General features: G+C 65.6%; 50 protein-coding genes and 1 tRNA gene (1 of these 51 only partly in view). 29 read left to right on the top strand and 22 right to left on the bottom strand.

Annotated features, from left to right (window positions below; genetic code table 11):
- Window positions 1-417 precede the first annotated feature (417 nt).
- Window positions 418-2,643, top strand: coding sequence for an FUSC family membrane protein (locus HG262_RS08485; protein WP_169270580.1), 2,226 nt, complete (start codon window positions 418-420; stop codon window positions 2,641-2,643).
- A gap of 78 nt (window positions 2,644-2,721) precedes the next feature.
- On the opposite strand, the gene yaaA is transcribed toward HG262_RS08485, so the two are convergent.
- From yaaA to HG262_RS08470, 3 genes are all read right to left on the bottom strand, one after another.
- On the bottom strand, window positions 2,722-3,495 hold the full coding sequence (yaaA, locus tag HG262_RS08480; RefSeq protein ID WP_169270579.1) for a peroxide stress protein YaaA: 774 nt from the start codon (window positions 3,493-3,495) through the stop codon (window positions 2,722-2,724).
- 16 nt (window positions 3,496-3,511) lie between these two features.
- Window positions 3,512-4,294: a 3-hydroxybutyrate dehydrogenase gene (locus tag HG262_RS08475; RefSeq protein WP_169270578.1), complete on the bottom strand. Its 783-nt coding sequence runs from the start codon at window positions 4,292-4,294 to the stop codon at window positions 3,512-3,514.
- A gap of 104 nt (window positions 4,295-4,398) precedes the next feature.
- A complete protein-coding gene (locus HG262_RS08470; protein ID WP_169270577.1) occupies window positions 4,399-5,616 on the bottom strand; it encodes a cation:proton antiporter in 1,218 nt (405 codons plus the stop codon).
- Between the two features lie 317 nt (window positions 5,617-5,933).
- On the opposite strand from HG262_RS08470, the gene HG262_RS08465 reads away from it, so the two are divergent.
- A tRNA-Ser gene (locus HG262_RS08465) sits at window positions 5,934-6,024 on the top strand.
- Window positions 6,025-6,176: 152 nt separating this feature from the next.
- Here the strand turns inward: HG262_RS08465 and HG262_RS08460 are convergent.
- From HG262_RS08460 to HG262_RS08440, 5 genes are all read right to left on the bottom strand, one after another.
- Window positions 6,177-7,799 (bottom strand): methyl-accepting chemotaxis protein, encoded by a 1,623-nt coding sequence (locus tag HG262_RS08460; protein ID WP_248293287.1) that lies wholly within the window; start codon window positions 7,797-7,799, stop codon window positions 6,177-6,179.
- A gap of 335 nt (window positions 7,800-8,134) precedes the next feature.
- The gene (locus HG262_RS08455; protein WP_248293286.1) at window positions 8,135-9,415 is read right to left on the bottom strand and encodes a DUF2254 domain-containing protein; all 1,281 of its coding nucleotides are present in this window, start codon (window positions 9,413-9,415) and stop codon (window positions 8,135-8,137) included.
- Between the two features lie 20 nt (window positions 9,416-9,435).
- Window positions 9,436-10,050 (bottom strand): flavin reductase family protein, encoded by a 615-nt coding sequence (locus HG262_RS08450; RefSeq protein WP_169270576.1) that lies wholly within the window; start codon window positions 10,048-10,050, stop codon window positions 9,436-9,438.
- A gap of 3 nt (window positions 10,051-10,053) precedes the next feature.
- Complete coding sequence (locus tag HG262_RS08445; RefSeq protein ID WP_169270575.1) at window positions 10,054-11,013, bottom strand: carbon-nitrogen hydrolase family protein; 960 nt, start codon at window positions 11,011-11,013, stop codon at window positions 10,054-10,056.
- Window positions 11,014-11,029: 16 nt separating this feature from the next.
- Entirely contained in the window at window positions 11,030-12,682 is a 1,653-nt protein-coding gene (locus HG262_RS08440; protein ID WP_169270574.1) for an MFS transporter, read from the bottom strand.
- A gap of 172 nt (window positions 12,683-12,854) precedes the next feature.
- On the opposite strand from HG262_RS08440, the gene HG262_RS08435 reads away from it, so the two are divergent.
- Window positions 12,855-13,703, top strand: a complete 849-nt coding sequence (locus HG262_RS08435; protein WP_169270573.1) for an IclR family transcriptional regulator — start codon at window positions 12,855-12,857, stop codon at window positions 13,701-13,703.
- A 30-nt stretch (window positions 13,704-13,733) separates the two neighbouring features.
- Here the strand turns inward: HG262_RS08435 and HG262_RS08430 are convergent, their stop codons facing one another.
- Both HG262_RS08430 and HG262_RS08425 read right to left on the bottom strand, forming a co-directional pair.
- Window positions 13,734-14,720, bottom strand: a complete 987-nt coding sequence (locus tag HG262_RS08430) for a tripartite tricarboxylate transporter substrate binding protein (protein WP_169270572.1) — start codon at window positions 14,718-14,720, stop codon at window positions 13,734-13,736.
- 73 nt (window positions 14,721-14,793) lie between these two features.
- Entirely contained in the window at window positions 14,794-15,921 is a 1,128-nt protein-coding gene (locus HG262_RS08425; protein WP_169270571.1) for a mandelate racemase/muconate lactonizing enzyme family protein, read from the bottom strand.
- Window positions 15,922-16,082: 161 nt separating this feature from the next.
- Here HG262_RS08425 and HG262_RS08420 point away from each other — a divergent pair, with 161 nt between their 5' ends.
- On the top strand, window positions 16,083-16,967 hold the full coding sequence (locus HG262_RS08420; RefSeq protein ID WP_169270570.1) for a LysR family transcriptional regulator: 885 nt from the start codon (window positions 16,083-16,085) through the stop codon (window positions 16,965-16,967).
- A 28-nt stretch (window positions 16,968-16,995) separates the two neighbouring features.
- Here HG262_RS08420 and HG262_RS08415 read toward each other — a convergent pair whose 3' ends face one another.
- Window positions 16,996-18,186: an amidohydrolase family protein gene (locus HG262_RS08415; protein WP_169270569.1), complete on the bottom strand. Its 1,191-nt coding sequence runs from the start codon at window positions 18,184-18,186 to the stop codon at window positions 16,996-16,998.
- Window positions 18,187-18,249: 63 nt separating this feature from the next.
- A complete protein-coding gene (locus HG262_RS08410) occupies window positions 18,250-18,447 on the bottom strand; it encodes a hypothetical protein (protein WP_169270568.1) in 198 nt (65 codons plus the stop codon).
- A 189-nt stretch (window positions 18,448-18,636) separates the two neighbouring features.
- On the opposite strand from HG262_RS08410, the gene HG262_RS08405 reads away from it, so the two are divergent.
- Together HG262_RS08405 and HG262_RS08400 are read left to right on the top strand one after the other, a co-directional pair.
- A complete protein-coding gene (locus HG262_RS08405) occupies window positions 18,637-19,134 on the top strand; it encodes an ASCH domain-containing protein (protein WP_169270567.1) in 498 nt (165 codons plus the stop codon).
- A 290-nt stretch (window positions 19,135-19,424) separates the two neighbouring features.
- Window positions 19,425-19,760, top strand: coding sequence for a virulence factor (locus HG262_RS08400; RefSeq protein ID WP_169270566.1), 336 nt, complete (start codon window positions 19,425-19,427; stop codon window positions 19,758-19,760).
- Between the two features lie 278 nt (window positions 19,761-20,038).
- On the opposite strand, the gene HG262_RS08395 is transcribed toward HG262_RS08400, so the two are convergent.
- From HG262_RS08395 to HG262_RS08380, 4 genes are all read right to left on the bottom strand, one after another.
- A complete protein-coding gene (locus tag HG262_RS08395; RefSeq protein WP_169270565.1) occupies window positions 20,039-20,287 on the bottom strand; it encodes a hypothetical protein in 249 nt (82 codons plus the stop codon).
- A gap of 230 nt (window positions 20,288-20,517) precedes the next feature.
- Window positions 20,518-21,864, bottom strand: a complete 1,347-nt coding sequence (serS, locus tag HG262_RS08390) for a serine--tRNA ligase (protein ID WP_169270564.1) — start codon at window positions 21,862-21,864, stop codon at window positions 20,518-20,520.
- A gap of 42 nt (window positions 21,865-21,906) precedes the next feature.
- Window positions 21,907-23,247 (bottom strand): replication-associated recombination protein A, encoded by a 1,341-nt coding sequence (locus HG262_RS08385; RefSeq protein WP_169270563.1) that lies wholly within the window; start codon window positions 23,245-23,247, stop codon window positions 21,907-21,909.
- Between the two features lie 91 nt (window positions 23,248-23,338).
- Entirely contained in the window at window positions 23,339-24,130 is a 792-nt protein-coding gene (locus HG262_RS08380; protein ID WP_169270562.1) for a deaminated glutathione amidase, read from the bottom strand.
- Between the two features lie 176 nt (window positions 24,131-24,306).
- Between HG262_RS08380 and HG262_RS08375 the strand changes: the two genes are divergently transcribed.
- From HG262_RS08375 to HG262_RS08335, 9 genes are all read left to right on the top strand, one after another.
- Window positions 24,307-25,575 carry an amino acid deaminase gene (locus tag HG262_RS08375; RefSeq protein ID WP_169270561.1) on the top strand — a complete coding sequence of 423 codons (1,269 nt, stop codon included), beginning with the start codon at window positions 24,307-24,309 and terminating at the stop codon, window positions 25,573-25,575.
- A gap of 113 nt (window positions 25,576-25,688) precedes the next feature.
- Entirely contained in the window at window positions 25,689-27,248 is a 1,560-nt protein-coding gene (locus tag HG262_RS08370; protein WP_169270560.1) for an ABC transporter substrate-binding protein, read from the top strand.
- 148 nt (window positions 27,249-27,396) lie between these two features.
- On the top strand, window positions 27,397-28,338 hold the full coding sequence (locus tag HG262_RS08365; RefSeq protein WP_006223586.1) for an ABC transporter permease: 942 nt from the start codon (window positions 27,397-27,399) through the stop codon (window positions 28,336-28,338).
- A gap of 120 nt (window positions 28,339-28,458) precedes the next feature.
- On the top strand, window positions 28,459-29,328 hold the full coding sequence (locus tag HG262_RS08360; RefSeq protein WP_006223585.1) for an ABC transporter permease: 870 nt from the start codon (window positions 28,459-28,461) through the stop codon (window positions 29,326-29,328).
- A gap of 2 nt (window positions 29,329-29,330) precedes the next feature.
- Window positions 29,331-30,338: an ABC transporter ATP-binding protein gene (locus HG262_RS08355; RefSeq protein WP_169270559.1), complete on the top strand. Its 1,008-nt coding sequence runs from the start codon at window positions 29,331-29,333 to the stop codon at window positions 30,336-30,338.
- The gene (locus tag HG262_RS08350; RefSeq protein WP_169270558.1) at window positions 30,335-31,333 is read left to right on the top strand and encodes an ABC transporter ATP-binding protein; all 999 of its coding nucleotides are present in this window, start codon (window positions 30,335-30,337) and stop codon (window positions 31,331-31,333) included. Before HG262_RS08355 ends, HG262_RS08350 begins: the two co-directional genes overlap by 4 nt.
- A gap of 36 nt (window positions 31,334-31,369) precedes the next feature.
- Entirely contained in the window at window positions 31,370-32,242 is an 873-nt protein-coding gene (locus tag HG262_RS08345; protein WP_169270557.1) for a MurR/RpiR family transcriptional regulator, read from the top strand.
- A gap of 14 nt (window positions 32,243-32,256) precedes the next feature.
- Complete coding sequence (locus HG262_RS08340) at window positions 32,257-33,750, top strand: D-aminoacylase (RefSeq protein ID WP_169270556.1); 1,494 nt, start codon at window positions 32,257-32,259, stop codon at window positions 33,748-33,750.
- Between the two features lie 10 nt (window positions 33,751-33,760).
- The gene (locus tag HG262_RS08335; RefSeq protein WP_169270555.1) at window positions 33,761-34,174 is read left to right on the top strand and encodes a RidA family protein; all 414 of its coding nucleotides are present in this window, start codon (window positions 33,761-33,763) and stop codon (window positions 34,172-34,174) included.
- A gap of 137 nt (window positions 34,175-34,311) precedes the next feature.
- Here HG262_RS08335 and lolA read toward each other — a convergent pair whose 3' ends face one another.
- Window positions 34,312-34,935 (bottom strand): outer membrane lipoprotein chaperone LolA, encoded by a 624-nt coding sequence (gene lolA, locus HG262_RS08330; RefSeq protein ID WP_169270613.1) that lies wholly within the window; start codon window positions 34,933-34,935, stop codon window positions 34,312-34,314.
- Window positions 34,935-37,319, bottom strand: coding sequence for a DNA translocase FtsK (locus HG262_RS08325; RefSeq protein WP_211187017.1), 2,385 nt, complete (start codon window positions 37,317-37,319; stop codon window positions 34,935-34,937). Before HG262_RS08325 ends, lolA begins: the two co-directional genes overlap by 1 nt.
- A gap of 42 nt (window positions 37,320-37,361) precedes the next feature.
- Between HG262_RS08325 and trxB the strand changes: the two genes are divergently transcribed.
- The 5 genes from trxB to HG262_RS08300 are packed head-to-tail and all read left to right on the top strand — an operon-like array spanning window position 37,362 to window position 41,072.
- A complete protein-coding gene (gene trxB / locus HG262_RS08320; protein WP_006223577.1) occupies window positions 37,362-38,321 on the top strand; it encodes a thioredoxin-disulfide reductase in 960 nt (319 codons plus the stop codon).
- Window positions 38,308-38,976: a Smr/MutS family protein gene (locus HG262_RS08315; protein WP_169270553.1), complete on the top strand. Its 669-nt coding sequence runs from the start codon at window positions 38,308-38,310 to the stop codon at window positions 38,974-38,976. The genes trxB and HG262_RS08315 overlap by 14 nt, the downstream gene beginning before the upstream one ends.
- Window positions 38,973-39,302: a multidrug efflux SMR transporter gene (locus HG262_RS08310; protein ID WP_006223575.1), complete on the top strand. Its 330-nt coding sequence runs from the start codon at window positions 38,973-38,975 to the stop codon at window positions 39,300-39,302. Before HG262_RS08315 ends, HG262_RS08310 begins: the two co-directional genes overlap by 4 nt.
- The gene (locus HG262_RS08305; RefSeq protein ID WP_169270552.1) at window positions 39,299-39,946 is read left to right on the top strand and encodes a hypothetical protein; all 648 of its coding nucleotides are present in this window, start codon (window positions 39,299-39,301) and stop codon (window positions 39,944-39,946) included. The genes HG262_RS08310 and HG262_RS08305 overlap by 4 nt, the downstream gene beginning before the upstream one ends.
- On the top strand, window positions 39,933-41,072 hold the full coding sequence (locus HG262_RS08300; RefSeq protein ID WP_169270551.1) for a hypothetical protein: 1,140 nt from the start codon (window positions 39,933-39,935) through the stop codon (window positions 41,070-41,072). Before HG262_RS08305 ends, HG262_RS08300 begins: the two co-directional genes overlap by 14 nt.
- On the opposite strand, the gene HG262_RS08295 is transcribed toward HG262_RS08300, so the two are convergent.
- On the bottom strand, window positions 41,069-43,159 hold the full coding sequence (locus HG262_RS08295) for a sodium:solute symporter family protein (RefSeq protein WP_169270550.1): 2,091 nt from the start codon (window positions 43,157-43,159) through the stop codon (window positions 41,069-41,071). The genes HG262_RS08300 and HG262_RS08295 overlap by 4 nt on opposite strands.
- Window positions 43,159-43,443, bottom strand: a complete 285-nt coding sequence (locus tag HG262_RS08290; RefSeq protein WP_169270549.1) for a sodium/substrate symporter small subunit — start codon at window positions 43,441-43,443, stop codon at window positions 43,159-43,161. The genes HG262_RS08295 and HG262_RS08290 overlap by 1 nt, the downstream gene beginning before the upstream one ends.
- Window positions 43,444-44,292: 849 nt before the next feature.
- Here HG262_RS08290 and kdpF point away from each other — a divergent pair.
- From kdpF to HG262_RS08245, 9 genes are all read left to right on the top strand, one after another.
- Window positions 44,293-44,382 (top strand): K(+)-transporting ATPase subunit F, encoded by a 90-nt coding sequence (gene kdpF / locus HG262_RS08285; RefSeq protein ID WP_006223569.1) that lies wholly within the window; start codon window positions 44,293-44,295, stop codon window positions 44,380-44,382.
- On the top strand, window positions 44,382-46,178 hold the full coding sequence (gene kdpA / locus HG262_RS08280; protein ID WP_169270548.1) for a potassium-transporting ATPase subunit KdpA: 1,797 nt from the start codon (window positions 44,382-44,384) through the stop codon (window positions 46,176-46,178). Before kdpF ends, kdpA begins: the two co-directional genes overlap by 1 nt.
- A 22-nt stretch (window positions 46,179-46,200) precedes the next feature.
- Window positions 46,201-48,360, top strand: a complete 2,160-nt coding sequence (kdpB, locus tag HG262_RS08275) for a potassium-transporting ATPase subunit KdpB (RefSeq protein ID WP_169270547.1) — start codon at window positions 46,201-46,203, stop codon at window positions 48,358-48,360.
- A 42-nt stretch (window positions 48,361-48,402) separates the two neighbouring features.
- Window positions 48,403-49,023, top strand: coding sequence for a potassium-transporting ATPase subunit KdpC (gene kdpC / locus HG262_RS08270; RefSeq protein WP_169270546.1), 621 nt, complete (start codon window positions 48,403-48,405; stop codon window positions 49,021-49,023).
- Between the two features lie 51 nt (window positions 49,024-49,074).
- The gene (locus tag HG262_RS08265) at window positions 49,075-51,861 is read left to right on the top strand and encodes a sensor histidine kinase KdpD (protein WP_169270545.1); all 2,787 of its coding nucleotides are present in this window, start codon (window positions 49,075-49,077) and stop codon (window positions 51,859-51,861) included.
- Between the two features lie 12 nt (window positions 51,862-51,873).
- Window positions 51,874-52,566, top strand: a complete 693-nt coding sequence (gene kdpE / locus HG262_RS08260) for a two-component system response regulator KdpE (protein WP_169270544.1) — start codon at window positions 51,874-51,876, stop codon at window positions 52,564-52,566.
- Window positions 52,567-52,682: 116 nt separating this feature from the next.
- Window positions 52,683-53,450 (top strand): TorF family putative porin, encoded by a 768-nt coding sequence (locus HG262_RS08255; RefSeq protein WP_169270543.1) that lies wholly within the window; start codon window positions 52,683-52,685, stop codon window positions 53,448-53,450.
- Window positions 53,451-53,594: 144 nt separating this feature from the next.
- A complete protein-coding gene (locus HG262_RS08250) occupies window positions 53,595-53,924 on the top strand; it encodes a hypothetical protein (RefSeq protein ID WP_248293285.1) in 330 nt (109 codons plus the stop codon).
- Window positions 53,925-53,927: 3 nt separating this feature from the next.
- The gene (locus HG262_RS08245) at window positions 53,928-54,827 is read left to right on the top strand and encodes a 4-hydroxy-tetrahydrodipicolinate synthase (RefSeq protein WP_169270542.1); all 900 of its coding nucleotides are present in this window, start codon (window positions 53,928-53,930) and stop codon (window positions 54,825-54,827) included.
- On the opposite strand, the gene HG262_RS08240 is transcribed toward HG262_RS08245, so the two are convergent.
- The gene (locus HG262_RS08240) at window positions 54,805-56,346 is read right to left on the bottom strand and encodes a methyl-accepting chemotaxis protein (protein ID WP_169270541.1); all 1,542 of its coding nucleotides are present in this window, start codon (window positions 56,344-56,346) and stop codon (window positions 54,805-54,807) included. The genes HG262_RS08245 and HG262_RS08240 overlap by 23 nt on opposite strands.
- Window positions 56,347-56,564: 218 nt before the next feature.
- Window positions 56,565-57,671, bottom strand: partial view of an O-antigen ligase family protein gene (locus HG262_RS08235; RefSeq protein WP_169270611.1) — the 3' portion only. 108 nt of this gene lie beyond the right edge of the window; 1,107 of the gene's 1,215 nt are visible here — the last part of the coding sequence; its start codon lies beyond the right edge, outside the window; it ends in the stop codon at window positions 56,565-56,567.

Below are 57,671 nucleotides of genomic sequence, written 5' to 3'. Positions count from 1 at the left end.
CCGGCTACGACAACATGATCCGGCGCTTAGCGGCTCACGGAGCCACGCCACCCGGACACCCTGCCGACCCGGCACACGCTCGACAGAACGCAGTGCAAACGCCCCTTGGGGACGCTGGAGGTCGAAATGGAAGCTTTGGCAACACACGCTTGTGGCGCGGCCAACAGCAAGTATCACTGCGGCAGGATGGCTGGGAGGTGACCCTGACCATCCGCCTCAACGCGCCGGTTTCGGATAGGCAGACCGACGCAAGAGATGGAATTTACCGCGTTGCGTCAAAGGTAGCAAATCAAGGTTTGACAACCGTTGCATGGGCGACGCAACCCCGACGCAGGGAAACTCCGGTAACGATCTGACCCCAAAAATCCGAACGACGTCTCTATACTTATCCGGTCGCCCACAGCCCGCCGCCTTCCCATGGATTTGCGCATTGCCAGCATCCGCCGCTTCCTCTACAGCCACTACTTCTTCGGAGGGGTGCGCCAGGGGGTCGGCATGCTGTTGCCCGTGCTGGTGCTGGGCGGCCTCTTCGGCAACTACACCACGGGGCTGGTCGCGACCTTCGGCGCGCAGTGCCTGGCCATCATCGACCAGCCGGGCGGCCCGCAGCGCCACCGCACCAACGAGATGCTGGGCGGCGCCGCGCTGGGCACGCTGACCGTCATCATCACCGGGCTGGCGTCCACACATCCGGTGATGATCTGGCTGGTCGTTATCGCGCAGTGCTTTGTCTATTCGATGTTCACCGTGTTCGGCAAGCGAGGCGGGCTGATCGGCTTTGCCGGCCTGCTGCTGATGACCCTGACCATGCATTCGCCGCTGGAACCGCACGAGGTGCTGGCGCACGCCGCCGCCACCCTGGGCGGCGCCCTGTTCTACGTCGTGTTCAGCCTGGGCTTTTCGCGCCTGTTCTGGCTGCGCGAGGAACAGCAGGCCATGTCGGTGGCGCTGTTCGCCACCGGCGACTACGTGGCGGCCCGCGCCGCCTTCTACGACGCGACCGCCGATTTGGACGAGGCCTACCGCACGCTGATCCAGCGCCAGTCCGTCATGACGGAAAAGCACCAGGCGGCCCGCGACATGGTGCTGCGCGCCCTGCCCCGCGGCAAAGGCCTGGGCGACCGCCAGCGCGTGATGATCTGGAACATGTTCGTCGACATGCTCCAGCTGCTGGATACGCTGGTGGCCACGCACACCGACTATGCCGCGCTGCGCCGCACCCTGGCCGGCAACGACTGCCTGATGTTCATGCGCGACGCCCTGGTCAAGATGTCGCTGGAGCTGAACCGCATCGCGCTGGACGTCTCGCGCGGACGCCAGGTGCAGTACCGCAGCAGCGCCCGCGCCGAATTGCGCGCCATCGAATACGAGATCGAGCAGCTCAAGCAGCAGGGCCTGGGCGAACGCGAACCCGAAATGCTTGCACTGATCATCCAGGTGCTGCGTCGCCTGCGCAATTCCGCCCGGATCGTCGACCGGCTGGCGGACCACACGGCGGCCTCGCCGGACGCCAAACCGACTGACGTGCTGCGTATCAACAAGTCGCTGACCCGCTTCATCTCGCGACAGGAATTCCGTTTTGGCCTGCTGACCAGCAACCTGCGGCTGGATTCGCCGCATTTCCGTTATGCGCTGCGCGTGACGGCGGCCGCCGCCATCGCGATGACGCTGGCCAGCCGCTGGCTGTCGCCGGCGTTCTCGGCACACAACTACTGGATCATGCTGACCATCGTGATCATCATGAAGCCCGGTTTCGCGCTGACGCGGCAGCGCAACGGCTGGCGGTTGGGCGGCACGCTGATCGGCTGCATCTGCGCGTTGCTGCTGTTCAACGTGACCGACCGGCCAGAAATCCTGTTCGCGGTGCTGCTGGGCGCCTGCGTCATGGGCAATAGCCTGGTGCAGTTGAACTACATGGCCAGCGCCATCTTCAACACGCTCTTCGTGGTGCTGGTGTTCCACTTCGTCTCGCCCGGCACGGTGTCCATGGCCGTGATCGGCGAACGTGCCATCGACACGCTGCTGGGCTGCACGCTGGCGCTGGTGTGCAGCTACATCCTGCCTTGGTGGGAAGCGCGCTACCTGAAACCCCTGGCTGCTGCCGCCACCCGCGCCAACCGCGAATACTTGATCGCCGGCCTGCGCTATGCCGACGCCATGCAGGCGCATGGCGCGCCGGTGGGCGGCGCCGCGGCCGAAACGCCGGCGGTGATCGACGCCGACCTGGCCTGGCGCCTGGCGCGCAAGAATGTGCACATCGCGTTCAGCAATTTCGCCGAAGCTTTCTACCGCATGATGAGCGAACCGAAATCGCACCAGGTCAGCGTGCCCGAGCTGAACAACCTGCTGATCCAGAACCACGTGCTGGCCTCGCAGATCACGGCGGCGATCCCCATTCTGGCGGCCTTGCCAAAGACGCCCGAGGCGGTGCAACTGGCCATGAATGGCATGGTCGACCTGCTGGACGAACGCCGCCCCGAGATCGCCGCGAACCTGCCCACGCAGTTCGACACCGAAGGCGAGCAAGCCGCGCTGGTCTACCCCGTCAAGCAGATGCTGAAAGCGTCCCACATGATTCGCCAAGAATTGCAGGCTTTGGCAGACCCGACGCACGCACCGCCGGTAGCGGCGGTGGCATCTTGAACGCGGGAGCGTAACGCCAGAAGCGAAAACCGGCCTGTTTCCAGGCCGGTTTACATTTGGGCAATGCGGTCAGGCGGGTCAGTCCAGCTTGCGGCGGAACACCAGCTTGTCTTCCGACGAGGCCGACGCGTCATACGCGTACCCTTCCAGGTCGAAGCCATGCAGGCCTTCGGGCTTGGCGACCTTGTGCTGGATCGCATAGCGGGCCATCAGGCCGCGCGCGCGCTTGGCGTGGAAGCTGATGATCTTCCAGGCGCCGTTCTTCCAGTCCTGGAACACGCACTGCACCACGCGTGCCTTCAGCGTCTTCAGGTCGACCGACTTGAAATACTCTTCGGACGCCAGATTGACGATCACCGGCGCCTTCTTGCCTTCCTGGCGCTCGTTCAGGTAGTCGGCAATGGTCGACCCCCAGTACTCGTACAGGTTCTTGCCCTTGGGCGTCTGCAACCGCGTGCCCATTTCCAGACGGTAAGGCTGCATCAGATCCAACGGGCGCAGCACGCCATACAGGCCACTGAGGATAGCCACGTGCTCTTGCGCCCAATCCAGCTGCTTGGCGGACAAGGTCGACGCGTCCAGCCCTTCGTACACGTCGCCGTTGAAGGCCAGCACGGCCTGGCGCGAATTTGCCTGCGTGAAGGTGCGCTTCCAGTGGGCATAGCGCTGTGCGTTCAGCTCGGACAAGGCCGGGCTCAGGCTCATCAGTTCGGAGATTTCATCCGCGGACTTGGTCTTCAGCACCTTGATCAGGCCGGCGGCCTGGTCCACGAACAGCGGCTGGGTGTGCGTCTCGATGTGCAGAGGCGAGTCGTAGTCCAGCTTCTTGGCGGGGGAAAGCAGAAACAGCATTCGGGAATTCCTTAAATTAGCGCGCCGTCCAGCCGCCATCGACGGAGACGGACGTTCCAGTGATTTGCGCCGCGGCGTCCGACGCCAGGAACACGGCGGTGCCGCCCAATTGCTCCGGCGTCACGAATTGCAGCGACGGCTGCTTTTCGCTGAGCAGTTCGCGCGCAGCGGTTTCCTGGTCGACGCCGTTCTTTTCGGCCAGTGCGGTGATCTGCTTTTCCACCAGCGGGGTGCGGACCCAGCCCGGGCAGATGGAATTGGCGGTGATGCCCTGGCCGGCGGTTTCCAGCGCGGTGACCTTGGTGAAGCCCACCACGCCATGCTTGGCGGCCACATAGGCCGACTTGTTGGCCGACGCCACCAGGCCGTGCGCCGACGCGATGTTGATGATGCGGCCGAAGCCCTGCTTCTTCATGTATGGCAGGGCGGCGGCAGTGCCATGGAACACGGCCGACAGGTTCAGCGCCAGGATGGCGTCCCACTTTTCAGCCGGGAAGTCTTCGATCAGGGCGGTGTGCTGGATGCCGGCGTTATTGACCAGGATGTCGATGCGGCCGAGTTGGCGCACCGTGTTCTCGACCAACCCGCGCACTGCATCGCCCTTGGACAGGTCGGCGCCGTCGTAGATCACCTTCACGCCATGCTTGGCGGCCAGGCCGGCACGCACTTTTTCGATCTCGGCGGCATCGCCGAAACCGTTCAGGACGATGTCGGCGCCTTGCTGGGCCAAGGCCGTGGCGATACCCAGGCCGATGCCGCTGGTGGAACCGGTAACAAGGGCGACTTTTCCTTTGAGCATGAGCATTCTCCTGTGATCTGGCGTAGAGCGGGATGCGAAAACGGGGTTCAAGTGTAGCTGCCCGGCATGACGGCAATCATGCCATGCCCCCACACCCTGCGGGGTCAAGCGGCGGGAGGCTTGTCGCGGGGTTCGGCGGACGCTTGCCCGTCGCCCGCAACGGGCTCGGCGGTGGGCAGGTCAGCCATGCCGCCCCGGCTCTCCGGCACGCGTTCCAGCAGTTTGATGAGCACCGGCACGACGCCCATCGACACCGCCACCACCACCGCCAGCACGTCGCGCTGCTCAAGGCTCATCAGGTGGTTGTCCCAGGCCTCGTTGAAAATCGCGAAGCTGAATTCCCCGCCCTGCGCCAGCACCATGGCAAACAGTAGCCGGTGATAGCGCGGCAACCCCAAAAAGCGCGCAAATCCGTACAAGACCAGGGCCTTGATTGCCAGCAGGGCAGCCACGCCGGCGAAGATGAGTTTCCAGTGGACCGCCACCACCGCCAGATTGATGGACATGCCGATGGCCAGGAAGAACAAGCCCAGCAGCAGGCCCTTGAAAGGGTCGATCGCCTTTTCCAGGTCGTGCCGGTAGCGCGATTCCGCCATCAGCACCCCCACCAGGAAACCGCCCAGGCCGGCCGACAGGCCCGCGTAGTCGAACAGCTGCGCCGCTCCCACCACCATCAGCAGCGCCGCCGCCGTGAACAGTTCGTTCAACTGCGCTTTGGCGGCCCAGCCCAGCAGTCGAAGGCGGTAGGCCAGCGCTACCACTGCCACGGCGATCAGCGCTTCCTTGAATGACGGGGCCGACGTGCCGTCGGAACCCAGCAGCCCGGCCGCCACCAGCATCGGAATGGCCGCCATGTCCTGGAACAGCAGGACGCCCAGCGCCGACCGCCCCAGCGGCGTGCGCGTCAGTGCGCGCTCGTCCAGCAGCCGCAGCGCCACCGCCGTCGACGACAACGCCAAAGACAGCCCGCACAGCACCGCCGCCTGCCATTCCATGCCTGCCAGATGCCGCAATGCCGCCCCGAACACCACGCCCAGCAGCAGGCCGCACGCCATCATCTGCAGGGATCCGAGCAAGAAGACCTCGTTGCGCATGGCCCAAAGCCGCTTGGGCGACAGTTCCAGCCCGATGATGAACAGCATCATCACCACGCCCCATTGGGACACGTTGATCATGGTGTCCACATTGGTCACCAGCTTCAGGCAGGACGGCCCGATCAGCACGCCCGCGATCAAATAGCCGGGGATGGCGCCCAGCCCCAGCCGTTGGGTAATGGGCACGCACAGGACAGCGGCAAGCAGGAGGATGAGGATCAGATCCATGGAGCGGGGATGTCGCCTGTTGGGTGCGGGCCAAGGATCAAGATGCCCGCGTCGGACGAATTCTGGGCAAAGATCGCCGGCGCCGGAAGCCCGGGATAAGCCCCTGTAGAGATTTTTTCCCGCCCTCTTTACACAAACAAAAAAAATCCTGTAGAATTGCGGGCTTCGCTGCTCCGACAACGAAGATCCTTCCGACCAGGGATCTTGGAGTGAGAAACCCGCCTTACTGTTTTAGTCGTCAAGTCGACGGTGTTTTAGTCGTCTAGTCAGACGGCAAAAGCGAAGGCAGGAATTTCACCGTTACGGAACCCAGCAACGGAGAGGTGGCAGAGTGGTCGAATGTACCTGACTCGAAATCAGGCGTACGGTATCCCCGTACCGTGGGTTCGAATCCCACCCTCTCCGCCAGTATTCAAGAACGAAGCCCCTGAGAAATCAGGGGCTTTTTTCTTTGGGTCCGATATTTGCGTCTGATATTTGGGCCTGTGACACCAAAGAAACTGCGTCGGGCGGGACTCCCCGCCCGACGCCCGCCCGGATCCTTGCTCGCAGCGCTTCGCCTAAATCAATACGCCGCGATCTGTCGCATGGGCGCGGCCAATCGCGCGTCCTGCGCCCGCCCGCCCGCCGCCCGCATGCCCTGCCCCCGGCAGCTTGAATGCGCTGACCGCTCGCGTCAGGTCGGCCGCCTGATCCTGCATCGAACCTGCCGCCGCCGCAGCCTCTTCCACCAGCGCGGCGTTCTGCTGCGTGACTTCGTCCATCTGGGACACGGCCCGGTTGACCTGCTCGATGCCGTCGGCCTGTTCGGCGGACGCCGCGGCGATTTCACCCATGATGTCCGTCACTCGCTGTACCGAACTGACGATTTCCTGCATCGTCGAGCCCGCGCGTTCGGCGCTGACCGACCCCTGACTGATCTTCTGCACCGTATCTTCGATCAACGTCTTGATCTCTTTGGCGGCCTGCGCGCTGCGCTGCGCCAGTGTGCGGACTTCGGCGGCGACCACCGCGAAACCCTTGCCCTGCTCGCCCGCCCGCGCGGCTTCCACCGCAGCGTTCAACGCCAGGATGTTGGTCTGGAACGCAATGCCGTCGATGACCGACACGATGTCGGCGATCTTGACCGAGCTGGACGAGATCGCGTTCATCGTGCTGACGACTTCGGACACGGTCGCGCCGCCCCGGGATGCCGTGTCGGAGGCGGCGGCGGCCAGCTGGTTCGCCTGGCGCGCACTGTCGGCGTTCTGCTTCACGGTGGAGGACAGCTGCTCCATGGATGCCGCAGTCTCTTCCAGCGATGCGGCCTGCTGCTCGGTGCGGGACGACAGGTCGGTGTTGCCGGCCGCGATCTCGCCCGAGGCGGACGCCATGCTGTCCACGCCGGTCCGGATGCTTGCGATGGTGCCGGCCAGGTTGGTGTTCATGGATTCCAGAGCCTGCATCAACTGGCCGATCTCGTCGCGTGATTTCACGATGACGGTACTGCTCAGGTCATTGGCGGCAACGGTACGCGCCACGCGCACGGCGTCCGACAGCGGACGAGTAATCCCGCGCGTCAGCAGCACGGCCAGCAACAAACCGCTGATCAGGGCAATGGAACCAATGACGATCATCCAGAAATTGGCCGCGCGATAGGCGCTTTGGATGTCGGCCGCCCGCGCATCGATTTCGGCGCGCTGCAAGGCGGACAACTTGGTGATCTGGTCGATGAACTGGCGTGTGGCCGGCAGGAATTCGTCGTTGAAGACGCGGTTGGCTGCGTCCACGTCGCCGCTCTGCTTGGCCTTGAAGATGGCGTCGCGCGTGCGCAGATAGTCGCCTCGGGACTTGCCGATGCCTTGCCACAACTGTGTCTCTTCGGGGGTGTGTATCAGCGGCTCGATCTGCTTTTGCAGCGCCGAAGAATTCCGCGTGGATGCGGCGGCTTCTTCAGTGAAGAACGCCGCCAGGCTGGTGTCGGTACTCTTTGCAATGGCGGTGGTACGAGTGACACCGGCCTGGATGTTGCGGGCCCAATCGCTGATCCAGCGCTCCTTGATCAGTGACCGCTGGGTCACCGTTTCAACCGATGCGTTGATGTTGGCCAGGCTGACCAGCCCGACCAGGCACATGATGATGATCATGGCCAGCAAAATGCCGAATCCACCCGCCAGGCGGGTTCCAAGTTTCAGATTGTTCATGCCGCATCCAGCCATCCAGACAGGCGCGCGAATGCAGTTTCGGCAATCGCGCGCGGCTGCAAACACGCCGCTAACGCAAGCCAGACGCCCGCCAGCCCCTGGATGGATCTGCCCCCAATATGGTGTTCAAAGATGATGAGAATTGCCAGCGGAGAAGTCGTGAACCGAGGGTTCTCGCAGTGGTCGGGCAGATGCTAGCAGCGGCGATTTGTGCCGCAATCAAGGAACTGGAGAACGAATTGGCACAAGCTCGTCCCTTTGCAAAATCGGGTTCGGACCGCCGCTTTATGTGCGGTGTTTCGCTCGCCCGCTCCAACAAGCGCCGCCCCCTCTCCTCAACGCAACAGGGGCAGAGCCAGCTCGCGAAGTCGGCGCTTGTCTTCATCCAGCCCCAGCGCATTCTCTGCGTACTCGAGCAAGCGCGCGGCATGCCGGGAAGCGGCCGCCTTGAACAGAGGCGGATTGATTTCGGCCAGGCTCAACAACGCCTTTGTCATGCGCATATCCACTTCCAGCAGACCCGCGCCGTCTCGGGCGATGGGGCCGAAAAAGTCGTCGAACAGATCATCCACGTCCAGGCTATGCACGTAGATCCGCTGGCAGTCAGGCTCGGCCTCCACCTGCGAAGATGGTGGCTGGCCCCAACTGGTCAGGCTTCTGACGCCCCTGCCGATGACGTCAATGGCCGTTCCGGGGTCATTGACGGCTGGCGACAAGGCACGGGATGCAATTTCGGACAGCACCGACAAGCCAAAGCGCGGGTCATGTTCGAATGTGCGATGCGTTCCCACGGTGATGGCGCCCAGAATTTCCTCATTCGGCGCCTCGCGCGTGGTCAGCGCATTGCTTGTTTCGGGCACGATCCACGCTAGCACCATGCCGACATGGGCAAAGGCGCCGGGCAAAACATCCAGGTAAATCCAGGCCTGATGTTCCCGTGCGATCTGGCCCAGCGCCTGCACGTCGATGTGCTGGACGTAGCCCGTCTGATCGCTTGCCACGGCCAGTGCAGGCTCGGGAGGCACGCCGGCCGCCGGATACGGGGATCCGCCCAGGCAAGGCCATTGAACGCGGTGCCGGATAGCGTCGATCGTAGCGGTTTCAACGCGGTCGATGGTTTCGCCGACCCGCCCCAGCTTTGACAGGTGATCGATCCAGCGCAGCAGTGTGTAGATGATCAGGATCACCACCGCGATCGTCACTGCGAACAGCAAGACCCGCCCCTGCGCGCCATAGGCCCCCGTGCTTAGCGCGATGATGCCCACGAGGCTGAACAGAAACGAGCCGATGAACGTGGCCAGGGCGTTCTGCGTGGTGGTGTCCTGCATCACAAGAGTGGTTGCGCGCGGCGTCACGCCGCTGCTTGCCGCGCCGTAGGCCGCCACCATGGTGCTGAGCGAAAAAGTGGTCACCGCCAGCATGCTGGACGCAATGATGCCCAGAATCTTGTCCACCGCATCGGCGCCGATGCGGGCAGGCAAGGTTTCAGGAATGGCGCCCTTGAATATGACGGCTAGCAAGGCGGTCGCCACGCCCAGCAGCGAGAAAAGACTGGCCCTGAACCACAGGCGCCTGGTCAATTGCTTAAACGCCCAGCGCCAACGAGCAACCATCATTTCTCCTTTCCGTGACTTGGCTAGGGCTCCGTGGGCCGCGCCAACTGGAACAAATCCGTGCTGCGAGCGTACCACCCGCTGCCGTGCATGCGGGCCACCAGGCCCATCTCGGCGGTCTTCACGTAGCCGCGCTCAGCATCCTGCACATAGGCGTCATTCACATGCGCGCCCAGCACGCGGCCGATGACCACGACCTGGTGCGGCCCGGTCACGATCGTCGCCTGGCTGACGCATTCCAGCGATACCGGGCTACCCTGGATCAGGGGCGGCCGCACATGCGCGGCCGGCAGCGCCGTCAATCCGGCCTTGGCCAGCTCGTCCACGCCGGGCGGGTAGTCCGCGCAGGTCTGGTTCATCTGCTGCATCATCGACTCGGCCACCAGATTCACCACGAACTCGCCGTTTTCGATGATGTTGGCGCTGGTGTCCTTGAGCTCGCCATTGGCGCGGCGCATCAGGCCGATGGCGACCGTAGGCGGCTGATGCCCCATGACGTTGAAGAAGCTGAACGGCGCCGCGTTGACGCAGCCCTCATCCGATATCGTGGTGACCCACGCGATCGGACGCGGAGTGACGGTCGACGTCAACAGCTTGTAGACCGTCTGCGATGGCAGGGCGCTGAAATCGAAATGCATGGCTCAGGGCTCCTGCGGGCCAGTCGCGCTGATGGCAGATACCGCCCGCTTCTCGCGGGTGTCGACGTGCAGCTGAAACACGTCGGGCCGCGCGTAGTGGCCGGACACGTCGAAGTCGTACTTGCCGCGCAGGATCTGGTTGGGGTTGATGTCGGCGTACAGGATCGTTTCGGCGGAAAAGTCCGGGCCGGCCAGCACTTCGCCCAAGGGGTCGATGATGGCGCTGCCGCCGCGCATCAACACGGTGTCCGGGCTGTCGCCCAAGGCGCATTCGAAGTCTTCCGGATACGCGTCGCGGCGCAGGTGCTGGCAGGCGGTCAGGACATAGCAGCGGCCTTCCAGCGCGATGTGGCGCATGCTGGGGATCCAGCTGTCGCGGTCATCCGCCGTGGGCGCGCAATACAGGGCCACGCCCTGGCTGTACATGTACATGCGCAGCATCGGCATGTAGTTTTCCCAGCAAATGACGGCGCCGATCTTGCCGTAGGGCGTATCGAAGACGGGCATCGTCGAGCCATCGCCGAAGCCCCAGATCAGCCGCTCGCCCGCGGTTGGCATCAGCTTGCGGTGCTTGCCGGCAAGGCCTTCCTGGCCATTGAAATACAGCACGGTGCAATACAGCGTGCCGCCGTCGGCCTCGATGCAGCCCATCACGACGAAACTGCCGGTGTCGGCCGCGGCCTGGGCCACCACCGCGACTTCCTCGCCGTCCAGCCGGATGGCCTGCTGGTGATAGTTGGCGAAGGCATCGCGGCCTTCGGGCTTGCGCATACCGATGGGCGCACCGAAGGAATTGCCCTTGGGGTAGCCGCCCAGGAAGGCTTCGGGGAACACCAGCACCCGGGCGCCCTGCTCCGCCGCCTGGCGGATCAGGGAGGCCGCCTTATGGGCGCAAGCCAGGCTGTCGGTCGGAATGGACGCCGCCTGGATGACGGCGGCCTTGAAGCTCGATTGCACGGACATGTCTCTCCTCGCTCTTTTAATGGATGGGGTCTTCGTCGATGGCCTGGGCGCGCGTGTTCGGCAGGAACAGGCTGCCGATGATGCCCACCACCACCATCACGACCACCGGGTACATCAAACCGCCGAAAATATTGCCCCTGGCCTGCGCCAGATAGGTCGCGGTAAACGGCACGATCCCGCCGAAGATGCCTGCGCCGATGTGGTACGGGAAGGATAGCGCGGTATATCGGATGCGGGGGGGGAACAACTCGACCAGATAGGACGCGACCGGCCCGTAGACCATCGCGACGACCGCCGTCATCAGCACCAGGATCAGGATGATGGTGGCGCGGTCCACGCGCGCGGGGTCGGCGCGGTCGGGGTAGCCGGCCGCCGTCAGCGCGCGGGCGTAGCCTGCGCGGTCGAAACCGTTGACGGTGACGCCGCCCACGGTCAGGGCGATGTCCTGGCCGGGTAACGGGGCTGCGTATTCGAAGTTGATGCCCTTGCCGACCAGGAATTTCTTGGCCTGCACGCACACCTTCTTGTGGTCGGCGTGGCTGCCGATCATCGCGGCCTGCAAGCCGAAGTCGCAGGCCCCGCCGCTGGTGTCGGCATGCACACGCACTGGCGTGCTTTGCATGGCTTGCGCCAGGGCCGGGTTGCCGGCTTTCAGCAGCACGTCGAACATGGAGTGATAGCCGATGGCGGCGATGAACAGGCCCGCCATCATGATCCACTTGCGGCCGATCCGGTCGGACAGCCAGCCGAACAGCACGAAGGTCGGCGCGCCGATGATGAAGCCGATCAGGATCAGCGTGTAGACGCTGGTCTGGTCGATCTGCACCGCCTGCTGCAGGAAGATCATCACGTAGAACTGTCCCGTGAAGTAGGTTGCGCCCTGGCCGGCGGTCACGCCGATCAGCGCCAGCAGCACCAGCCGCAGGCTGGACCATTGGCCGAATGTTTCCTTGATCGGGTTCTTCGACAGGCGGTTCTGCTGCTTCATGCGCGTGAAGACGGGCGATTCATGCAGCTTGGCGCGCACATAGATCGAAATCGCCAGCATCACGATCGACAGGATGAACGGCAGGCGCCAGCCCCATTGGCGGAAATCTTCCGCGCTCATCGCCGCCTGGGTGCACAGGATGACGACCAGCGACAGGATCAGGCCGGCCGACGAGGTGATCTGGATCCAGCCGGTCAACAGGCCGCGGCGCTTGGGTTCGCAATGCTCGGCCACGTAGATCACGGCGCCGCCGTACTCCCCGCCTACCGCCAGGCCCTGGATGACGCGCAACGTCAGCAGCAGGATCCACGACAGGTGGCCCGCCGATTCATAGGTGGGCAGGCAGCCGATCAAGACGGTGGCGCCGCCCATCATCACAACCGTAATCAAGAACGTGTATTTGCGGCCCCACTTGTCGCCCAGGTAGCCGAACATCACCGCGCCCAGCGGACGGATGATGAAGCCCACCGCCAGCGCGCCCAACGCCGCAAGCAGCGCCACGGTAGGGTTGTCCTGCGGAAACAGCACCTGGCTCATGAAAACGGCGAGCGTCCCGTAGATGAAAAAGTCGTACCACTCGAACAACGTGCCCAGGGTCGAGGCCACCACCACCTGGCGTTCCTCTTTCCGGCTGAGCGTCGGCGCGGCGTCTATCCGCGGCATTGCGACATTGGCTTCCATGCTTGCATTCCCCGATCGTTTTTAATTGATACTGCTGTACGCATTAACTATTATCAAACTTGAAGCCAGGCACGACATAGCTGGGGGAAACCCGGAAAACCTGTCCCCGCCATCGGCCGGAACGTGGCGGGGCCGCTGCTACACTGCCGCCAAAGACATCGTGGAGGCAGTCATGGCAAGGCCCGCCGGCAAGGTTGAAAAGAACACGGAACAGGCGCCGACCGCTGCGCGCCGAGGCATCCAGTCGATCGAAGTGGGGTTCCGGATCCTGGACGTGATCCGCAAGACCGGCCGCCCGATGCCCTTGAAGGAAATCGCCGACGCCTGTGAACTGACCGTGCCCAACGTGCACTATTACCTGGTCAGTTTCCAGAAGGTGGGCGTGGTGCAGCAGCATGCTGACACCGGCCATTACGGCCTGGGGCCCTATGCCCTGCGGCTGGGCCTGGCGGCCCTGGAGCAATTCGACGTGTTCACCACGGCTCGCCCCATCATGGCCGAAGTGGCCGCCGTCACCGGGCACACGGTGTTCCTGGGGGTATGGGGCAACAAGGGCCCCACGATCGTCTACCGGGTGGAAGGCAGCCGCAGCCGGCCGTTGCTGGAATTGCGCGTGGGCAGCGTGATGCCGTTGCTGTCGTCCGCGCTAGGCCGCAACTTCCTGGCCCATCTGCCGGACGCCCTGACCCGCGACCTGCTTGCGCAGGAACTGGCCTCGGCGACGCCGGAAAGCCATGGCGGCGCCCCCGGCAATTCCTATACGGAGAAAGACGTGCAGGCGATCCGCGACGAGGTGCAGAAGCACCACATCAGCCGTTGCCGCCACGCGCTGCTGCCGCACTTCACGTCGCTGTCGGCCCCCATCTTCGACATGCTGGGCGAAATGACCGCGGCCATCACCCTGATGGGGCCGGTGGGCGCGATCGATGATGAGCTGGAGTCCGGCACGGCGCGCCTGCTGCGCGAGAAGGCCCGCTCGATCTCGGCGATGGCGGGCTGGGTGGACCCGGACGCGCGCTGAGCCACCGTCCGGCGCGGGCCAATTGCCGCGTCAGCTTTCGACGACGATCTTCGCCTCTTTGATCGTTGTCGCGTACTTCTGCTGTTCCTTCGCCATGAAGTCGGCAAAGCGCTGCACGCTGCCGCCGCCGTCTTCGGCGCCCACCTGCGCCAGCTTCTCCTGCACGTCCGGCATGGCCAGCACGCGGTCGATGTCGCCGTTCATGCGCTGGACCATGGCGCCGGGCATCTTGCCCGGCCCCACCATGCCGAACCAGATGCTGGCCTCGAACCCCGGATAGCCTTGCTCGGCCACCGTCGGCACGTCCGGCTGGCTCTTGGAGCGCTGTTGCAGGGTCTGCGCCAGCGCGATCACCTTGCCCGACTGCAGCAGCGGCGTCGCCGTCGTCATGCCTTCGAAGCAGTACTGAACATGGCCGCCCATCAGATCGTTCATCAGCGGCGCGGACCCTTTATACGGCACATGCAGCACGTCGATGCCGGCGCGCGCCTTGAAGATCTCCAGCGCGAGATGCTGCGCGGAGCCGGCGCCGGCCGACCCGAACACGATCTTGCCGGGTTGCGCGCGGCACAGCTTGACCAGGTCGGGCAAGGTCTTGGCCGGCTGGGACGCGCCACCGATCAGGATGGTGGGCGTCTTGCCCACCAGCGCGATGGGCGAGAAATCGCGGTCCACCGAATAGGCCAGCTTGGGCTGCAGGCCCGGCGCGATGCCGTGACTGTTCACATGCGCCATCAAGAGGGTGTTGCCGTCATTGGGTTGCCGGGCCACCTGCTCGGCGGCGATGATGCCGGCCGCGCCCGCGCGGTTTTCCACGATGACGGGCATGTTCCACATCACGCCCAGCTTCTGCCCCAGCAACCGGGCCAGCACATCGGTGCCCCCGCCTGCCGGAAAGCCCACCACGATCTTCACGGGGCCGGACGGCAGGTCGGGCTGTTGCGCCCGGGCCGCAGCGGGCAGGACAAGCCCCACCCCCAGCGCCGCGGCGCCAGTCATGAATTGCCTGCGTTGCATTCTTGTCTCCTCGCGCCGGTCCCGTAGGCCGGCGGCTGGTTTTAGCGAAGCACTGCCTGCTTGCGGGGTGGCCTCAACGGCCGACCCGGGCCCACTTTCCGTACCGTTCGACCATGCGTTCGTCGAACCCAAAACCCAGACCGGGTTCCTGGTGCAACACCACGCGTCCTTGCTTGTGCGTCAGTTGACGATCGACCAGCTTGCGGAAGTTCAGCACCTGATCATCCCAGAAGAACTCGACGTAGCGCGCATTCGGCGTAGCCGCCACCAGCGGCGCATGCACATCGTGGAACCAATGCGGGCAGACAACCACGCCGTAGCTGGCGGCCGTAGCCGCAATGCGCTTCCACTCGGTGATGCCGCCGCACACGGCGGCGTCCGTCTGCAGAATACCGGCCGCCCCCTTGTCCAGCAATTCCTTGTGGTACCAGCGGCCATAACCGATTTCGGCGGTGGCAATCGGCAGATGCGTCAGGCGCGCCAGCTTGGCATGGCTGTCGATGTCATCCGGGCTGAAGGGTTCTTCGATGAAATAGGGCTCGTACTGCTCGAAGCGGCGAATGTACTGCATGGCCTGGGTCACGTCCTGCCAGGCGTTGTTGCAGTCCATCATCAGTTCGACGTCGGGGCCCACGGCTTCTCGCGCCGCCTTCAAGCGCGCTTCTTCCTCGCGCGGCGACAGGCGGCCGGTCTTCATCTTGACCGCGCGGAAACCCTTGTCCACATAGCTGGCCATTTCTTCGCCCAGATGCTGCGGCGTCTTGCCATCCAGGTAGTAGCCGCCGCTGGCGTACGCGGGTACGGTCTCAAGTTCTACCGCGCCCAGGAACTTGTGCAGCGGCAGGCCGGCCGTCTTGGCGTTCAGGTCCCACAGCGCGATGTCCAGCGCGCTCAACGCACGCATCACGGTGCCCTGGCGGCCTTGCAGCAGCGCCTCCTGATACATGGATTGCCACAGGCCTTCGACGGCATGCGAGTCCTTGCCCAGCAGCACGGGCCCCAGCAGGCTTTGCACCGCCGCTTCGAAGATGGCCCCGCCGGCGCTGCCCACATAGCAAAAGCCGATGCCTTCGACGCCATCGGTGGAACGCACCTTGACCAGGCCATAGTGCCGCGTGGAAACGGTGCGGTTCGAGAATGAAGTGACTTTGTCCAACGGCACCGCAGCGGCGCATACGTCGATGGATTCAATGATGGGCACGGCAGGCTCCTTGATAAAGGGAAATTCCGACAGGCGGCGCCAACGCGTCTTGCGCCGGCTAAATGCTCCGGACGTATTCTTCCCTTCGCCAAAGAAAACAACAATTATCGTCACACATCTTTAGAATATGGATATTCCATCTTCCCAAGAGGCTTGCCGCTGTGGATTCGCGCTTTCTGCAAACCTATGTGCACGTCGTGGAACTGGGTTCCATCGCCCAGGCCGCGCGGCACCAGGGCTTGACGCCGGCCACCGTGCAGCAGCGGCTGCGGGCGCTGGAAGCCGACGTGGGCAGCGCGCTGATCGCCCGTTCCGGGCGCACCGTCAAACCCACGCCCGCCGGCCTGCGCATCCTGGAGCGCGCCCGCCAGATCCTGCGCGACGTGCGGGACCTGCGCTCGGCCGCCAGCGACACCGAACTGCCCGCCGGCCCCTTGCGGCTGGGCGCCACGCCCACCGCACTGACCGGCATCATGCCGCCCGTGCTGCGGACCTGGGTCGCGCGCCACCCGCATATCGAAATCTATATCGAACCCGCTCCCACCACCCTGCTGTACGGCAAGGTGCAGTCAGGCGAACTGGACGGCGCGCTGCTGGTGCACCCGCTGTTTCCGCTGCCCAAGACCTGCGCGTGGCGCGATCTTCGCCACGAGCCCCTGGTGCTGGTCACTCCCGCCAACATGAAGGTGCGCGACCCACTGGCGGTGATCGCGCGCGAACCCTACATCTGCTACGACCGCAGCGTGGTCGGCGGAAAGATGGCGGACGACTATCTGCGGGCGCGCAACCTGCGGCCACAGGTGCGTTTCGAGCTCGATGGAATCGATTCCATCGCCAAGCTGGTCTCTGAGGGGTTGGGGGTGGCGTTGCTGCCCGACTGGGCCGCCTCCGGCACGCCGCCGGCGCGGGTCAAGCGCTGGCCGCTGCCGGCGCCGTGCCCGGTGCGAACCGTGGGCGCCATCTGGCTACGCGCGGGCGTGCGGTCGGAATTGATGCGGGCCTTCGTGGAACTGACCGAGTCGCAGCTCGGCCTGTCCCCGCCCTAGCCGCTTCAAGGCCCAGGCGTCCAAGCGATCAGGCGATGGCGTCCTGGCCGTTGCGCGCGACGATCGCGCCGCCCGCCACGACCAGGCGGCGGGGCTTGCGAGTCACGACGGCTTCGGCCACGCAACTGGCGTCCACCAGGACCAGGTCGGCCCGCGCGCCCGGCGTCAGGCCGTAATCGGCAAACCCGCAGGCGCGGGCAGCGGCCCCGGTCACGCAATCGAAAGCCCAATCGACCTCGTCATCGCGACGCAGATCGTTGCGCAGGCCGATCATCATGGCACGCGCCAGCATGTCCGGGCTGCCATAAGGCGTCCAGGTATCACGGATGCCGTCATTGCCCCCGAAAATCGTCACGCCGGCCTGGCGGCAGGCACGAACGGCCGGCACAGGCCGGGAGGGCGGCGCGGTGGTCAGCACGGCCGTGTCCAGCGCGGCCAGGCGCCCAAGCAAGCCGTCCAGCCGCCTGGCATCGACTCCGCCCAGACAGAAAGCATGGCTGATGACCACCTTGCCCTGCATGCCCAATGCGGCCACTCGATCCAGGATCAGGTCCAGCGTGAACGCGCCCAGCTCGCCAGGCTCGTGCAGATGGATGTCCACCGGCTTGCCATGCCTGTCGGCCAGGCCGAACAGCACGTCCAGGGATTTTGCGGGATCGCGGTCAATGGCTGACGGGTCCAGCCCGCCCAGCACGTCGGCGCCTTGTGCCAGCGCCTGGTCCAGCAATTCGGCGGTGCCGGGGCGAATCAGCAAACCCGATTGCGGGAATGCCACGGTCTGGATCTCGACGCGGCTGGCCAACTCGTCGCGGATGGCATGCACGCCGTGCAGGTGGCGCAAGCCGGCGTCGGTATCGACATCGACGTGGCTGCGGATGCGGGTCGTGCCTTCACGCAGAAAGGCTAGCGCCAGTGCGCGCGCATGGCTGGCGGCGTCGTGGCCGGTGCTGGCTCGCCATGCGCGCTCGTTGTCGATGCGATCCGTCAACGCGGACCCGACCTCGTTCACGTACCAGGGCGACTCCCAGTTGGTCTTGTCCAGATGGGTATGCCCTTCGATCAGGCCGGGCAGCAGCAGGGCGCCGCCGCCATCTTCTACCAAGGCATCTGCCGCGGCATCGATGCCGGGGCCGATCCGGGCGATGTGGCCTGCCCGCACCAACACGTCCACGGCGTCGGCGCGCGAAACGCGGACATTTTTCAATAACAGGTCAGTCATGGCGTGTTCCGCACAAGCGCAAGCAGCCGGCCCCAGCGGCCGGCTACGACACCCCCTCGGGCATCAAACTTGCGGGGGTTCGATCCAGAAGAAGCGTTCGCCCTGGCGAACCATGTCGGCCACGCCTTCGGCGCCGATACGGTAGTCGGTGCCCATGAGCGAAGCGCCACCGTCGTCATGGATGTGGATGACGGCCAGCGGATCGTTGGCCATGGTGTACCAGTAGTAGCCGGGCTTGAGGTCATGCAGGTCGGTATTCATGCCTTGAGTATACAAATAACGACGGCAGTACAAAAAGACAACACTAATACAAACCATGCCTGACATCGCGAACACGACAGGTCATACTTGCCCGCAGCTGGATAAAAATAGCTGGTGCACTCGTCACACATCGATTCGACGCATTGCCGGAAACAATCGGGCGTTAGTCGAGAGGAGAATAGCGAACGCATGAAAAGGCAGTCACTTCAATTCAGCGAACCGCTTAAACAGGCCGTCTTGAACGGCTCCAAAGTGCAGAGCCGCCGCATTTTGAAGCCGCAGCCGACTAAACCCACCACGGTCTGGTATGCGGACGCCGAAGACTCCGGCAGATGGGTTGCCATGGGCCCAAACCGTGATAACCCCACCGAGCTGCGCAAGACGTCCAGCTGGGTCCGGTGCCCCTATGGGAAATCCGGCGAGAGCATCATCCTGACCGATGAAGCCGGCCAGCCGTTCGCCAGCGCCGTGATCGTGGGCGTACGCATACAACGTTTGCAGAACCTGACCGAAGCCGATGCGCGCGCCGAAGGCACGCAGGCGTTATATGAATCGTCGGCGCTGCTGCCGGGCGTGCCGCTTCAAACGGCGTTCGCGCTGACGTGGTGCGAACGCTACGGTTCGCATGCCTGGGCCGCGAATCCGTGGGTCTGGGTCGTGGAATTCCGCCGCCAGCAGACCGAATAAGAGGCGGCGCCCCTCGGCACGCGCCTCGCGGCCCTGCCGGGATGGTGACGGCGTGTAACACCCTACCTCGACTTCATCTCATTCCACCTGATTTCAATCGATTTCAAGTGCGGGTTCACCAGAGCGGGCGCACCACCCTGCAGTGCAGCACCTGCGTGGATTCCTGCAAGGGAGCGGTTGCGGATTGTCGCTATTGAGGCAGCCTCGCTTACGAAAAGCCAGCGGGAAAGCCCGAAAATAGGGCCGTCGAATACTCAACTTTGCTGTGTCATGCAGCAGGCAGGTGCAACATGAAAAAATGGCTTATCGCAGGTGCCGGTGCCGCAGGTCTGCTGATCTCCAGCGTCGCATTGGCTCGTGTGGATGTGGGCATTTCCATCGGCATCCCCGGGGTGGTCTATCCGGCGCCGGTGTATGTCGCGCCCGCGCCGGTCTACGTGGCTCCGCCGCCGCCCGTCTATTACCGCCCGGCTCCCGTCTATGTGGCGCCTCCGGTGGTCTATCCCGCTCCGGTCTATTATCGCGGCGGCCCCTACTGGCGCGGCGGTCCGCCCCCGCGCTATTACGGCCCCGGCCCCGGTCATTACCGCGGCCATGGGCACGGCCACGGCGATTGGCGCCGTTAAATAGGCAAAGGCCACTCGAAAGAGTGGCCTTTTTATCGCCGTGCAGCCCAAGACAGAAGGCGTGCGAAGCCTACGTGGCCTGAAAGCCGTTTTCTATTCCCGTCGGGACATTGTCCGGTGCCCCGCTGGGTCAATATCAGGCTGCGGGAGCCTGTACGGGCTTGCCAGCCAGAGCGGCCGGCTTTTGCAATGCCGCGTTGGCCTTATTGGCCTCTTGCGGCGATTCCTGAACAAGATCAATCCATCTGCGGGGCGCACTCGACGCCCGCCACCAGCCATTATGCGGACGCATGAGCAAACTCCGGTTCACCGTTGAAACGCACGCCATTGATTTCTTGGAACAGTTGGCGGCTTTCCTGTTCTGCCTCGTGCAAGTCCGAGAACGGCGCCTGTCCGGGCACTGTCCAGCATTTTTCCGGTGCGGTACCGCCGACTCGGCGTGTCCATATCTGCACGCGGTAGCCCTGCTCTTCTTCATGAGCGACAGAGCATCTCACACGAAAATCTCCAATCATTCTTGAAGTCATGGACAACTCCTTGTTTTATATGTGAATGAAGCATGTAGAACGCGGGTGTATTGTGCCGTAACTATCCGGCCCTTTTATTAAAAATACACAATTGCTCACATCAAAATCAAGCACACACGCGAGTGAGCATAATCAGGGAAAGCGACAAGAATATGTCGCATGATAAAAAAAAACGGAGCCCGGAGGCTCCGTCTTTTTATCCTCCAAATGGAGGATAGGCGCGATAAGCGTCAGGGTTTCAGTACCGTCACGCCACCCATATAAGGCTGCAAGGCTTCCGGAACCAGCACGCTGCCGTCGGCCTGTTGATGGTTTTCCAGCACGGCCACCAATGCGCGGCCGACCGCCAGGCCAGAACCGTTCAAGGTGTGCACGAATTCCGGTTTGCCTTGTGCATTGCGGAAACGCGCTTGCATGCGGCGGGCCTGGAACGTTTCGCAGTTGGACACCGACGAAATCTCGCGCCAGGTATTTTGCGCCGGCAGCCAGACTTCCAGGTCATAGGTCTTGGCGGAACCAAAGCCCATGTCGCCCGTGCACAACAGCATCACGCGGTACGGCAGGCCCAGCAGTTGCAGCACACGCTCGGCATGGCCAACCATGTCTTCCAACGCCTCGTAAGACTGGTCCGGTTGCGTGATCTGCACCATTTCGACTTTGTCGAACTGGTGTTGGCGAATCATGCCGCGGGTGTCGCGGCCGCCGCTGCCGGCTTCAGAACGGAAGCAAGGCGTGTGGGCGGTGAGCTTGAGCGGCAGGTCGGCGGCGGACTGGATGGTGTCGCGCGCCACGCTGGTCAGCGTGATTTCCGACGTGGAGATCAGGTACTGGTCTTCACGCACATACGGGTTGCCCGCGGCGTCCACCTTGGGATCGTCGTCGCCGCCGCCCTTGGAGACGGCGAACATGTCGTCCTTGAACTTCGGCAACTGCCCGGTGCCGTACAGGGTCGAGGCGTTGACGATATACGGCGTGTAGCACTCGGTGTAGCCGTGCGTGCCCGTTTGCAGGTCCAGCATGAACTGGGACAGCGCGCGGTGCAGGCGGGCGATCGGGCCGCGCATGAACGAGAAGCGCGCGCCCGACAGCTTGGCCGCCATATCGAAATCCAGGCCCAGCGGTTCGCCGATGGCGACGTGGTCGCGCGCGTCGAACGCCAGCGCCGGCGGGTTGCCGTCAGCGCCCGCGGCGCCAGGCAGCCAGCGGCGAACCTCGACGTTGTCGTCGGCGGATTCGCCCAGTGGCACGCTGGCGTGCGGCAGGTTCGGCACCGACATCAGCAGGTCGTTCAGCGGGGCCTGCAAGGCGGCCAGCTCTTCTTCCAGCTGCTTCAAGCGGACCGGCACGGCCTGCGATTCGGCCATGACGGCGCTGGCGTCTTCGCCCTTCGCCTTCAACTGACCGATCTGCTTGGCCAGCGCATTGCGGCGGGCTTGCAGGGACTCGGTTTCGGTCTGGACGGCCTTGCGGCGAGACTCCAGATCGTTGAACCGTTCCGTGTCGAAGGACACGCCACGGCTTTTGAGGCGGTCTACGACGGTTTGCAGGTCTTTGCGCAGCAGTATCGGGTCTAGCATGGTGATGTCAGTGAGGTTGCGGAAAGCAACGGGCGGGGCCCGTCACCGGTTCTTGGCGCGTTCCTGCGCGTCCAACTCACGCAGGAATGCCAACTTCTGCTGGATTTTAGCCTCCAGGCCGCGATCGGTCGGCCGATAGAAAGAAGGCTTCAGTCCATCAGGGAAATATTGTTCGCCCGCGGCATAGCCGTGGGGCTCGTCGTGGGCATAGCGGTAGGCCTTGCCGTGGCCCAATTGCTTCATCAGCTTGGTGGGTGCGTTGCGCAGATGAATGGGCACCGGCGCGCTGCCGTGCTCCGCCGCGAACTGGCGTGCTTGATTGTAGGCTTTGTAGACGGCGTTGGATTTGGCCGCGCAGGCCATGTAGACCACGGCTTGCGCCAGCGCCAGCTCGCCCTCGGGCGAACCCAGCCGTTCATAGATGTCGGCGCCGTTGACCGCCAGGTCGGTGGCGCGGGGATCGGCCAGGCCGATGTCCTCGACCGCCATGCGCACCAGCCGGCGCGACAGGTATTTAGGATCGGCGCCGCCGTCGATCATGCGGCAGAACCAGTAGAGCGCGGCGTCCGGGTTGGAACCGCGCACCGATTTATGCAGCGCGCTGATCTGGTCGTAGAAGGCGTCGCCGCCTTTGTCGAAGCGCCGCAGGTTCTGGGACAGCGAGATCTCCAGCCAGGCCGCGTCCACTGAATCGCGGCCGGCCGACTGCGCGGATTCGGCCACCACTTCCACCGCGCTGATCAGACGCCGGGCGTCGCCATCGGCCCAGGCCGCGAGTTGCTCGCGCGCGTCGGCCTCGACGCGGATGGCGTCGCCCTCTTCCAGCCCGTCGTTCAGCGCGTCGACCGCGCGGTCGACCAGTTGCTGCAATTCTTCGGGCGAGAGCGATTGCAGCACGTACACCCGCGCCCGCGATAGCAAGGCCGAGTTGACCTCGAACGAGGGATTCTCGGTGGTGGCGCCGATGAAAGTGAACAGCCCGCTTTCCACATAGGGCAGGAAGGCGTCCTGCTGCGCCTTGTTGAAGCGGTGCACCTCGTCGACGAAGAGGATCGTGCGCCGTCCCTGGCCTTGCGCCACCTGCGCCACCGTGACGGCTTCGCGGATGTCCTTGACCCCGCCCAGCACGGCCGAAATGGCGATGAACTGCGCGTCGAAGCCATCGGCCATCAGGCGCGCGAGCGTGGTCTTGCCCACGCCCGGCGGGCCCCAGAAGATCATGGAATGCGGACGGCCGGATTCGAAGGCGACGCGCAGGGGCTTATCGGGGCCCAGCAGGTGCGATTGCCCGACCACGTCGGACAAGGTGCGCGGGCGCAGGCGCTCGGCCAGGGGCACATAAGGCCGATGCGCTGGATCGGCCGCGAAGAGATCGTTGCTCATTGGCAGCAGATGAGGGAAGACAGCAAGAAGTTCAAGTCGGTATTACACCATGACCGCCGCCCCCGGGCCGGCCCCTCGGCCCGCCCGCGGCTCAGGACAATTCCGGCGGCGCGAAACGGCGGTTGGCCAACACCGGCAGCACGCGGCGGGCATGCGCCAGGCGTTCCGGGTCAATGTCCGCGAACACCAGCGCCGGCGCCTCGCCCGCGCGCGCCGTCACGACGCCCAACGGGTCCACCACCATGCTGCAACCGATGTTTCGTTCGCCGCATTCGCCGGTGGCCGCCACATAGCAGGTGTTCTCCAGTGCGCGCGCCGTGACCAGCACTTCCCAGTGCATTTCCTTCAAGGGGCCGCGCACCCAGGCGGCCGGCAGCACCAGCAGGTCCGCGCCATCCAGCGCCAGGCGGCGCGCCATTTCGGGGAAGCGCACGTCATAGCAGGTCATCAGACCCACGCGCAGGCCGGCGATGTCCAGCAAGGGCGGGATATCAGTGCCGGGGGTGACGTTGGTGGACTCTTTCATGTTGAAGGCGTCGTACAGGTGCAGCTTGCGGTACTGCGACACGATTTCACCGTCGCGCAAGGTGACCAGCGTGTTCCAGACCCGGCCTTCGCCCGTGGGGATGTGCACGCACATCATGGTCGACAGGGACGAGCCGCGGCTGGCCGCAAGCAGGCGCGTCATGAACGGGCCGTCGAGCGGTTGCGCGGCCTTCAGCACAATCTGCGGGTCAGTGATGTCGCGGGCCAGGATGCCTTCGGGCAGCACCAGCAGATCGGCCCCGTTCGCGCGGGCGCGTTCCATCAAGTCAACGCAGACCTGGGCGTTCTCTTCCCAGACACGGCTGACGGCGAACTGGCCCAAAGCGACTTTCAGCATGGCTTTTCCTTGTGCGGATCGGTTTTTTCCGGATTTTCCCCGGGTTTTCCTATTGTCGCGCCAACCGGCCCGGCGTGCCGACTACGGGAAACTCCTAGCTCCCGCTTGTAAATTTCTTTCACGATAATGAAAAAAACCGAATTTGACGTAAATATTTTCCATAACCGGCGCCCGCCATGACGAACTCATCCTCCCCCGCAGCCCTGTTGGACGTGAACGGCAAAGGCCTGGGCGCCTTCCCCGAGTCCTGTACCACCGCCGACGTGGCGGCCTTGAACTGGAAACTGCTGGACGAAGACGTCAGCCTGCCGGTGGCGGTGCTCTACGAGACCCGCGTCCGCCACAACCTGCAATGGATGCAGCAGTTCATGGAGGCCTACCACGTCAAGCTGGCGCCCCACGGCAAGACCACGATGAGCCCCGCCTTGTTCAAGCGCCAGATCGACAACGGCGCCTGGGGCATCACGCTGGCGACCGCGCCGCAGGTGCTGGCGGCGTACCAGCACGGCATCCGCCGTGTGCTGATGGCCAATCAGCTGGTCGGCCGGGCCAACATGGCCATCATCGCCCGACTGCTGCAAGATCCCGCCTTTACCTATTTCTGCATTGTGGATTCCCCCGCCAATGCCGCCCAGCTGGGCAAGTTCTTCGGCGAACAGGGCCTTACCCTGCCCGTGCTGATCGAACTGGGCCCCACCGGCGGGCGCACAGGCGTGCGCGACGACGCGCAGTTGCAGGCGGTGGTCGAGGAAATCGGCCGCTGGCCCCACCTGGCGCTAGCCGGCATTGAAGTCTATGAAGGCGTGCTGCAGGAAGAAGGCGCCATCCGCGCCTTCCTGCGCCGTGCCACCGACGCCCTGCGCGGCCTGGCCACCGCCGGCCGTCTGCGCAAGAGCGGCCCTGCAGTCATTTCCGGCGCCGGCTCGGCCTGGTTCGACGTGGTGGCCGAAGAATTCTCGCAACTGGATATCGGCACGCCGCTGGAAGTGGTGCTGCGCCCCGGCTGCTACCTATCGCACGACGTGGGCGTCTACCGATCGGCCGCGGAACGCATCAACGCCCACAACCCGGTGGCCAAGAAAATGGAACCGGGCCTGCTGCCGGCCTTGCAGGTCTGGGCTTATGTGCAATCGCTGCCCGAGCCCGGCCGCGCCATCATCGCGATGGGCAAGCGCGACGCCGCGTTCGACGCCGGCCTGCCCACCCCCGCCCTGCGCTTCCGCCCCGGCCAGGAGGCGCCCGCCGCCGCGCCCCAGGCATGGAAGCTGACCGCCATGATGGACCAGCACGCCTTTATGCAGATCGGCGAAGGCGACGACATCCAGGTCGGCGACATGATCGCCTTCGATATCTCCCACCCCTGCCTGACGTTCGACAAGTGGCGCCAGGTGTTGCTGGTGGACGAGCAGTACCGCGTCACCGACGTGGCCGAAACCTTCTTCTGAACGCCCCCTGCCTGCCGCACCGTGCCAGGCCCGAGGGGGCTGAAAGACCTGGGATCCCGGCGCTTACCCAATACCACGCGACAACCTGTTTTTGACCCTCTGGAGAGAGAATCATGAACTTCCGACCCTCCCGGCGAGGCGGTGGGCTGACCAGCCTGCTCGCGGCCGGCGCAATTGGCTTGACCGCATTGTCGTCCCCCGCCCTCTGTGCCGCGCCCGTCAAGGGGGGCACGATATCCGTCGCCACCATCGGTGAGCCGCCGACGCTGGACCCGATGACCAGCACGGCCGACCTGGTGGGCATCCTGACGCAGCATTTCTTCGAAACGCTGTACACGTTCGACGCCAAGTGGAACCTGACCCCGCTCTTGGCCGACAAGATGCCGGACGTCAGCCCCGACGGCCTGGTCTACACGATCCCGTTGCGTCAGGGCATCACGTTCCACGACGGTTCCAAGATGGACTCGTCAGACGTGCTGGCCTCGCTCAAGCGCTGGACCGAGACCGCCACGCGCGGCAAGGGCGCCGCCAAGGTCATCAGCAGCATCGAAGCGCCGGATGCCAACACCATCCGCATCACGCTCAAGCAGCCCTATGCGCCGCTGACCGCGCTGCTGGCCATGAACAATGCCGCGGCCGTCATCATGCCCAAGGGCAAGATCGCGCCGGTGCTGACCGAAATCGTCGGCACGGGCCCCTACCAGTTGAAGGCCCGCGTGCCGGACCAGTACATCCAGCTGGTGCGCTTCGAAGGATACAAGCAGCGTGAAGGCGAGCCCGACGGCTATGGCGGTGCGCGCAAGCAATACCTGGACGAAATCCGCTTCGTGCCGGTCAGCAACGCCAACACCCGCTCGGAAGCCGCCGCCGCCGGCCAGTTCGACTACGTCGACTCGCTGCCCGTGGAAGCGCTGGACAAGCTCAAGGGCGGCCGTTCGGACCCGGTGATGCTCAAGCCCTTCGGCTGGCCGCGCCTGGTTCTCAACACCAAGCAAGGCATCATGTCCAACCTGGCCGTGCGCCAGGCGGTGCAATTGGCGCTGAACGAAGAAGACATGCTGTTCGCCGCCTTCGGCAACAAGGAGTTCTACAAGCTGAACGGCGACCTGTATCCGGAAGGCTACCCGTGGGCCACGTCGCTGGGCGGCAAGGTCTACAACAAGGCCGATTCCGCCGCCGCCAAGAAACTCTTGGACAGCGCCAACGTGGCCGACAAGAAGATCCGCATCCTGACCAGCCAACAGTACGAGTTCCACTACAAGATGGCGCTGGTAGCCGCGGAATACCTGAAAGCCGCCGGCTTCACGGTGGACATGCAGGTGGTGGATTGGGCCACTTTGACGCAGCGCCGCCAGGATCCCGCCGTGTGGGACATCTTCATTACCCACAGCGTATTCCTGCCGGAACCCGCGCTGATCGACTTCCCGTCCAAGGATGCGCCGGGCTGGTGGGACACGCCGCGCCGCGCGCAGGTAATGGACGCCTTCAACCAGGCACGCACGCAGGAAGAACGCGTCAAGCGCTGGGCCGACGTGCAGCAGGCCGTGTATGACGAGATCCCCTTCGTCAAGGTCGGCGACTTCAATGCCCAGGCCGCGCGTTCGCCGTCGCTGCAAGGCACCAAGCCCGCCCCGTGGCCGTTCTTCTGGAACGCCTGGAAGGCCCCCAAGTGACGGCACGCGGTACATAGGATGGGCGTCGCGCGGCAGAACGGTTGAAGCACCCGATTGCCTGCCGTGCGACACCCGTCGTTCGATGGTTGCGATAGAGCGCCCCTGCTCTCCACGCACCGTCCCGAATGACGCTTTTTAGGACCTCATCGTGTTGCGTTATCTTTTAAACCGGCTGGTCGGGCTGGTGGCCGTGATGTTCATCGTCGCGACCATCGTGTTCGTCATCATCCGCGTCACGCCCGGCGATCCGGCCGCGGTGATGCTGGGCCCGCAGGCCAGCCAGCAGGACATCGCCGCCCTGCGCACGCAGCTTGGGCTGGACCAGCCCATGGCGATCCAGTACCTGTCGTGGCTGGGCAAGCTGGCGCAGGGTGACCTGGGCCAGTCCATCTTCATGAACAAGCCCGTGCTGTCGGCGCTGGCAGACCGCGCCGAGCCCACGATCCTGCTGACGCTGATGTCGCTCCTGATCGCCAGCGCGATCGCGCTGCCCGTGGGGATCCTGTCCGCGGTCAAACGCGGCACCACGCTGGACCAGTCGGTGCTGTCGTTCTCGATGTTCACCTCCAGCGTGCCCAGCTTCTGGCTGGGGCTGCTGCTGATGCAGATTTTCTCGGTGAAGCTGGGCTGGCTGCCCGTGTCCGGCTATGGCGGCCCCGACGCATCGCTGGCCACGCGCCTGTCGCACCTGATCCTGCCCGCCGTGGTGTTGGGCCTGGTGAACTCCGCGCTGATCACCCGCTTCATCCGCGCCAGCATGCTCGACGTGCTGCGCGACGACTACGTGCGCACCGCGCGGGCCAAGGGCCTGCCTGAAAGCAAAGTCATCCTGAAGCACGCCGTGCGCAACGCCCTGATCCCCATCCTGACGGTGCTGGGCCTGACGACGGCCCTTCTGATCAGCGGCGCGGTCGTGACGGAAACGGTATTCGGCCTGCCCGGCGTAGGCAGCCTGGTGGTGTCGGCGGTCCTGCGCCGCGACTACCCCGTCATCCAGGGCGCGCTGCTGGTCATCGCCGCCATTTACGTCCTGATCAACCTCCTTATCGACCTGCTGTACCTGGTGGTCGATCCTCGGGTCCGTTACTGATGATGCGCCCCACCCCCGAAGCGCCCGCGGCGCTTCCCCCTCAAGGGGGCGCCGCCTGCGGCCCGGCAAAGCCGGCTCCGCGCGGCCCCGATCCGATGCACTGCAAGTGGAGCCACTGACATGACAACCGGGACTACCGTGAATTCCGGAACCGACCGCTGGCAGGTGCTGCGCCTGCTGGTATCGCGCAAGACGGTCCTGATCAGCCTGATCGTGATCATCGTGCTGGTGGCCGCCGCGCTGCTGGCGCCGTGGGTCAGCCCCTACGATCCGTTCAAGCTGTCCATCATGAACCGGCTGAAAGCGCCGGGCGCCGCGCACTGGTTCGGCACCGACGACTTCGGACGCGACGTATTCAGCCGCGTCATCTACGGCGGCCGGCTGTCGCTGATGGTGGGCTTTTCCGTCGTGATCGTCTCCAGCGTGCTGGGCATCGCGCTGGGCCTTGTCGCCGGCTTCTTCCGGTCGGCCGACAAATTCGTGTCGCGCCTGATCGACGCGATGATGGCGTTCCCCGATATCCTGCTGGCGATCTCGCTGGTGGCCGCGCTGGGGCCGTCGCTGATCAACGTGGTGATCGCGCTGGGCATCGTCTACACGCCGCGCCTGGCCCGCATCGTGCGCGCCTCGACGCTTGTGATCCGCGAGCTGCCCTTCGTGGAAGCCGCCCGCGCGCTGGGCGTGCCCACGTGGCGTATCGTCACGGTGCACGTGCTGCGCAACCTGGTGTCGCCCATTCTGGTGCAGGGCACGTTCATCTTTGCCTACGCGATCCTGGCCGAAGCCGGCCTGTCGTTCCTGGGCGTGGGCGTATCGCCCGACATCCCCACCTGGGGCACCATGATCAACGCCGGCCAGCAATACATGGGCTCGGCCGACTGGATCATGATCTTCCCCGGCATCGCCATTGTCCTGTCCGTGCTGTCGCTGCAACTGGTCGGCGACGGCCTGCGCGACGTACTCGACCCGCGCCTGCGCAAGGAGCTGTAATCATGACGGCAAGCACCCGAGACGTCGTGCTGTCCGTGGAAGGGCTGAAAACCTGGTTCCACAGCCGCGACGGCATCGCCAAGTCCGTGGACGGCGTCACCTTCGACTTGGCCCGCGGCGAAACGCTGGCCATCGTGGGCGAGTCCGGTTCCGGCAAATCCGTGACCAGCCTGTCCATCATGGGCCTGTTGCCCAAGCCGGCCGGCCGCATCGAAGGCGGCAAGATCCTGTACCGAGATCGCCAGGGCACGCAGCACGATCTGGCCCGCGCCACGCCCGCCACCCAGCAGAAGATCCGCGGCGCCGAAATCGCCATGATCTTCCAGGAACCGATGACCAGCCTGAACCCGCTGTACACGGTGGGCGACCAGATCGCCGAAGCCGTGCTGCAGCACGAAGGCGGCTCTTATGCGGCGGCGATCCGGCGCGCCCGTGAAATGCTGGAACGCGTGGAGATCCCCGCCGCCGACCGCCGCGTCAACGAGTACCCGCACCAGATGTCGGGCGGCATGCGCCAACGCGTGATGATCGCGCTGGCGCTGGCCTGCAACCCGGCAGTGCTGATCGCCGACGAGCCCACCACCGCGTTGGACGTGACCGTGCAGGCGCAGATCCTGGACCTGCTGCGCCGGCTGCAGAAAGAGATGAACATGAGCATCCTGTTCATCACGCACAACCTAGGCGTGGTGGCCGAGATCGCGCATCGCGTGGCCGTCATGTATGCCGGGCGCGTGGTCGAGGACGCGGGCGTCTACGACCTGTTCGAAAAGCCCACGCACCCGTACACCCGCGGCCTCCTGTCCTGCCTGCCCACCGCCGCCCTGCTGGCCTCGGGCGAGCGCTTGCGCGCCATCCCCGGCAACGTGCCCAGCGTGCTGTCGCTGCCCGCCGGCTGCACGTTCGCGCCGCGTTGCGAACTGGCCGCCGACGACTGCCGCGCCGCCGTGCCCGAACTGATCGCCGTGCAACCCGACCACCGCGCGCGCTGCATCAAGGTGAACCCGATATGACCACCCCCCAAGTGACCGTACGCGCCGAAGATCCGCTGGTCCGCATCGAAGACCTGAAGGTCCACTTTCCGACCTCGCAAGCGCGTAATGCGCCCGTGGTGCGCGCCGTGGACGGCGTCAGCTTCGATGTGCCGAAGAACACCATCGTGGGCCTGGTCGGCGAATCCGGGTCGGGCAAGACCACGACCGGCCGCGCGCTGTTGCGGCTGTTCGCGCCCACGGCGGGCCGCATTCTGTTCGACGGCCACGACATCACCACGCTGAACGAAAAGCAGATGCTGCCGTGGCGCCGCCGCATGCAGATCGTGTTCCAGGACCCGTACGCCAGCCTCAACCCCCGCATGACGGTGGCCGAGATCCTGGGCGAAGCGCTGGACACGCACCGGCTGGCACAGCACCGCCGTTCGGCCCGCATCGGCGAACTGCTGGAGCGCGTGGGCCTGAACGCCGACCACAGCCGCCGTTACCCGCACGAGTTCTCGGGCGGCCAGCGCCAACGCATCGGCATTGCCCGTGCGCTGGCGGTGGAGCCCGATTTCATCGTGGCGGACGAACCCGTGTCGGCGCTGGACGTCTCGGTGCAGGCGCAGGTGCTGAACCTGCTGCAGGACCTGCAGCGCGACCTGGGGCTGACCATGCTGTTCGTCGCCCACGACCTGGCAGTGGTGGATTACCTGTGCGACGAGGTCGTCGTGATGTACCTGGGCCGCGTCATGGAACGCGGCCCGACCAGCGAAGTCTACGCCCGCCCGCGCCACCCCTATACCCGCGCGCTGCTGTCCGCCGCGCCCGTGCCGGATCCGCGCGCCCCGCGTTCGCGTATTCTGCTTAAAGGCGATATCCCCAGCCCGGTCAACCCGCCATCCGGCTGCGTGTTCCGCACACGCTGCCCGCACGCCATCGACGCCTGCGCGACGATTGACGCGCAGGCCGTCAGCGTGGGCCCGGGCCACTTCGTGGCCTGTTCGCGCATCGGCGCCCCCGAGCTGGCCTAACTTTCGCCCCGACCAGATCTGATCCAGGAACCCCACATGAATATCATCCGCGACATCGTCTTCCAGATACGCAGTCGGCGGGACGCATTGAGCGTGACTGAACGCAAGGTCGCCGACGCCATTCTGGACGACATCATGTGGGGCGCCAGCGCCACGGTCGACCAGTTGGCGACGAAGGCCGGCGTCAGCATCGCCACCATCTCGCGCTTTGCGCGCACGGTGGGCTGCGAAGACACCCGCGACCTGAAGATGAAGCTGGCGCAGGCAAGCACGGTGGGCAGCCGCTTCCTGGATCCCAGCGCGCCTGCCGAGGAAAGCACGTTCTACGCCCGCATCTACGCCGACATCGAAAGCACGCTGCGCGCGCACTTGCCCACCTTCACCGAGCAGTTGTTCGAGCAGGCGTCCGCCATCGTCGACGGCGCGCGCATGATCTACGTATTCGGCATGGGCGGCGCGTCCGCGGTGCTGGCGCAGGAAGTGCAGTCGCGCCTGGTGCGCCTGGGCTACCCCATCGCCGTCTACAGCGACGCGGTGCTGCTGCGCATGGTGGCCGCCACGCTGGACGAGCGCGATGCGGTGCTGATCCTGTCGGCCTCCGGTCTCACCCCCGAGATCGTCGGCGCCGCCCGCATCGTCAAGCAATACCGCGCCCGCATCGTCGCCATCACGGACGCGACGTCCGAACTGGCCAAGCTGGCCGATGTGGTGTTGCCGATCCGCACCGACGAAACCGATTTCATCTACAAACCCTCGGCCTCGCGCTACGCGATGATGCTGGCCATCGATCTGTTGTCGACCGAACTGGCCATGCTGAACCAAGAGGAAAACCGCGAACGCCTGCGCCGCATCAAGCTGGCGCTGGACGAGCACCGCGGCGGCCCGAACCGTTTGCCGCTGGGCGATTGAACCTGGAACACGAGATGTACGACACCCTCATTGGCAACGTCCGCGTCCTGGACGGCACCGGCGGCGCCGAATACCGCGCCAGCGTGGCCTTGGCCGATGGCCGCATCGCCGCCATCGGTGCGCTGCCCGGCGCGCAGGCCCGCCACATCGTCGACGGCACGGACCTGGCGCTGGCGCCGGGCTTCATCGACGTGCACACGCATGACGACACCAACGTGATCCGCACGCCCGGCATGCTGCCCAAGCTGTCTCAAGGCGTGACCACCGTGGTGGTGGGCAATTGCGGCATCAGCGCATCGCCCGTGTCGCTACGTGCCGAGCCCCCCGACCCGATGAACCTGCTGGGCGGCCGCGAAGACTTCAACTACCCCACGTTCGCCGACTACACCCGCGCCATCCAGGCCGCGCAGCCGGCGGTCAACGTCGCCGCGCTGGTGGGCCACACCGCCCTGCGCAGCAACCACATGGACCGCCTGGACCGTGCTGCCACGCGGCCTGAAGTGCTGGCCATGCGCGACCAATTGCGCGATGCGCTGGCGCATGGCGCGATCGGCCTGAGCACGGGCCTGGCCTACGCGTCCGCCATCGAGGCCGACACGGCCGAAGTCAAATTGCTGGCCGAAGCGCTGGACGAATTCGGTGCGTTGTACACGACGCACCTGCGTTCGGAGTTCGCAGCCATCCTGGAAGCCATGCAGGAAGCGTTCGACATCGCCTTGCACGCGCGCGTGCCGGTGGTGGTGTCACACTTGAAATGCGCGGGCGCCGGCAACTGGGGCCGCACGAAGGAAGTGCTGTTCAGCCTTGAGAGCGCGGGCCGCCTGCAGCATGTGGGTTGCGACTGCTATCCCTATTCGGCCAGTTCTTCCACGCTGGACTTGAAGCAGGTCACCGACGAATTCGACATCGACATCACCTGGTCCGTGCCGCATCCCGAAGCGGCGCGCCGCAAGCTGGCGGCCATTGCCGCCGACTGGGGCGTGACGTTGCTGGAGGCCGCGCGCCGCCTGCAACCGGCCGGCGCGGTGTATCACAACATGCATGAGGACGACGTGCGCCGCGTCCTGTCGCACCCGCTGACGATGGTGGGGTCGGACGGCCTGCCCAACGACCCAATGCCGCATCCGCGCCTGTGGGGCGCGTTCCCGCGCGTGCTGGGCCATTACAGCCGCGATGTGGGGCTGTTCCCGCTGATCCAGGCCGTGCACAAGATGACCGGCCTGTCCGCCGCCCGCTTTGGCCTGGCCGACCGCGGCCTGGTGCGGGAGGGCTATCACGCCGATCTGGTGCTGTTCAATCCGGACACCGTCATCGACCGCGCCACCTTCGCCGCGCCGGTGCAAACCGCGGCCGGCATCGAAGCCGTCTGGGTCAACGGCGCCCTGTCGTACCACCAGGGGCAACCCACCGGCGACCGCGCCGGGCGCTGGCTACCGCGCAACGGCGACCTGCGCGCGAGCTTCGCGGCGGCGTCCTCCCTCTCTCCGGCCTCAACCCCATCCCAATAAGGAACCCTCCATGAGCAATGCCCCGACTCCCGACAAGAACGGCATCACCCGCTACGGCGTCGCCGGCGGCACCGGCCAAGGCGGTTCACACATGCCGTTTGCGCGCGCCGTCGCCGCCGACGGCTGGCTGCACGTGTCCGGCCAGGTGCCGATGGAAAACGGCGAAGTGATCGAAGGCGGCACCGTCGCGCAATGCCACAAGGCCATCCAGCAACTGCTGGCCATCCTGAAGGAAGCCGGGTATGGCCCGGAACACGTGGTGCGCTGCGGAGTGTGGTTGGACGACGCCCGCGACTTCCCGTCGTTCAACAAGGTGTTCAAGGAGTACTTCGGCGACAACCCGCCCGCCCGTGCCTGCGTGCAGTCCAGCCTGATGGTGGACGCCAAGGTCGAGATCGATTGCGTGGCATACAAGCGGCCTTGATGGGGCGCTTGCAGTAAAAAGGCCCGGTTCGCAGGAACCGGGCCTTTTTTTGCAGCGCTGCTGGATGGGCTGCGCGCGCTGGGCGGCGGGTGTCTTCGCGCACGAGTCTTCACGCTTCACCCATCCTACGGCCCATCCTACATTTTCACGACGTCTACGCCCTTGGGTGCCGTGAATTGGAATTCCTTGGCGGACAGCGACGGGTTTGCCGCGATCGCCGACAGATCGACGCGGGTTGTCTGGCCGAACGAATCGAGCAGTTCGACGCGCACCGGCAGGTTGTCCTTCATGCCGATGTCCACGCGCGAAAAGCCGGCGTCGGCCGTGCGCGGCTTGGCGCGCAGCCACTCCACGCCGTCCTTGGACGGCAGCGCCGACACGTCGAACGATTGCTCAAGCGAACCAGAACCGAACAGGATCGCGGCGGGCGACGTGCCGATGGCGGCATCCACTTTGCGTTCGGTCACCTGGGCCAGGTCAGGATCGAACTGGAACACCGTGCGGCCGTCGGAGATGACGAGCTGCTCGTACGGCTTTTGCACCGCCCACTTGAACTTGCCCGGGCGCTGGAACGAAAACACCCCAGTCTGCGCGGGCTGCGTACGGCCCTGGTTGTTCACCGTGTATTGCGAGAACGAACCGGTGGCCGCCGTGACCGTCGAGACAAAGGCCTTCAACTGCTCTTGCGCGCTGGCGGCGAACGCCAGGGCGGGCGCCAGGCTTAAGGCGGTGGCGATGGCCAGGCGGCGAAACGTCTTCATCATGCTTCCTCTCGGGCGGCAGCGGCGGCGGGGACCAGGATTTCCCGGTTGCCATTGGATTGCATCGCCGACACCATACCCGATTGCTCCATTTGCTCGAGTAACCGGGCCGCGCGGTTGTAACCAATGCGCAGGTGGCGCTGCACCAGCGAGATCGAGGCGCGGCGGTGCTTGAGCACCACTTCGCATGCCTGGTCGTACATCGGGTCGGATTCGGCGTCGCCGCCGATGCCGGTGACGCTGCTGGCGCCTTCGCCGTTATCGCCCTCGAGGCCGCCTTCCAGCAGGCCTTCGATGTAGTTCGGTTCCCCCTGCGCCTTCAGGCTTTCCACCACGCGGTGCACTTCATCGTCGCTGCAGAACGCGCCGTGCACGCGCACCGGCAGGCCGGTGCCCGGCGGCATGTAGAGCATGTCGCCCTGGCCCAGCAGGGTTTCGGCGCCCATCTGGTCAAGAATGGTGCGCGAATCGATCTTGGACGACACCTGGAACGCGATGCGCGTCGGGATGTTGGCCTTGATCAGGCCCGTGATGACGTCCACGCTGGGACGTTGTGTGGCCAGGATCAGGTGGATGCCGGCGGCGCGTGCCTTCTGCGCCAGGCGGGCGATCAGTTCTTCGATCTTCTTGCCCACCACCATCATCAGATCGGCCAGTTCGTCGATCACCACCACGATGGTGGGCAGCGGCGACAGCGGCTCGGGCGCATCGGGCGTCAGCGAGAACGGGTTCGGGATGGGTTCTTCGCGCTTGATGGCGTCGCGGATCTTGGTGTTGTAGCCCGCCAGGTTGCGCACCCCCATCTTGCTCATCAGGCGGTAGCGCTTTTCCATTTCGCCCACGCACCAGTTCAATGCGTTGGCCGCGTGGCGCATGTCGGTGACGACCGGAGCCAGCAGGTGCGGGATGCCCTCGTAGACGCTCATTTCCAGCATCTTCGGGTCGATCAGGATCAGGCGGGTATGGGACGCGTCGGCCTTGTACAGCAAGGACAGGATCATGGCGTTGATCCCCACGGACTTACCCGACCCGGTGGTGCCCGCCACCAGCAGGTGGGGCATCTTGGCCAGATCGGCCACGACGGGGTTGCCGGCAATATCCTTGCCCAGCGCCATCGTCACCACCGAATGGCTGGCGTGATAGGTCTGCGAGCCCAGGATTTCAGACAGGCGCACCATCTGGCGGCGCGGGTTGGGCAGTTCAAGACCCATCAGGTTCTTGCCCGGGATGGTTTCCACTACCCGAATGCTGACCAGACTGAGGGCTCGCGCCAGGTCCTTGGCCAGGTTCACGATCTGGCTGCCCTTCACGCCGGTGGCCGGCTCGATTTCATAGCGCGTGATGACCGGGCCGGCCTGCGCCGCCACCACGGTGACGGACACGCCGAAGTCGGCCAGCTTCTTTTCGATCAGGCGCGAGGTGAATTCGATGGTCTCGGCCGAGACTGTTTCCTGGTTCGCCAGCGGCGGATCCAGCAGGCTGATGGCCGGCAGGTCGCCTTCGGCGCCGCCCGAAGGCGCAAAGAACAGCGATTGCTGCTTTTCCTTTTCGACGCGTTCGGACTTGGGCACGACGGTAATGGCGGGCTCGATGCGCACCGGCTGCTCGTGCACCAGCTTTTCCTGCTTGGCCTCGACCTGCTCGGTGCGCACGGCCTTGGCGACCTGGCCGACCTTGCGGTCTTCGCGGGCGGCGTAGGAATTGCGGATGCGGCGGACGATGCCCTCCATCCAGGATCCCACGCGTTCGGCCACGGCCAGCCACGAGAACGAGAAGAACAGGCTCAGGCCGATGGCCAGCATGACCAGGAAGGCCAGCGTACTGCCGGTAAAGCCGATGCTGCGGCTGATCAGGTCGGCCAGCATGTGGCCGATGACGCCGCCGGCGCCGCTGGCGGTTTCGGACGCGCCGGGCAGGTGCGTGCCGCGGCTGGCCAGGCGCAGGGCTTCCATGCCCAGCGAGCCCAGCAGCAGCAGGAAGAAACCGATGCCCTCTTCCCAGTGGACGCGCGGCAACACTTCCGGCTGCTTACCATTAGTTACCTTAAGCTGGCTGGCCAGCCGGCGATAGCCGGCGCGCACGCGGTGCAGCAGCAGGATGACCCACCACCAGGCCGAGAAGCCGAAGAGATAGAGGAGGATGTCCGCCAGATAGGCGCCCAGCCGTCCCCCGTGGTTGCGCACGACGTCGCCGGGCACGGAGTGCGACCAGCCAGGGTCGGACGCGCTCCAGGTGGCCAGCACCAGGGTGAGCCAGGCCGCCAGGGCGGCAAATAGGATCCAGCGGGCCTCGCGCAGCAACGCGGAAATACGCGTTTGTAGCGGCGAGGGCCCGTTGCGGGTGTTGCGCGAGGCGCGCGGAGAAGCAGTCGAGATACGCGGCATGCGGCTCATTATAATTGGGCGTTAACCTAAAGATACCCGCCCATGTCCACGCCTACGCACGCTAAAGTTTTGATACTCGGTTCCGGCCCTGCCGGTTACACGGCGGCCGTCTATGCGGCACGCGCCAATCTGAGCCCTGTTCTTGTTACAGGTCTGGCCCAAGGCGGCCAGCTCATGACCACCACGGATGTCGACAATTGGCCGGCCGACGCGGATGGCGTGCAGGGTCCCGACCTGATGCAGCGCTTCCAGAAGCACGCCGAACGCTTCAACACCGAGATGCTGTTCGACCACATCGCCAAGGTCGACCTGTCCAAGCGCCCGTTCACGCTGACGGGCGACACCGGCAAGATCTACACCTGCGACGCCCTCATCATCGCCACCGGCGCGTCCGCCAAGTACCTGGGCCTGCCGTCCGAGCAGTCCTTCATGGGCCGCGGCGTGTCGGGCTGCGCCACCTGCGACGGCTTTTTCTACCGCAACCAGGACGTGGTCGTGGTCGGCGGCGGCAACACCGCCGTCGAAGAAGCCCTGTATTTGTCGAACATCTGCCGCAAGGTCACCCTGATCCATCGCCGCGACAAATTCCGCGCCGAACCGATCCTGGTCGACAAGATGATGGCCAAGGTCGAGAACGGCAACATGGCGCTGAAGACGTTCCACACGCTGGAAGAAGTGCTGGGCGACGACAGCGGTGTAACCGGCGTGCGCGTTCGCCACGTGGACACTGGCGTTACCGAAGACATGCCGGTCACGGGCGCCTTCATCGCCATCGGCCACCAGCCGAATACGGAAATCTTCCAGGGCCAGCTGGAAATGAAGGATGGCTATATCGTCACCAAGAGCGGTCTGTCCGGCATGGCCACGATGACCTCCGTCCCTGGCGTATTCGCCGCGGGCGACGTCCAGGACCACGTCTACCGCCAGGCCATCACCAGCGCCGGCACGGGCTGCATGGCTGCCCTGGACGCACAACGTTGGCTGGAGAATGCGGGGCAGTAAGGTCGGCCTGGCCGACCTGAAACGCCTGAAGAAAGACCTGCAGGCCGAGCGCGAACGCGAAGCGCTCGCCAAGCGGGTCGCGGTGCTGAAGAAGCCGGAAAGCGCCCCCATGGACGACATGGCCGCTTTCCAGCGCACGATGAAGTCCGTCACGCCGATCAAGGCGGCCGCCCGAGCGGAGCACAAGCCCGTGGCGGAACCCGCCCCGGCGCTGCGCCGCGCCAATGCGCTGGGCGAAACGCCGTCGCGCGCAGACGTCGGGGTGTCCGACGGCGGCGAAATCACGCACCTCTTGTCCGAAGGCGGCACCGCCTTCGTGCGCAGCGACGCAGCACCCGACACCGCCCGCAATCTGCGCCGCGGCCAATGGCGCGCGGGCGCGGAGCTGGACCTGCACGGCCTGCGCGTCGAACAGGCCCGCCACGCGCTGCTGTCCTTCCTGGACGAATGCCAGGAACACGGCATCCGCTGCGTGCGCGTCGTGCACGGCAAGGGCTATGGCTCGCAAGGGCTGGAGCCGGTGCTGAAAGACAAGGCGCGTACCTGGCTGGTGCAAAAGAATGAAGTCCTGGCGTTTTCCGAGGCGCCCGAACGCGAAGGCGGCGCAGGCGCGCTGCTGGTGCTGCTGCGGCAATCCGAAGGAATGCGCAAATGAAATGGCTCTACCTGGGCGTGGCGATCATCGCCGAGATCTTCGCCACCAGCGCCCTGAAGGGCTCCGAAGGCTTCACCCGTCTGGTCCCGTCGCTTATCACGGTGACGGGCTACCTGATCTCGTTCTATTTCCTGTCGCTGACGCTGCGCGAGATTCCGGTGGGCATCGCCTACGCCATCTGGTCCGGCGTGGGCATCGTGCTGATATCGATCGTGGGCGCGGTGCTGTTCAAGCAGCACCTGGACACGCCGGCGATGATCGGCATCGGCCTCATCATCGCCGGCGTGGTGGTGATGAATGTGTTTTCGAAATCCGTCTCGCATTGAGCCGCCTCCTCGCGCCGCCGGCTGCGTCGTGGGTCCGCCGCTGGCTGGCGGCCGGGTTGTACGTGGGCTGCCTTGCCTTCCTGCTGGCCGGCAACGCGTGGTCACAGGAGTTCAACCGCGCCGCGGAACTCGTCCGCTACCGGGCCTGGCTGACGGATTTCAAGCAGGACCTGGACCGCTTGTCCGACGCGCGGCGCCCGCTTTCCGAGGCCGAGCTGGACGCGATGTTCGCCCGCACCGTGGTGCCCGGTTCGCGCGGGGCCGCCTTCATCCGCCAGAGCTTCGCGCGGCGTACCAGCGACGGCGCCTATTTCCCGCAGACCGGCGCGCGCACCCTGGTCCTGGACGTGTTGGACAGCGGCATCCCCGCCGGCCAGGGCGGCCTGTATCCGGAAACGGACCCGGCGCTGAAAGTGGCGGACCTGACCGTCTGGTACCTGCATGTGGACGTGGGCGACATGACCAATACCTATCTGCTGTCGGACAAGCATTTCACGCCGTACCGGCTGCCGCCCCCCGGCAAGCTGGAACGCAACGCCTACCCGTTCCTGCTGATGGACACGCATGCCGGCGCGCTGCGCCTGGGCGGCGTCAGCAGCGAACTCTGGGGGCTGATCGTGTACCTGCACAATGCCACGCGTTGAATCCGCCCTGCGCCTGCTAGCGCTGACAGGCCTGTCGATGGCGCCCGGGCTGGCCAACGCGCTGTGCGAACCGCTGGCGGCGTCCGCGCAGCGCCAGACCCTGGTGGCGGACATTTCGCTGGACGGCACCAACACCTTGCTGGCGCGGGACGGTTCGCGCATCCCGTCATGGCAGCCCGCCGTCGCAGTGCAGACCGGTGCGCGCGCGACGCCTGTTGTCTGGGCCGAGCGTGTGGACTGGTCGGTCTATGCCGCCGCGCCGGACGCGCGCATCGGTGTCGCGATGCTGCGCTTCGAAACTGGCGCCGACGGCCGCCAGCACTTATGCGGCATTGCGCGCTACAGCGCCAACACCGTGGAGGCGGCCCGAACATCCGGCAAGGCCGACCTGCCGCCGCCCGACTCGGAAACCCGCTACTACTATGGCGATGGCGACAAACTGACGGGTGTCCAAGAGCGCTCTCGCGCGGCCGACGGCCGCCCGAATCCGGCAACGCGCTACTGCCTGCGCTACGACGGAAACGGCTGGCTGGCCGAGCTGGGCGCGGACGCTTGCACCGCCCCCTCCCGACCGATGACCCGCTACGTGCATGACGCGGCGGGCCGGCTGCTGCGCGTCATCGCCTATCAGAACGACGCCGGCGAGGCCTCCCAGGTCGAGGCCTACGACGGCCAGGGCCGCCGGACGCAGCGCTATGCGCGCCAACGGATGGGCTGGAGCGAAGGTGTGCGGGCGCTGGGGCTGCCCTATCGCGAAACCCCAAGCGAATACGCCGTGCTGGTGTTGCCCGGCCCGGCATGGAAGCCGCCCGCGCTGGATTCGTATCACTATGACTGGGCCATCGTGCAGCCCAAGGCAGGCAACGGCGGGCGCGACATCTATGCCGCCAAGCGCGACCCCGCCCAGGTGCTGGCCAAAGGCAACAGCGGCAACGGCGGCCAGTTCGCCCTGACCGCCGCACAGAAACAGCGCATCTGGGAAGCCGCCGGCAAGACGCCGGGCGGCGTGCAATGGCTATGGGCCCCAGGCCAGACGTACACCTTGCTGCAAGCCATGCCCCGCTCGGCATGGGACGCCTGCACGGATCCGGAAAACCGCCGGGCCGACGCCTGCGGAACGCCTTAGGCGTTTTCGGCTGGCGGCCGGGGCGCGCCCGGATGGCGCAGATAATCCACCAGCGCCAGCGTCGCCCGGTCGGGCGGCGGCGTCAGCAGCGACACCACGATGATGACCAGGAAGGCCACGGGCGCACCGAAGATGCCGGCCGCGATCGGCTGGATGCCCCACCACAGGTCCACCGGCTGTGTGCGCGATATGCCCAGCACCCATTCGCGCAGCCACGGATGCGTGTGCGTCATGTACGCGAAGGTCACGGCCAGCCCCGCCGCCATGCCCAGGGTGGCGCCCCATTTGTTGGCGCGCCGCCAGAACACCCCCATCACCAACGCGGGGAAGAAGGACGACGCCGCGAACGAGAAGGCCGCGGACACCATGAAGAGGATGTCGGCGGGCTTGCGCGCAGCCACCCAGGCTGCGCCGAACGCCACCACCAGCAGCAGGATTTTCGACACCATCACGCGGCGCGCGGCAGACATGCGCGGCGACACCATCCGGTACCACATGTCGTGCGACAGGGAATTGGACAGTGTCAGCAGCAGGCCGTCTGCGGTGGACAGCGCGGCCGCCAATCCGCCGGCCGCCACCAGCCCTGAAATCACATAGGGCAGCCCGCCGATCTCGGGCATGGCCAGCACCACCACATCGGCACCCATGCTGATTTCGCTTAATTGCACGACCCCGTCTCGGTTGATGTCCGTGACGTCCAGCAGATTGGCATCCACCGCACTCCAGGCATGCACCCAGTTGGGCAGGCTAAGGAAATTCGAGCCGACCACCTGCGTATAGACCTCGTACTTGACCAGCAGGGCCAGCGCGGGCGCCATGAAATACAGCAGCAGGATGAACAGCAGCGACCAGCACACCGATTTGCGCGCCTCGATCACCGAGGGCGTGGTGTATGAGCGCATCAGGATATGCGGCATCCCCGCCGTCCCCAGCATCAGGCACAGCACCAGCGCCAGGAAATTGATGCGCATATTGCGCCGCTCTTCCGGGTCTTTGGCGGGGAACGGCTCCGCGTGTGGCGTGGCCGGGGCTGCCCGCGCCTCGAAGGTCGCACGAGCTTGCGACCAGACCACGCGCGCGTCTTCCACGCTGGCCGGATAGGCGGCCAGCTCCCGCTCGGCGGACCGGATCTCGACCATCGGCGCATCGCTGGCGTTCAGTTGGGCCAGGCGGCTGCGCAGCTTGTCCTTTTCCAGCGTCCAGGATTCCGGCAGCGCCTGCACGCGTTGCGCCATCTGGTCGGCGTGCTGCTGCCAAAGCCGGCGCACTTCGATTTCGGAAGGGTCGTTTTGCAGGTAGATCTCTTTCTCGGTCACCTGCTGCAGCACCACGCCGGCCGACAATTGCGGCACGGGCATGTTGGTGTGCTTGATGGACAGCCACACCACCGGCACCAGGTAGGCGATGACCAGGATGATGTACTGGCCCACCTGTGTCCAGGTCACGGCGCGCATGCCGCCCAGGAACGAACACACCAGCATGCCGCCCAGCGCCACGAAAATGCCCAGCTCGAACGAAATGCCGGTCATGCGCGTGGTGATGATGCCCACGCCATAGATCTGGGCCACCAGATAGGTAAATGAACACAGGATGGCGCAGGCCACGCCCGCCAGCCGTGGCATGTTGCCGCCATAGCGCGCACCCATGAAGTCAGGGATGGTGTACTGCCCGAATCGCCGCAGGTACGGGGCCAGCAACATCGCCACCAATACGTAGCCGCCCGTCCAGCCCATGATGTAAGCCAGCCCGCCATAGCCGGTCAGATACAGCGTGCCCGCGACCCCGATGAAGGACGCCACCGACATCCAGTCCGCCGCCGTGGCCATGCCGTTGTAGATGGCAGGCACGCGCCGTCCCGCCACGTAGTATTCGACCTGGTCCGAGGTGCGGCACACGATGCCGATGCCGGCGTACAGGCTGACCGTCACCAGCAGGAAGACATAGCCGATCCAGTTGCGCGGCATCCCCAGGATCTCGGCCAGCGCCATCAGCAGGATCATCAGCGCAAAACCGGCGGTGTACAGCACGTAGATGCGGCGCAGGCGGATCCGGAATTGCTGGGGGGTGTCTCCGCTGAAAAACGGCATCAGCGGTCTCCGCCGGCGGCTTGCGCCTCGGCGCGCTCGTCAGCCCGGTTCATGACGCGGGCGTACACGCCGATGATGATCAGGTAGGCCAGCGGCGCGCCATAGGCCGCCATCCAGAAAGCGAAGGGCCAGCCAATGAAGTCGAAGGTCAGGCTGCGGGCAAAAAAGGCGGGAACGAAGGTCAGCGCCGCCCAGACGGCAAGCAGCAACAGGATCAGCCGCAAGTTGCGGCGCCAATAGGGAATGGAAACGGGCTTGGAGGTCGGAGCGCGGGGTTCGGGCATAGCTAGGATGTAGAGACCCTACCTGGATAGCGCGAAACGCAGCGTCTGAAAAGCCCTGGCAGATGAAATACAGGCTTTTTATGCGACAACGGCTGGCACTGCCTGGTGCCAGCCGTTGTGCGTTTTGCTTTTTTTGAGTACTGCTTTACTTTTTTTATGTACCGGTGCCGCCGGTATTTGCCCATGCAGGGCTTTGTCTCCTCACCTGCATGGGAAGAGATTCTGCACCAAGTGCGGGAATGCCACACTAGGGGAATGCCCTAAGACGGAGCATTCATTTACATATTCCATGCACCACAGCAGTGCAATTTGACCGCAAAGTTCTAAATATTGGGATTTATTGGCGAAAAAGCACGAATTGAGCCAAATTCAGAAATCCCCGCCATCCCGAAATATGACGCCCGCCACCGCATCATGCCCGGAATCGGGCGCGGCCCCAAAGAGGAGCCACGCCGTTCAAAAGAACCGGGCAACGCCCGCAAGAACGCCCCACACGCCACCAGGATAGCCGCGCCGCCGGGCCGCCCCAAGGCGGCGCAACCCCCTCGGGGGCAGCAAGCGCGCAGAGCGCGCGCAGCGTGGGGGCTCCATTTATTTTTTGTTTACACCCCCCTCCCCAACCTATATCCCGTTTTTACCCCCCGCTCCGTAACCTGCCGGTGTCCTGATTGGTCACCTGGCCTGCCCGGCGCGCATCCGCCTTTGCCGCGCAGGCCCGTCGTTCGAAGGGAGCCGTGCTCCCGGGAGGAAAAACGTGGATGCCATCTATATCGCCGTCTTCGCCGTCATGGCCGGGCTGATTGCCGCCCTGCTGAGGTTCTGCGAAGCCTTGTCTACGGGAGAGCCGTCATGAACTGGCTCTATTGGGTCAGCGGCCTGACCGCCGCGCTGCTGTTCGTATACCTGCTGGTCGCCCTGTTCAAACCGGAGAAATTCTGATGACCGCCGAATTCGTCGGATTGCTGGTTCTGTACCTGGCAGTCCTGCTTGCGATCGCGCCCCTGCTCGGACGCTACATCCGCATCGCCATGGAAAACGGGCAATCCCGGCTGACCGCCTGGGGCCGTCCGCTCGAGCGCGGCATTTACCGGCTTGCGGGCATCGACCCGCAGGCCGAGATGGGCTGGAAGCGCTACACCCTGGCCGTGCTGGCCTTCAACATCCTGGGCATCGTGGTTGTCTACAGCCTGCAACGGCTCCAGGGCATGCTGCCGCTGAACCCGGCCGGCATGGGCGGCGTGACGCCGGACTCGGCCCTGAACACTGCCATCAGCTTCGTCACCAACACCAACTGGCAAGGCTATGCCGGCGAATCCACGATGAGCTACCTGACGCAGATGCTGGCGCTGACGGTGCAGAACTTCGTCTCGGCCGCCACCGGCATCGCCGTCCTGTTCGCGCTGATCCGCGGGCTGGCGCGGCACTGCTCGGCCACCGTCGGCAACTTCTGGGCCGACATGGTCCGCTGCACGCTGTACGTGCTGCTGCCCCTGTCCTTCGTGCTGGCGCTGGCGCTGGTCAGCCAAGGCGTGATCCAGAACTTCAGCCCCTACCAGGACGTGCAGACCGTGGAAGCCCTGCACTATGACCAGCCGCGCGTGGACGCCCAGGGACAGCCGGTGCTGGACGCAAAGGGCCAGCCCGTGACCGATCCCGCCGTCACGTCGACGCAGACCTTGGCGATGGGACCGGTGGCCTCGCAAGAAGCCATCAAGTTGCTGGGCACCAATGGCGGCGGATTCTTCAACGCCAACTCGGCGCATCCGTTCGAGAACGCCACGCCGCTGGCGAACTTCCTGGAGATGCTGGCGATCCTGGCGATCCCCGCCGCGCTGTGCTTCACGTTCGGCGAGATGGTGGGCAGCCGGCGCCAGGGGATCGCGATCCTGGCGGCGATGACCGTGCTGTTCGCCGTCTTCGCATTGAGCATCGCCTACTTCGAGCAACAGCCCAACCCCATGGTGGCCCAGGCCGGCGCGGACAGCGCAATGACCGCGTTCTCGCCGGGCGGCAACATGGAAGGCAAGGAAACGCGCTTCGGCATCGCCGCAACGTCGCTGTTCGCCGTCATCACCACGGCTGCCTCCTGCGGCGCGGTCAACGGCATGCATGACTCCCTGACCGCGATGGGCGGCCTGTCGCCGATGCTACTGATGCAGTTGGGCGAAGTGGTCTATGGCGGCGTGGGATCCGGCCTGTACGGCATGCTGGCCTTTGCCATCCTGGGGGTCTTCATCGCCGGGCTGATGATCGGCCGCACCCCGGAATACCTGGGTAAGAAGATCGAGGCCTACGACATGAAGATGGTCTCCATCGTCATCCTGGCCACGCCGCTGCTGGTGCTGGGCGGCACCGCGCTGGCCGTCTCGCTGTCGGCCGGTCAGGCCGGCGTGCTGAACCCCGGCATCCACGGCTTCTCGGAAATCCTCTACGCGCTGTCGTCCGCCGCCAACAACAACGGCAGCGCGTTCGCCGGGTTGTCCGCCAACACGCCCTTCTACAACGTGCTGCTGGGCATCGCCATGTGGTTCGGCCGCTTCGCCGTGATCATCGCCGTGATGGCGATGGCCGGGTCGCTGGCGGCCAAACGCCGGCTGCCCGCCGGCCCCGGCAGCATGCCCACGACCGGCCCCCTCTTCGTGGTGCTGCTGGTCGGCGCCGTGCTGCTGGTGGGCGCCCTGACATATGTGCCCGCGCTGGCCGTGGGCCCGGTCGCGGAACACCTGCAACCCTGAATGCAACAGGCTAGGAAAGAAAATGGCCAAGATTGAAATGCCAATAACCCGCGCAGGCGGCGGTGCCGCCCACGCGCCCGCCGCTGCGTCCCAAGACCGTTCCTTCGGCATGTGGTCGCGCTCGCTGGTCGGGCCCGCCGTGCTGGACAGCCTGCGCAAGCTATCGCCCGCCGCGCAGTTGAAGAACCCCGTGATGTTCGTCGTCTACGTCGGCAGCATCCTGACGACGCTGCTATGGGTCATGGCCCTGCGCGGCCAGGCCGAAGCGCCTGCGGGCTTCATCCTGGCCATCTCCGTATGGCTGTGGTTCACGGTGCTGTTCGCCAACTTCGCCGAAGCCTTGGCCGAAGGCCGCGGCAAGCAGCAGGCGGCGACGCTGCGCGGCCTGCGCACCACCATCAACGCCCGCTTGCTGAAGAACTTCCGCGAGGCGGACATCCGCGACGCGCAGCCCGGGCAATGGCGCGACCAGGCCGTCAGCCAGCCCTCGGGCCTGCTGCGCCGCGACGACGTGGTGCTGGTCGAAGCCGGCGAGACCATCCCCGGCGACGGCCAGGTGATCGCGGGCGTCGCCTCGGTGGACGAAAGCGCCATCACCGGTGAATCGGCGCCCGTCATCCGTGAATCCGGCGGCGACTTCTCGTCGGTCACGGGCGGCACGCGCGTGCTGTCCGACTGGATCTTCGTGCGCATCGCGGCCGATCCCGGCGAAAGCTTCCTGGACCGCATGATCGCCATGGTCGAAGGCGCCAAGCGCCAGAAGACGCCGAACGAACTGGCGTTGACCATCCTGCTGGTCGGGCTGACCGTGGTGTTCCTGCTGGTGGTCGTGACCCTGATGCCGTTCTCGATCTACGCGGTCAGCGCGGCCGGCGGCGGCTCGGCGGTCACCGTGACCGTGCTGGTGGCGCTGTTGGTCTGCCTGATTCCCACCACCATCGGCGGCCTGCTGTCGGCCATCGGCGTGGCAGGCATGAGCCGTATGATGAGCGCCAACGTCATCGCTACGTCGGGCCGCGCGGTCGAAGCCGCGGGCGACGTCGACGTGCTGCTGCTGGACAAGACCGGCACCATCACCTTCGGCAACCGCCAGGCCTCCACTTTCCTGCCCGCGCCCGGCGTGTCGCCGCGCGAACTGGCGGAAGCGGCCCGCCTGGCCTCGCTGGCCGACGAAACGCCGGAAGGCCGCAGCATCGTGGCGCTGGCCGACAAGACCATCCACGCGCCCGCGCCCCATATGGCCGAGGTCGAATTCGTGCCCTTCACGGCGCAGTCCCGCATGAGCGGCGTGAACCTGGGCGAGCGCATGATCCGCAAAGGCGCGGTCGATGCGATCCAGGCCTGGCTGGCCGCGCAAGAGACCACCGTGACGGACCCGGTCTTGCGCCTGGCCGAAGACGTGGCGCGCCGCGGCAGCACGCCGCTAATGGTCAGCGACGGCAACCGCGCGCTGGGCGTGGTGGAATTGAAGGACATCGTCAAGCCCGACATCCAGTCGCGCTTCGCCGAGTTGCGCCGCATGGGCATCAAGACCGTGATGATCACGGGCGACAACAAGCTGACGGCGGCCTCCATCGCGGCCGAAGCCGGCGTGGACGACTTCCTGGCGCAAGCCACGCCCGAAGCCAAGCTGAAGCTGATCCGCGCCTATCAGTCCGAAGGCCGGCTGGTGGCGATGACGGGCGACGGCACCAACGACGCCCCCGCGCTGGCGCAGGCCGATGTGGCGGTGGCGATGAACTCGGGGACCCAGGCCGCGAAAGAGGCCGGCAACATGGTGGACCTGGACTCCAACCCCACCAAGCTCATCGAGATCGTCGAAATCGGCAAGCAGATGCTGATGACCCGCGGCGCGCTGACTACCTTCAGCGTGGCCAACGACGTGGCCAAGTACTTCGCCATCATCCCCGCCGCCTTCGCCACGGTCTATCCGCAGCTCAACGTACTGAATATCATGGGCCTGGCCACGCCGGCCTCGGCCATCCTGTCGGCCGTGATCTTCAACGCGCTGATCATCGTCGTACTGATCCCGCTGGCGCTCAAAGGCGTGCGCTACCGGCCGCTGGGCGCTTCCGTGCTGCTGCGCCGCAACCTGCTCATCTACGGCCTGGGCGGCCTGCTGGTGCCGTTCGTGGGCATCAAGCTGGTCGACATGATCCTGGCCGCGCTGGGCTGGGTGTAAACCCCTGCGCAAGCCCCGCCCCTCTGAAAAAAGGAATCCCTCATGAAACACGCAACGCAATCTGCTCCCGCTCTGCCGCGTCCTGGCGGCATTCTGCGGCCGGCGCTGGTCGTCTTCGCCGCCCTGTCCCTGGTGACAGGCCTGGCCTACCCCTTCCTGACGCGCGGCGTGGCCGCCGCCGTGTTCCCGCACGAGGCCGCGGGTTCGCTGATCAAGCAGGGCGACAAGGTCGTCGGTTCGGCACTGATCGGCCAGTCTTTCTCGTCGCCGCAGTACTTCTGGGGCCGTCCGTCGGCCACGGCGCCGATGCCGTACAACGCGGCGGCATCCGGCGGGTCGAACCTCGGCCCGCGCAATCCCGCGCTGGCCGAGGCCATCCAGGCCCGCATCGCGGCCCTGAAAGCGGCCGATCCGGACAACCCCACGCCGGTGCCGGTGGACCTGATCACCGCGTCCGGCAGCGGGCTGGATCCGCACATCAGCCCGGCCGCGGCCAGCTACCAGGCGGCGCGGGTGGCCCGCGCCCGGCACCTGCCGCGCGAACAGGTCGACGCCCTGATCCAGGCCAATACCGAAAAGCCCTGGCTGGGCGTGCTGGGCGACCCCGTCGTCAATGTGCTGATGCTGAACTTGGCGCTGGACCAATTGGGCACGGCGCGGTGATGGCGCAGCGTATAGTATTGCCAGCCTTCCCCACCCGACCCTTGCGCGTTCATGGCTGACATTGCTGGCGAGCGTCCCGACCCCGACACCCTCTTGAAGACTTTGGACGACGCCGCGCGCCAAGCGGTGCGCGGCAAGCTGCGCGTGTACTTCGGATCGTCGGCCGGCGTGGGCAAGACCTACGCCATGCTGGTCGCCGCCCGGGCACAGGCCGCGCAAGGAGTCAGCGTGCTGGCCGGCATCGTCGAGACCCATGGCCGCCGCGAAACCGCCAGCCTCCTGGAAGGCCTGGCGGTCCTGCCACTGAAGGAAGTCGCGTACCGCGGCCACGTCCTGAAGGAATTCGATCTGGACGCCGCGCTGGCGGCGCGGCCCGGGCTGGTGCTGGTGGACGAACTGGCGCACTCGAACGCGCCCGGCTCCCGCCACGCCAAACGCTGGCAGGACATCCAGGAACTGCTGTCGGCGGGCATCGACGTCTGGACCACGCTGAACGTGCAGCATCTGGACAGCCTGAACGAAGCGGTAGGCAGCATTACCGGCGTGCGCGTCTGGGAAACCGTTCCCGATGAGGTCTTCGACGCCGCCGACGAGGTCATCCTGGTGGACCTGTCGGCCGACGAACTGCTGCGACGCCTAAAGGAAGGCAAGGTCTACCTGCCCGAACAGGCCCGGCACGCCACCCGCAATTTCTTCCGCAAGGGCAACCTGATCGCCCTGCGCGAACTGGCCCTGCGCCGCACCGCGGACCACGTCGACGACGACGTCCAGGCCTACCGGCGCGACCGCGCCATCGAGCCCGTCTGGCGCACCCGCGAAGCCGTGGTCGCCTGCATCGGCCCGGACATCGACGCCGAATACATCATCCGCAGCGCGCACCGGCTAAGCCAGCAGCTGGAATGCGACCTGCATGTCGTCACCATCGACACGCCGCGCGCGGCGCCCACGCCGCAGGCCGAACAAGACCGCATGCAGCGCAGCCTGGCCCTGGCGGATTCGCTGGGCGCCCGCACCGAAACCCTGGCGGGCGGCGACATGGTCGACGCGGTAGTGCGCTACGTGCGCCGGCACAACATCACCAAGGCCATCGTCGGCCGCACCCGGGCCACCGGCCTGCAACGCCTGCGCCTGTCGGTGTCGGCCCTGCTTACCGCCGCCATCACGCCCGGCTGGCTATGGCGCCGGCACAGCTTTGCCGACATGCTGGCGGCCGGCTGCCCCGAGATCGACATCATCCGGCTGGGCGCCCCGCCCCTGCCCGCCAGCGCCGCCCCCGGCCGCGATCCGCTGACGCTGGGACGCCGCGCCGGCCAGGGCGCCGATGAACGCACTGGCCGCCCGCTGGCCGGCTACGCCTGGGCGCTGTGCTATTGCGCGGCCGCCGCCGGGCTGTCGATGCTGGCCTTCCCCGTACTGCACCAGACCAACATCGTCATGCTGTTCCTGCTGGCCGTGATGGGCGTGGCGCTACGCCATGGCCGCGGGCCCGCTGCGCTGGCGTCGGTCGTCAGCGTGGGGCTGTTCGACTTTTTCTTCGTGCAGCCGTTGGCCTCCTTCGCCGTCTCCGACGTGCAATACCTGCTGACCTTCGGCGTGCTGCTGTCGGTGGGCCTGCTGATCGGGCAACTGACGGCCGGGCTGCGCCTGCAGGCGCAGGTCTCGGTCAAGCGCGAGGCCGACGCGCGCAGCCTGTACGAGTTTGCACGAGAGCTGTCGTCCGCATTGCTGCCCGAACAGATCGTGGCGTCTGCCGGCGCCTTCGTCCACGCCACCTTCGGCTCACGCTGCGCGCTGTACATCCTGGGCCTGGATGATCGGCTGAAGCTGGCCTCGCCCGCCGCCGACGACATGCCGCCCCTGGAATCGGCGCTGGCCCAATGGGTCTACGACCACGGCCAGCCCGCCGGCGCCGGCACCGCCACGCTGTCCAACAGCGACCTCTTGTACCTGCCTCTGAAGGCGCCCATGCGCACGCGCGGCGTACTGGCGTTGGCCGCGCCGCGCCGCAGCCTGTTCACCCAGCCCGATTCCCGTCGCCAGATCGAGGCCTACGCGACGCTGATCGCCATTGCGCTGGAGCGGCTGCATTACGTGGAAGTCGCGCAGCAAGCGCTGGTCAGCATGGAGTCGGAACGCCTGCGTAACTCGCTGCTGGCCGCCGTATCGCACGACCTGCGCACGCCGTTGACCAGCTTGATCGGCATGACCGACACCCTGACCCGCCAACAGGCGGCGCTGCCCCCCGACGTGCAGGACACCGTCCGCGCCATGCGCGACCAGGCGCAGCGCATGCACGCGCTGGTCGTCAACCTGCTGGACATGGCGCGCCTGCAAAGCCGCGACACGCCGTTGCGCCTGGAATGGCAGTCCATCGAAGAACTGGTCGGCGCGTCGCTGGCCGCCATGCGCGAGCCCCTGGCCGGCCATCACGTTAACGTGGCCAGCTTGTCGCAGTTGCCGCTGGTGGAATGCGACGGCGTGCTGATCGAACGGGTGCTGTGCAATCTGCTTGAGAACGCCGCCAAATACACGCCCGCCGGTAGCACACTGCGCATCCACGCCGCCGTGCACGAAGACGAACTGCGCGTGGCCGTCAGCGACAACGGCCCCGGTGTGGCCCCGGGCGCGGAACGCCGCATCTTCGAGAAATTCACGCGCGGCGAACGCGAATCCGCCACGCCCGGTGTCGGGCTGGGCCTGGCCGTTTGCGAAGCCATCATCTCGGCCCACCATGGCCGAATCTGGGTCGAACACACGCCGGGGCTTGCCTGCGGCGCACAATTCGTCTTCAGCCTGCCGCTGGGCACGCCGCCCGCGATTCAACCCGAAACCCTTTGACCGGCCATCCGCATGTTCGACTATCAGCCTACCGTCCTGATCATTGAAGACGACGCCAACATCCGGCGTTTCGTCCGCCAGGCGTTGGAAAGCGAAGGGTGTGCCGTGCACGAAGCCGACACCGTGCGCCGCGGCCTGATCGAGGCCGGCACCCGCCAGCCCGACGCCATCGTGCTGGACCTGGGTCTGCCCGACGAAGACGGCATGACCCTGATCCGAGAACTGCGCGGCTGGACAGAGGTGCCCGTGCTGGTGCTGTCCGCCCGCAGCGCCGAGGCCGACAAGGTCGCAGCGCTGGATGCCGGCGCCGACGACTACCTGACCAAGCCGTTCGGCGTCAGCGAACTGCTGGCCCGGTTGCGCGTGCTGCTGCGCCGGCATGCGCGGGGCGGCGCAGGCAACGCGGCCGAGATCGCCTTTGGCGACGTGCGCGTCGACTTCTCCAAGCGCGTGGTCGAACGCGCCGGCCAGCACGTGCATCTGACCGCCATGGAATACCGTCTGCTTGCCGCTCTGCTGGCGCACCGGGGCAAGGTCATGACACACCGAGAACTGCTGCGCGAGGTCTGGGGACCGTCCCACGTGGAGAGCAACCACTACCTGCGGATCTACATGGGCCACCTGCGCCAGAAACTGGAAGCCGACCCCGCCCAGCCCGTCTACCTGCTGACCGAAATCGGCGTGGGCTATCGCTTCGCGGGCTGAACGCCCCGCCATCCATCAGCATTGATGCGGCCTTTATGCGGACGGCGCGCGTCTTGTCTCGCGCTTTATGCCGAACCTCCTATTGTTGCGGTCCCGTACAACATCTGGAGCATCCCATGTCCCGCCACGCACTGGCCGCGCTTGCCCTGCTGACGCTCGGCGCCACCGCGCACGCCAGCGACGCGCCCGTCGCCACAGAAGCCCCCGCCACCTCCGATTTCAGCCTGACGGCCAACGTCACGCTGGCCAGCCAGTACCGCTATCGCGGCCTGATGCAGTCGAACAACAAGCCCGCCGTCCAGGGCGGCTTCGACCTGGCGCACGCCAGCGGCTTCTACCTGGGCAACTGGAACTCCAGCATCAGCTGGCTCGGCGACACCAACAGCGAAGTCTCCGCCCCCGTCGAAATGGACTTCTACGGCGGCTACAAGGGCAACCTGACGGACAGCGTACCCGTCGACCTGGGCGTCTTGCAGTACTACTACCCTGGCGACTATCCGTCGGGTTACACCAGCCCCGACACCACCGAGTTGTACGCCGGCATCGGCTACGGCCCCGTGATGTTCAAGTACTCCATCGCCCTGAGCAACCTGTTCGGCTTCGCCGACAGCAAGTACAGCCAGTACTTCGACCTGTCGGGCAATGTCGACACCGGCATCTGGGGCCTGACCGTCAACGCCCACGTCGGCCGCCAGGTCGAGCGCAACGTCGACAACGGGTCCTATACCGATTGGAAGCTGGGCCTGACCAAGGACTTCGGCCAGGGCCTCTCGGTCTCGCTGGCCTACCTGGACACCAACGCGGACCGCGCCGTCTACACCAACACGCGCGGACGCGACATGGGCCGCGCGACCGGCTTGCTGTCGGTGACCAAGACGTTCTGATCGCATGGGGCGTTGACGCGTTTTTTACGTGCCACGCCCGCTTTTATCGGCAGGTTTTACGGTGCCGTTCCTATAGTGGAATCGTCATCAACCAACCGGAACCGCGGACCGCGCCAGACGGCGCCTCCGTCCCGCCCCACCGCCATGATTCCCCGACTGGACCGCCGCAGCCACGCTTTCCCCGACCGTTCCCCGGCCCCCACCTTGCCGCCTCTGCCCCAATCCGGGATGGTGGCGCTGACGGTCAGGATCGACACGCTGGATGCCCTGAAAGTGCGCCTGGCGTTGCACCGCGAACTGGGCAACCGCATCGGCGTATACCTGCTGTCGGTCGATCACGCCCATGCGCAGAGCGTCTTGCAGCTGCATTGCGCGCGCGGTGAACTCGACGCATTGATGCACGCCGTCATGTGCGGTCTGCCCCAAGCGGAATTCGGCCCGGTGCGCCCCGCACCCGCAATCACGGTGCAATAAGCCATGGACACGCCAGCCAAAACGGTTTTCGACGGCATCTGGTTGCCGATGGTCACGCCGCTGCGTGGCGGCTATGTGGACCTGGACGCCGCGCAGGCGCTGGCCCGCTACTACCGCAATGCCGGCATCGCGGGCCTGGTCCTGTTCGGCTCCACCGGCGAGGGCAATCTGCTGAGCCTGTCGGAGAAGGCCGACATGATCGAGGCCATCGCCAACGATCCGCACGCATTGCCGATGGTGTTCGGCGCGGGCGGCGTCGATACGCGGGGCGTGGCCACCGCCATCCGCCGCCTGGAAAAATACGCGCCCGCCGGCTACCTGGTGCCGCCCCCCTATTACCTGGGCCCGTCGCAACCCGGCATCCTCTGGCACTACCGGCAGATCGCCTGGGCGACCGAACGCCCCATCATCCTCTACAACATCCCCAAGCGGACCGGCGTCACCATGACCGTCGAAACCATGGAGACGCTGGCGCTCTTGCCCAACTTCACGGCCGTCAAGGAATGCAACCCATCGGTACTGGCCACGTTGAACGCGCGCGGCAAGCTGGATGCCCTATGCGGCGAAGACCTGGCGCTGCTGGACCACTGGCTGGGCGGCGGCCGTGGCGCCATTCCGGCCGCGGCCCACCTATACCCCGAACGCTACGTCGAAGTCATGCAGCTGGCGCGCGACGGCCATGCCGAGGCCGCGCGCGAACTGTTTGAACCCCTGCGCGGCCTGATCCGGCTGCTGTTCGCCGAACCCAACCCCGCGCCGGTCAAGCGCGCCCTGTCCATGCAAGGGCTGATCGCCGACGAACTGCGCATGCCCATGATGCCGGCCAGCCGTGAACTGAGCCCACGCTTGCAACGCGCCATGAGCGCCGTCCACGGGTCGCCTAGCCGGCTGCAGACAGCTTGAAGATGGACACCGCGCGGGCCAGGTCGTCGGCCTGCTCGTGCAAGGTGGCGGCCGACGCAGCGAACTCCTCGACCAGCGAGGCGTTCTGCTGCGTCACGCTGTCCAGATGCGTCACGGCCTGATTGATCTGCTCGATGCCGACGCTTTGTTCGACCGAAGCCGTCGCGATCTCGCCCATCAACGGCGCACTGGTCGCGGCCGATTCCAGCACGCTGCCCATCGTGGCGCTGGCCTGCTCCACGCGCTGGCTGCCGCGCGCGACCGATTCGGACGAGGTTTCGATCAAGCCCTTGATTTCCTTGGCCGCCGTGGCCGACCGTTGCGCCAGCGCCCGGACTTCGCCCGCCACAACCGCGAACCCGCGTCCCTGCTCGCCCGCCCGCGCCGCTTCCACGGCGGCGTTCAGCGCCAGGATATTCGTCTGGAAGGCGATGCCGTCGATCACGCTGATGATCTCGTCGATGCGCTGCGAGCTGTGCGAAATCTCGCGCATGGCATCAATGGCGTGCTGCGTCTCTTCACTGCCCTGGCGCGCCAGTTGCGCCGCCTGCCCGGCCAACGAACTGACTTCGCGCACGTGGTCCGCGCTTTGCTTGGCCGTGGCCGTTATCTCTTCCACGCTGGCCGCGGTCTGCTCCAGCGCGGCGGCCTGCTTCTCGGTGCGGTCCGACAAGTCCATGCTACCCGCCGCGATCTGGCGCGATGCCGCCGCGATCGATCCCGTGGACTGCACGATGGTGCGCACGGCGGAATCCAGGCGTGCCTGCATCCGTGCCATCGCGTCGAACAGGCGGCCGATCTCGCCGCGATGGTGACGCGACACGATGCTGGACAAGTCACCATTGGCGACGCGTTCACAGAGCGCCACGGCCTCGTCCAGCGGGCCGATGACGTGCGTGCGGAAAAAGTGCAGCGCGGCGATCAGCACCAAGGCCAGCAAGCCCAGTGTCACGGCGCCCTGGCGCCACAGCGACCCATAAAACGCCGCGTCCACATCGTCCACATACAGGCCCGTGAAGATCAGCCATCCCCAGTCGGCGTCGTAGGCGGCGTAGCTGATTTTCGGCAGGGCTTCGGTCTCGCCCGGCCGCGGAAACCGGTACGGCACATAGCCCCCACCCGCCTTGCCCTCCGCATACAGGCGCTCGAAGATCGGCAAGCCATCGACATCTTTGATGGCGCGCACGTTCGTGCCCACGAGCTTGGCGTCGGGGTGGACCAGCAATGCGTAATCGTCGCCGAACACGCCCACATAGCCGTCGGCCCCGTAGCGCAGTTGCGCCAACCGCCGTGCCACATTGCGCTTGGCGTCGGCCAGGGGCATGCCCTCGCTGACGCTCTGCTTGCCGTTGCGCAGAATGCCGGCCGCCAAGTCCAGAACGTGCCGCAGTTCGGTCTTGCGCTCGGCCACCATCTCGGTGCGGCGCTGCCAAGCGTCCCACGCGCCCAGGACCAGGACGGCGGCGCCGATGGCGAACACGAACCACAACAACTCCCTGCGCAGGCTGGAATTTTTCACAGGCTCTCCCTTTGTGTGCCATTCCCGCACCTGAAACCATTAGCGGCAGAATGTGACGTTTTATGTATTGCGTTTCGTCAGGATACGGGGACATAGCAGGGTTTTCACCAAGTCGAAGCAGCAAGCTTGATCTAACGCAACGCCCGTAAAAAAAAACGCAAGGCGGCAGCGCCTTGCGTTCGGGAAACGTGGGTGGCGGGGCCTACCCCCGCGGCCCTTCAGTGCGGTCCCACGGCCGGCGCGGCGCGGGCCACGCGAGGCGTCGTCAACGCGATCAAAGTCACGACGATGAGCGAATAGTTGGGCACGCTGCGCATGTTGCGGAACATCATTTCGGTCAGGCTGAACGCACAATAGCCCAAACAGAACAGCAACCCCAGTTGCGCGCCCACGCGGATCACCCGGTCGTCGCTGGCCAGACGCCGGAAGAAGATGGCCGCAGGCAGCAGATACAAAGTCAGGATGCTGATCAGGCCCAGCAGCCCGTAACCGGACAAGGCGGCCAGCATGTCGTTATGGGGTTCGCCGAACCCCTCGACGACTTCTTTCGTCACGATGTCCTGTTTTTGCAGTTCCACCAGTTCATCGCGGAACTTGCTAGGGCCAACACCCACTATCGGGCTTTTCTGAAACATCATGATCGACGCCTGCCACAACTGCAGCCGAATCCCGAACGACGTATCGCGGTCGGCCGACGTCGTGAAGCCGCGGACGTCGTGCGCGATCTCCTGCATTCGGCTGCTGAACGTCCAGATGGCGGCCGCGCTGGCGACCAGCGCCACGCACACCGCCAGCGCGCAATACGCCTTATGGCGGCCCTTCCAGTTGCGCAGGCCCAAAAGAAAGACCAGCCCCAGGATCGGCAACAGCATCCAGCTGCTGCGTGTCTCGGATACCCACGTGGCGGCGACTGTCAGCACAACCGCCAGCAGCTTCACCCCCACCTCGATGCGCGGCCAACGCGTGCTGGGGCTCCAGCCCAGGGACAGCAGCGTCATGCCGCCAAACAACAAAGTCATGTTCGCGAACGCTACGGCGTTGTAGCGTCCGCCGACATCAACCATCGCCCCGCGCCCCTGCGTCTCCATCATCACGATCAGCAGCCCCGCGCCGGCCAATGCACCGACGACGATACTCCACTGCACCAGTTGGAGCCAACGTTGCGGCGCGCGCAGCAGAAGCCATAGCACCGGTATCGCCAAGGCAAACCGGAGCAGCTTTTCCAGTTCAGAATTGCTCCACACCCCCCGGACCAGGGATGTGGAGAATAAACAGGCCAGAGGCAACAACAGCGCCAACGCCATCGGCCACAAAGCCTTGAAATC

This window comes from Achromobacter sp. Bel (assembly GCF_012928505.1).
In the GTDB taxonomy this organism is placed as follows: domain Bacteria; phylum Pseudomonadota; class Gammaproteobacteria; order Burkholderiales; family Burkholderiaceae_B; genus Achromobacter.
This window is presented reverse-complemented; position numbering and strand designations above follow the sequence as displayed.

Excerpts from the sequence above, each read along its gene's own strand:
- HG262_RS08485 (WP_169270580.1), top strand. The coding sequence starts at position 418 with ATGGATTTGCGCATTGCCAGCATCCGCCGCTTCCTCTACAGCCACTAC.
- yaaA (WP_169270579.1), bottom strand. The coding sequence starts at position 3,495 with ATGCTGTTTCTGCTTTCCCCCGCCAAGAAGCTGGACTACGACTCGCCT.
- HG262_RS08475 (WP_169270578.1), bottom strand. The coding sequence starts at position 4,294 with ATGCTCAAAGGAAAAGTCGCCCTTGTTACCGGTTCCACCAGCGGCATC.
- HG262_RS08470 (WP_169270577.1), bottom strand. The coding sequence starts at position 5,616 with ATGGATCTGATCCTCATCCTCCTGCTTGCCGCTGTCCTGTGCGTGCCC.
- HG262_RS08460 (WP_248293287.1), bottom strand. The coding sequence starts at position 7,799 with ATGAACAATCTGAAACTTGGAACCCGCCTGGCGGGTGGATTCGGCATT.
- HG262_RS08455 (WP_248293286.1), bottom strand. The coding sequence starts at position 9,415 with ATGATGGTTGCTCGTTGGCGCTGGGCGTTTAAGCAATTGACCAGGCGC.
- HG262_RS08450 (WP_169270576.1), bottom strand. The coding sequence starts at position 10,050 with ATGCATTTCGATTTCAGCGCCCTGCCATCGCAGACGGTCTACAAGCTG.
- HG262_RS08445 (WP_169270575.1), bottom strand. The coding sequence starts at position 11,013 with ATGTCCGTGCAATCGAGCTTCAAGGCCGCCGTCATCCAGGCGGCGTCC.
- HG262_RS08440 (WP_169270574.1), bottom strand. The coding sequence starts at position 12,682 with ATGGAAGCCAATGTCGCAATGCCGCGGATAGACGCCGCGCCGACGCTC.
- HG262_RS08435 (WP_169270573.1), top strand. The coding sequence starts at position 12,855 with ATGGCAAGGCCCGCCGGCAAGGTTGAAAAGAACACGGAACAGGCGCCG.
- HG262_RS08430 (WP_169270572.1), bottom strand. The coding sequence starts at position 14,720 with ATGCAACGCAGGCAATTCATGACTGGCGCCGCGGCGCTGGGGGTGGGG.
- HG262_RS08415 (WP_169270569.1), bottom strand. The coding sequence starts at position 18,186 with ATGACTGACCTGTTATTGAAAAATGTCCGCGTTTCGCGCGCCGACGCC.
- HG262_RS08410 (WP_169270568.1), bottom strand. The coding sequence starts at position 18,447 with ATGAATACCGACCTGCATGACCTCAAGCCCGGCTACTACTGGTACACC.
- HG262_RS08405 (WP_169270567.1), top strand. The coding sequence starts at position 18,637 with ATGAAAAGGCAGTCACTTCAATTCAGCGAACCGCTTAAACAGGCCGTC.
- HG262_RS08400 (WP_169270566.1), top strand. The coding sequence starts at position 19,425 with ATGAAAAAATGGCTTATCGCAGGTGCCGGTGCCGCAGGTCTGCTGATC.
- HG262_RS08395 (WP_169270565.1), bottom strand. The coding sequence starts at position 20,287 with ATGACTTCAAGAATGATTGGAGATTTTCGTGTGAGATGCTCTGTCGCT.
- serS (WP_169270564.1), bottom strand. The coding sequence starts at position 21,864 with ATGCTAGACCCGATACTGCTGCGCAAAGACCTGCAAACCGTCGTAGAC.
- HG262_RS08385 (WP_169270563.1), bottom strand. The coding sequence starts at position 23,247 with ATGAGCAACGATCTCTTCGCGGCCGATCCAGCGCATCGGCCTTATGTG.
- HG262_RS08380 (WP_169270562.1), bottom strand. The coding sequence starts at position 24,130 with ATGCTGAAAGTCGCTTTGGGCCAGTTCGCCGTCAGCCGTGTCTGGGAA.
- HG262_RS08375 (WP_169270561.1), top strand. The coding sequence starts at position 24,307 with ATGACGAACTCATCCTCCCCCGCAGCCCTGTTGGACGTGAACGGCAAA.
- HG262_RS08370 (WP_169270560.1), top strand. The coding sequence starts at position 25,689 with ATGAACTTCCGACCCTCCCGGCGAGGCGGTGGGCTGACCAGCCTGCTC.
- HG262_RS08360 (WP_006223585.1), top strand. The coding sequence starts at position 28,459 with ATGACAACCGGGACTACCGTGAATTCCGGAACCGACCGCTGGCAGGTG.
- HG262_RS08355 (WP_169270559.1), top strand. The coding sequence starts at position 29,331 with ATGACGGCAAGCACCCGAGACGTCGTGCTGTCCGTGGAAGGGCTGAAA.
- HG262_RS08350 (WP_169270558.1), top strand. The coding sequence starts at position 30,335 with ATGACCACCCCCCAAGTGACCGTACGCGCCGAAGATCCGCTGGTCCGC.
- HG262_RS08345 (WP_169270557.1), top strand. The coding sequence starts at position 31,370 with ATGAATATCATCCGCGACATCGTCTTCCAGATACGCAGTCGGCGGGAC.
- HG262_RS08340 (WP_169270556.1), top strand. The coding sequence starts at position 32,257 with ATGTACGACACCCTCATTGGCAACGTCCGCGTCCTGGACGGCACCGGC.
- HG262_RS08335 (WP_169270555.1), top strand. The coding sequence starts at position 33,761 with ATGAGCAATGCCCCGACTCCCGACAAGAACGGCATCACCCGCTACGGC.
- lolA (WP_169270613.1), bottom strand. The coding sequence starts at position 34,935 with ATGAAGACGTTTCGCCGCCTGGCCATCGCCACCGCCTTAAGCCTGGCG.
- HG262_RS08325 (WP_211187017.1), bottom strand. The coding sequence starts at position 37,319 with ATGCCGCGTATCTCGACTGCTTCTCCGCGCGCCTCGCGCAACACCCGC.
- trxB (WP_006223577.1), top strand. The coding sequence starts at position 37,362 with ATGTCCACGCCTACGCACGCTAAAGTTTTGATACTCGGTTCCGGCCCT.
- HG262_RS08315 (WP_169270553.1), top strand. The coding sequence starts at position 38,308 with ATGCGGGGCAGTAAGGTCGGCCTGGCCGACCTGAAACGCCTGAAGAAA.
- HG262_RS08310 (WP_006223575.1), top strand. The coding sequence starts at position 38,973 with ATGAAATGGCTCTACCTGGGCGTGGCGATCATCGCCGAGATCTTCGCC.
- HG262_RS08300 (WP_169270551.1), top strand. The coding sequence starts at position 39,933 with ATGCCACGCGTTGAATCCGCCCTGCGCCTGCTAGCGCTGACAGGCCTG.
- HG262_RS08295 (WP_169270550.1), bottom strand. The coding sequence starts at position 43,159 with ATGCCGTTTTTCAGCGGAGACACCCCCCAGCAATTCCGGATCCGCCTG.
- HG262_RS08290 (WP_169270549.1), bottom strand. The coding sequence starts at position 43,443 with ATGCCCGAACCCCGCGCTCCGACCTCCAAGCCCGTTTCCATTCCCTAT.
- kdpF (WP_006223569.1), top strand. The coding sequence starts at position 44,293 with ATGAACTGGCTCTATTGGGTCAGCGGCCTGACCGCCGCGCTGCTGTTC.
- kdpA (WP_169270548.1), top strand. The coding sequence starts at position 44,382 with ATGACCGCCGAATTCGTCGGATTGCTGGTTCTGTACCTGGCAGTCCTG.
- kdpB (WP_169270547.1), top strand. The coding sequence starts at position 46,201 with ATGGCCAAGATTGAAATGCCAATAACCCGCGCAGGCGGCGGTGCCGCC.
- kdpC (WP_169270546.1), top strand. The coding sequence starts at position 48,403 with ATGAAACACGCAACGCAATCTGCTCCCGCTCTGCCGCGTCCTGGCGGC.
- HG262_RS08265 (WP_169270545.1), top strand. The coding sequence starts at position 49,075 with ATGGCTGACATTGCTGGCGAGCGTCCCGACCCCGACACCCTCTTGAAG.
- kdpE (WP_169270544.1), top strand. The coding sequence starts at position 51,874 with ATGTTCGACTATCAGCCTACCGTCCTGATCATTGAAGACGACGCCAAC.
- HG262_RS08255 (WP_169270543.1), top strand. The coding sequence starts at position 52,683 with ATGTCCCGCCACGCACTGGCCGCGCTTGCCCTGCTGACGCTCGGCGCC.
- HG262_RS08250 (WP_248293285.1), top strand. The coding sequence starts at position 53,595 with ATGATTCCCCGACTGGACCGCCGCAGCCACGCTTTCCCCGACCGTTCC.
- HG262_RS08245 (WP_169270542.1), top strand. The coding sequence starts at position 53,928 with ATGGACACGCCAGCCAAAACGGTTTTCGACGGCATCTGGTTGCCGATG.